Raw genomic sequence first — 40,951 nt, 5'->3', positions numbered from 1 at the left:
GACTCCCAGGTCCGCGTCGCCCTCCCCAGCCGCCGCCTGGCCGCCACCCTCGCCGAGCACCGCGCCGATGTCGTCCACCTCGCCAGCCCCTTCGTCCTCGGCGTGCGCGGCATGGCCGTCGCCGCCCGCCTGGGCATCCCCGCCGTCGCCGTCTACCAGACCGACCTGGCCGGATACGCCCGTACGTACATGGGTGCCGGGGAAGCCGCCGCCTGGCGGCGCATCCGCTCCGTGCACGGCGCCGCCGACCTCACCCTCGCCCCGTCCAGCGCGGCCCTGCGCGACCTCACGACGCACGGAGTGCCCCGGGTCGAGCTGTGGCCGCGCGGCGTCGACACCGAACGTTTCCGGCCCGACCGCCGCGACGAGGCCCTGCGCCGCGAACTCGCCCCGAACGGTGAGCTGATCGTCGGCTACGTCGGCCGGCTCGCCCCCGAGAAGCAGGTCGAACTCCTCGCCGGGGCCTGCGGCCTGGAGGGCGTCCGGGTCGTGGTCGTCGGCGACGGCCCGAGCCGGCCCGGCCTGGAACAGGTACTGCCCGGCGCGGTCTTCCTCGGCCGCCGCACCGGCGACGATCTGGCCCGGGTCTTCGCCTCGCTGGACGCCTTCGTGCACACGGGTCCCTTCGAGACCTTCTGCCAGACCGTGCAGGAGGCCATGGCCAGCGGCCTGCCCGTCGTGGCACCCGCCGCGGGCGGGCCGCTGGACCTGGTCGCCCACGGGCGCACGGGCCTGCTGGTGCCGCCGCGTGACGCGTCCGCCGTACGGGACGCGGTGCGGGCCCTGGCCGCCGACGCCGGACTGCGGGCCGCCTTCGGCGCCGCCGGGCGCGCCACCGTGGAGGGCCGCACCTGGGCGGCCGTCGGGGACCAGCTGATCGGGCACTACGCGCACGTGCTCGCCGGGCGCAGGACGGCGGTGGCGGCATGAGCGCCTCGCGTCCTGCTGACAGTGGCCGCAGCCGTCAGTCGCTGCGGATCGTGCGGCTCGCCAACTTCGTCGCGCCCGCGTCCGGCGGTCTGCGCACCGCCCTGCGCGAACTCGGCAAGGGCTTCAAGGCGGCGGGGCACGAACCCGTCCTCGTGGTCCCCGGCGAGCGGATGAGCGACCGGGAGACCGAGCAAGGTCGGGTGATCACCCTCCCCGGGCCGCTGCTGCCCGGCACCGGCGGCTACCGCGTGCTCACCGACAAGCGGCGGGTGGCCCGGCTCCTGGAGGAGCTCGCGCCGGACCGGCTGGAGGTGTCCGACCGTACGACCCTCAGGTGGACCGGCAAGTGGGCGCGGCGCGCCCGGATCCCGGCCGTGATGGTCTCCCACGAGACCGCCGACGGGGTGCTGCGCACGTGGGGCCTGCCCGAGGGGGCCGCCCGGCGGGCCGCCGACGCCCTCAACGTCCGTACGGCCCACACGTACGCGCGCGTGGTGTGTACCACCGAGTTCGCCGAGCGGGAGTTCGTGCGGATCGGGGCACGCAACGTCGTGCGCGCCCCGCTGGGCGTCGACCTGGCGCAGCGGCACCCCGCGCTGCGCGACCCGGAGCTGCGGGCGCGGCACGCGCGCGTGGACGAGACGCTGCTGGTGATGTGCTCGCGGCTGTCCGTGGAGAAGCGGCCCGGCACGGCGCTGGACGCCCTGGAGGCGCTGCGGCGGCGCGGGCGCCGGGCGGTGCTGGTGGTGGCCGGGGACGGGCCGCTGCGCGCCCGGCTCGAACAGCGGGCGCGCGAGAGCGGCCTGCCGGTCACCTTCCTCGGGCACGTCTCCGACCGGGGGCTGCTCGGCGCGCTCCAGGCCTCCGCCGACGTGGCCCTCGCGCCGGGGCCCGCCGAGACGTTCGGGCTCGCCGCGTTGGAGGCCATGGCGTGCGGCACGCCCGTGGTGGCGAGCGCGTCGTCCGCGCTGTCGGAGGTGATCGGCTCCGCCGGGGCCGTCGCGGGGGACCACGGGGAGGCCTTCGCGGACGCCGTGGACCTGCTGCTGGAACGCCGGGAGGCGGACCGGCGCGAGCGGGCACGCGCGCGTGCGGAGTGCTTCGGGTGGGACGCGGCGGTCGACGCGTTCCTCGCCGCGCACGACGCGGCTGTCCCTGTGCGTCCGGTTCAGCCCTTCGTGCCCGGGAGCGTGGCATGAGACCCCCGCGGTTCGAGGGGCCTGTGAGGTTCGTGGCCCTCGGTGACTCGCTGACCGAGGGGGTGGGGGATCCCGTCGGCGACGGGGCGTGGCGCGGCTGGGCCGCGCTGCTCGCGGACGGGCTCGCCGAGGGGCCCGCGGGGTTCCTCGAGGGACCCGTCCGGTTCACCAACCTCGCGGTGAGCGGGGCGCAGACCCGGGACGTGCTGGAGCGGCAGTTGTCTGCCGCGTTGGAGCTGCGGCCCCACCTCGTGTCCGTCGTCATCGGCGTCAACGACACCCTGCGCTGCACCTTTGACATCCAGGCCGTGGCGGCCCGGCTCGACCAGGTGTACGCGGCCTTCACCGGGCAGGGCGCGGTCCTGCTCACCGCCTGTCTGCCCGACCCGGGCACGATGCTCGGGCTGCCGGGGGTACTGGCCCACCCGCTGGCCCGGCGGCAACGGGCCGTGAACGCGGTCGTCCATGCCCTGTCCGACCGGTACGGGGCTGTGCACCTGCACGCGTGCGAGGGCGACTGGATCACGGAGCGTGCCCTGTGGAGCGCGGACCGGCTGCACCCCGGAGAGCGCGGGCACCGGCAGCTGGCCCTGCGTTTCCACGCGCTGCTCGCGGAACACGGCCTCGCGACGGGGCCCGCGCCCTCGCCCGAGCCCGAGTCCCCCGTGCCGACCAGGGCGGCGAGCCTGTGGTGGCTGGCCACGGCGGGCACCGGCTGGGTGACCCGCCGGTGCACCGACCTGCTGCCCCAGCTCCTGACGCTCGCCGCCGACGAGCTCCGGCACCGCGCCCGGGGCACGAGCGCCCGGCTCGACCTGCGGGCCTCAGCGGCCGTGTCCGCCGCGCTGGCCGCCCTGTCGGTGGGGGACCAGCCGGACGCGGCCTGACAGATTCGGTGGCGGACCAGCCGGACGCGGCCTGACGGGGCGGTGGCGACGACGTGGTCCGGCCGGTTCAGCGGCGCCGTACGGCCGTGAAGCGGACCGGCGTGCCCGGAACCGCCTGGGCGGCGGCCGCCAGGTCGGCGGCGCGGACCACCGCGATCACCGGATAGCCCCCGGTGGTCGGGTGGTCGGCGAGGAACACCACCGGCCTGCCGTCGGGCGGCACCTGGACGGCGCCCAGCACCATGCCCTCGCTGGGGAGTTCCCCGGGCCTGGCCCGCTCCAGGGCGGCCCCCTCCGTGCGCAGCCCGATGCGGTTGCTCGCGGGGGACACCCGGTAGGGACGAGAGACGAAGGTGCGTACGGCCTCCGGCGTGAACCAGCGGTCGCGCGGGCCGAGTGTCACCCGCAGGACCAGCTCGGCCGGTGGCGCCGGCTGCGGGGCGACATCCACGCGCGCGTGGACGCCCGAGGGACGGCCCAGGGGCAGCACCGTGCCGTCCGTGAGAGGGGGCGGCCCGAGCCCTGACAGGAGGTCCGTCGAGCGGCTGCCGAGTACCGGCTCGACGGTGATGCCCCCGCAGACGCCCACGTAGCTGCGCAGGCCCGACACGGCAGGCCCGACGTCCAGCAGCGCCCCGGCGGGCACGCGCACCGGCGCCCCCCAGGCGACGGGCCGTCCGTCCACCGCGACCCGGCAGGGCGCGCCCGCCACGGCCACGGTGACGGTGGAACGGGGGCGTACGGTGCAGCCGTTGACGGTCGTCTCCAGCACGGCCGTCTCGGGCGGATTGCCCGTCAGTCGGTTGACGAGGTCCGCCGCGGGCCGGTCCAGGGCCCCGGAGCGGGGCACACCGAGGTGGGCGTGCCCGGGGCGTCCCAGGTCCTGCACGGTGGTCAGGGCCCCGGCCCGGACGACGGCGAGCGCGCGGTCGGTCACGGGTGCCCCACCGGCTCGACGGGGACGAACCGCACCCGCGTGCCCGGCGACAGCAGCGCGGCCGGCACGCGCGCGTGGTCCCACAGGACGGCGTCCGTCGTGCCGATCAGCTGCCAGCCGCCCGGCGACGAGCGCGGGTACACGCCCGTGTACGGGCCCGCCAGCGCAACCGAACCGGCCGGGACGGCCGTGCGCGGGGTGGCCCGGCGCGGGACGTCGTAGCGCGGGGGCAGGCCGGTGAGATAGCCGAAGCCGGGGGCGAAGCCGCAGAAGGCGACCCGGAACTCCGTCCCCGCGTGGAGGCGGGCGACCTCCCGCTCCGGCACGCCCCAGTGCGCGGCGACATCGGCCAGGTCCGGGCCGTCGTAGCGCACCGGGAGCTCGACCACGGCACGCGCGCGTGGGGGAGCGGGCGGCAGCTCGGCGGCGGTCAGTTCGGCGGCCACCCGGGCGGGGGCGTCGAGGCCGTCGAGGAGGACCGTGCGGGCCGCGGGCACGATCTCGCGGGCCGACAGCGCGCCCTCCGCGCGGCGGCGCAGCAGCTCCGCGTGCAGGGCGTGGGCCTCGTCGCCCGAGGAGACCTCGACGAGCAGGGCGTCCTCGCCGACCGGCAGGACCTTCATGCGAAGGCCTCCACCCGGACGCCCGACGCCTCCAGCCGCTCCCGTACGCGGCGGGCCAGCTCCACCGCGCCGGGTGTGTCGCCGTGCAGGCACAGGGAACGCGCGCGTACCTCGATCCGGGTTCCCGAGTGGGAGACGACCTCGCCGGAGCGGGCCAGGCCGAGCGACCGTTCCACGACGGTGTCGGGGTCGGTGACCACGGCGCCCTCCAGGGTGCGCGGCACGAGCGTGCCGGCGTCGGTGTACGCCCGGTCCGCGAACGCCTCCGTGACGACCGGGAGTCCGGCCTTCCCGGCCAGCTCCAGCAGGCGCGAGCCGGGCAGGCCCAGCACCGGCATCGAGGCGTCCGCGAGGAGCACGCCGCCGACGACCGCGCCGGCCTGCTCCGCGTCGTGCACGACGCGGTTGTAGAGCGCGCCGTGCGGTTTCACGTAGGCCACGCGGCCACCCGCCGCGCGGGCGAAGACCTCCAGGGCGCCGATCTGGTAGGCCACCTCGGCCGCCAGCTCGGCGGGCGGCACGTCCATCGCGCGCCGCCCGAAGCCGGCCAGGTCCCGGTAGGACACCTGGGCGCCGATCCGGACGCCGCGCTCGACCGCCAGCTCGCACACCCGGCGCATGGTGGCCGGGTCCCCGGCGTGGAAGCCGCACGCCACGTTGGCGCTGGTGACGACCGACAGCAGGCGTTCGTCGTCGGTGAGCCGCCAGCGGCCGAAGCCCTCGCCGAGGTCGGCGTTGAGGTCGATGGAGGTCATAGCGAGTCGGGTCTCCTGTCAGGCCACGCGGTACTGCTCGTCGCGGGCGTCGGTGAGGAACATCTGCCCGGGGGCGTGCGTGAGGGCGAACGGCGGGCGGGAGGCCATCACGGCCGCCTGCGGGGTCACTCCGCAGGCCCAGAACACCGGGATGTCGTCCGGCTCGGCGGCCACCGGGTCGCCGAAGTCGGGACGGCCGAGGTCGTCGATGCCGAGCCCCGAGGGATCGCCGCAGTGTACGGGGCTGCCGTGCACCGCCGGCAGCAGACTGCTCTCCCGGATCGCCGCCGCCAGGTGCGGGGGCGGCACCGGCCGCATGGACACCACCAGCGGCCCGTGCAGCCGTCCCGCCGGACGGCACTGACGGCTGGTGACGTACATCGGGACGTTGCGGCCCTGCTCGACGTGGCGGATCGGCACGCCCGCCTCGCTCAGCGCCCACTCGAAGGTGAAGCTGCACCCGATCAGGAACGACACCAGGTCGTCCCGCCAGTACGCGCGCACGTCCGTCGGCTCGTCCACCAGCTCGCCGTCCCGCCACACCCGGTAGCGCGGCAGGTCGGTGCGCAGGTCCGCGCCCTCCGCGAGCACGGTGGTCCAGGACCCGGCGTCGGTGACGTCGAGGACGGGGCACGGCTTGGGGTTGCGCTGGCAGAACAGCAGCATGTCGTAGGCCCAGTCGGCGGGCACCGAGATCAGGTTGACCTGGGTGTGGCCCGCGGCGACCCCGGCCGTGGGGCCCGTCAGGCCCTCCCGGAAGCGGGCCCGGGCCGTTTCCGGGCTCCACGCGCGCGCGTGCTCGTCGACGAGGACGACGGGACGGTCCCCGGTCTCGGTGCTCGTGCGGTTCATGTGAGCTCCTTCCCGCGCGTCTCCGGCAGCCCGAGCAGCGCCAGGGCCGCGATGCCGTAGCCGATCGCCCCGAAGACCAGCGCGCCGCCCACGCCCCAACTGTCGGCCAGGAACCCGACCGTCGTCGGGAAGACGGCACCCACCGCACGCCCGGTGTTGTACGTGAAGCCCTGTCCGGTGCCGCGCACCGCCGTCGGGTACAGCTCGCTCAGGTAGGAGCCGAAGCCGCTGAAGATCGCCGACATGCAGAATCCGAGCGGGAAACCGAGCACCAGGAGCAGGGTGTTGGCGCCGCTCGGGATGTTCGCGTACGCCAGGATGCAGATCGCCGACAGCAGGGCGAAGAGCCAGATGTTGCGCCGCCGGCCCAGCTTGTCGGTGAGGTAACCGCCCGTCAGATAGCCGATGAAGGCGCCCGATATCAGGAACGTCAGATAGCCGCCGGTGCCGACGACCGACAGGTCGCGCTCGGACTTGAGGTAGGTCGGCACCCAGGTGGCCAGCGTGTAGTAGCCGCCCTGGACGCCGGTCGAGAGCAGCCCGGCGAAGATCGTCGTCCGCAGCAGGTCCGGCTTGAAGATCGCCGTGAACGAGCCCTTCTCCGCGCTCTGTTCACGAGCGGCTGCCGCCTCGGGCGCGTCGTGCACACTGCGCCGCACCCAGATGACGAGCAGCGCGGGCAGCGCCCCGGTCCAGAACATGATGCGCCAGGCCAGGTCGTCGCCGGCCAGCGTGAAGACCACGGTGTAGACGATCGCCGCGAGGCCCCAGCCCACGGCCCAGGAGCTCTGGATGGCGCCGAGGGTGCGGCCCCGGTGCCTGGCGCTCGCGTACTCGGCGACGAGGATCGCGCCGACCGCCCATTCGCCGCCGAAACCGAGGCCCTGGAGGGCGCGGAAGACCAGCAGGGTCTCGTAGTTGGGCGCGAAGCCGCAGGCGACGGTGAAGACCGCGTAGGTGATCACCGTGAGCATCAGCGCCTTCACCCGGCCTATGCGGTCCGCGAGGACGCCCGCGAGGGCGCCGCCGATGGCGGAGACCACCAGCGTGACCGTCGTGAAGAGGCCGGTCTGGCCGCTGCTCAGCCCGAAGTAGGCGGAGAGCGCGACCATGCTCAGCGGCAGCGTGAAGTAGTCGTACGAGTCCAGGGCATAGCCGCCGAAGGCACCGGCGAAGGCGCGCCGACCGCGCGGGCCCAGGGCGCGAAGCCAGCCGAACGCCCCGTCGCCGGCGGTGTGTTCGGCCGCCGCGGAGCGCGTGTCGTCGGTCAGGGCCTGTTGTGGAGGAGTCGTGCTCATGGGCACCTCGAAGAGGGGGACGGAGGGTGCTTCGGACTGAGCAGTGGGGGGTGCTCTGGGAGTGAGCCCGGCCGCTTCGGGAGCGAGCCGTGCCCAACACCGTAGAGGATCGTTCAACGATTCCTCAATACCCATGTTGGTTCGTTCTTGTGATCTGCGATTGAATTCCGGCATGGCAGAGCAGCTGAGGGACCTCTCCGACGACCGGGCTCTTCTGGGGCGCACCAGCACCGCCGAGCGTGTCTCGGACATCCTCAGGAGCCGGATCGCCGAGGGCTATTTCCCGCCCGGGACCCGGCTGTCGGAGGACAGCATCGGCGGCGCGCTCGGCGTCTCCCGCAACACGCTGCGCGAGGCGTTCCGGCTGCTCACGCACGAACGCCTGCTCGTCCACGAGCTGAACCGGGGCGTTTTCGTCCGGGTCCTGACCGTCGAGGACGTCGAGGACATCTACCGCACCCGAAGGCTCGTCGAGTGCGCCGTCGTGCGAGGTCTCGGCGAGCCGCCCTACGGCCTCGACGGGCTCGCCGGTGCCGTGGAGGACGGGCGGCGGGCGGCGCGGGAAGGCGACTGGAAAGGAGTGGGCACGGCCAACATCCACTTCCACCGGGAGCTGGTGGCCCTCGCGGCGAGCGAGCGCACCGACGAGTTGATGCGGAGCGTCTTCGCCGAACTCCGCCTCGCGTTCCACGTGGTGGACGAACCGCAGCGGTTGCACGAGCCGTACATCGCACGAAATATCATGATTCTAGAGGCTCTCCAGGCGGGGGACCGGGACAACGCCGAGCGTCTGCTCGCCGGTTACCTCGACGACTCGCTGCAACGGGTCGTCGAGGTGTACCGGCGGCGGGTCGGCGAGGACGGCTGACCAGGCCCTCCCGCGTCGTTTGGGTCGTTGTCAGACCCAGGACCTAGTCTGTGCACCGTGACTTCGCCTGCATCGACGGACAGCGTTCCGCCCCAGCTCAGCGCGGGGCCGCGCCCCGCCCCGGGGCCGGCCGCCGACGAGGGCCTGGCGCGGCGCCTGCGCGCGCTCGCCTGCACCGCGCCGCTGCACGACCTCGACGCGCGCAAGGCCAACCTCGCCGGTGAGTACTCGGTGTACGGCATGGCGGAGGTCGCCCTCGCGGCCATCGACCTGGTCACCCTCAACATGGACTTCGACACGGGCGCGGACCACGACCAGATCGTCGCCCGCCTTATCCCGCGCATCGCCGCCCAGGCGCCGCAGCGGCCCGCCGCCGAGCACGAGCGGGTGGCCCGCTGGGTCCTGGAGAACCTCATCAACGTCGGCAGCGTCGACCGCGGCTTCCGCGCGGTGTACGGCACGTTCGGGGCGGACGGCACCTATGTGCGCCGTGACTACGACTTCAAGCTGATCGAGGAGGTCCCGGGCCCGGGCGGCACGGTCTACCTGCGCACGACGGACGAGGCGGTCAACGTCCTCGTCGGCGCCCTCGACACGGACGTCACCAGCGCGCAGATCGCCGCCGAGGTCAAGCTGGAGGTGCTGATCAGCCGCGGCCGGCTCGCCGACGCCCAGCTCGCGGCCGAACAGGCCCGCTACCGCACCGTGCAGTACTCGGAGACCCTGCGCCGCGCCCTGGAGGCCACCCGGCGCAACGTGCGCGCGGTGGACTGGCTCACGACCGTGCCCGACATGATCGCCGAGGCCCTGGAGCACGTGGCCGACCGCTATCGCCACGAGAACGCGATCCTCACGAACATCCGCAAGGCCCGCGACGAGTCCGAGGAGCCCGAGCACAAGCGCCGCGCCGCCGAGCTCGTCGACATCGTCAAGGACTGCATCCGGCGGCACACGCAGTTGCAGTCCCGGCTGCTCGAGGCCGGACCGCTGTTCCGCGCCGAGCAGGACCGGCAGGCCTTCGCCACGCCGGCGACCGCCTCGGGGATAGACCTCTACGGGCATCTCGTCTCGCCCGTCCTGCCGCTGCCGCTGGAGCAGGCCGTGCGGGTCACGGACGCGTTCTTCGGGCGCGGCACGGGGCTGCGGACGCCGGTGTCCGTCCGGGTCGGGGACCTTGTCGACATACTGCTGACGCCGCCGGTGGAGCGGGAGCACCTGGGTGCGGAGATGCCCGAGCCGGACCTCATCGCCACGCCCGACGACAGCCGGTTCAGCGAGGAGCAGATGGCGGCCGCGCAGGAGCTGCTCGACCTGCCGGCGGACGCGCCGCGCCGGTTGTCCGGGCTGCTGGCCGAGGCCCGGCGGCAGGATCCCGAGCTGCCGTATCTGGTGGCCCTGCTGGCGGTACACGCCGCGAGTCCGCCGGTCGGTACGGCCTATCGCCAGGGCGAGCAGAAACTGCTGTTCGCCGTGGACGACGGGACCGAGCTCGATGATCCGGAGTTCGGCGGGGCGGATCTCATCGTCGGTACCGCCCTGCTGGACGCGGCGGGGATGGCGGCGGACCGGACGGAAGCAGCATGAGTCAGTACGAGTGGCACAAGGAGTCCCGACCGTGAGCGAGCATGCCGAGTGGAGCGAGCCGGAAGCCCCGGCCCCGACGGCCTCGGCAGCCGTCACTCCCGCCGACGCCGCCGACGCGGCGCGGCTCGTCTCCTTCGGGCTGCAGCCCAAGCTCCAGCCCGCCCGCGACCAGGAATACGCGGATCTGCTGCGGCGCTACCGGGAGGACCCGCCCTTCGCGCGGCTCGCCGACGCCGTGGCGACCGGGCTCGGGCTGATCGTGCTGGAGGTGTCCCCGCGCGCGGGCATGGCCGTGACCGCCGCCGAGGACTCGGTGTTCGCCGTCCGCATGGGCGACTACGCGCGTCGTACGTCCGCCGACGGCGGCGACCGGTTCCTGCACGGGCTCGCCCATCTCGCCGTCGCCGCCATGGCGTTCCCGCGCCCCGAGGACCTCGCCGACGACGGCTACATCGGCCGGGTCACGGTCAACGGCGTCGACGCCTTCGTGCGCCAGGCCTGCCGCCGCCTGGAGGAGCGCGCCGCCGAACAGGGCGAGAACACCGACCCGGCCACCGACGCGCCCGGCCTGGAGGCCGCCTGGCGGATCTGGGTGCGGCGCAGCTCGACCGGGGCCACCAAGGACGCGCGCCGGCTCGCCGGTTCGACCACCGGTATCGTCGCCAAGGCCGTCGCGTTCCTCACCGACTCCGGCTTCCTCCAGCGCACCGGCGACGACAACGGCGGCACGTACCGCACGACCGCCCGCTACCAGCTCCAGGTCCGCGACATGGCCGGCAGCGCCGCCCTGGCCGAGCTGCTGGAACTGGGCGTCGTCCCGGTCACCGACGGCACACCGACGCTGCTGCCCCCCGAGGAGAGCGACGACCTGGATCTGGTCGCCGACGCCGGACTGCCGTTCCACTCCTCCTGAACTCCCCACCACTCCCGCTGAACCCCCACCTCACGAAGCCTTACGAGAGTCCGCCATGTACGAGCTGTCCCGGGTCCGCCTCTACTCCATCGGGCCCGCCGGTGCGCGCTACGCCGACACCGTGCTTGACCTGCGCGGCGTGGGCGAGCCCGTGCCCGACCCCGCGCCCACGCAGGCGGAGTTCTTCGAGGAGGAGCCCGTCGGCCCGCCGCGCCGGCCGGCGCCCGCGGGCGTGCTCTTCCTGGAGAACGGCGGCGGCAAGTCGGTGCTGCTCAAGCTGATCTTCTCCGTGATGCTGCCGGGGCACCGCAACACGCTCGGCGGCGCCAGCTCCGGCGTGCTGCGCAAGTTCCTGCTCGCCGACGACTGCGGCCATGTCGCGCTGGAGTGGCAGCACGTGCTGACCGGCGAGTGCGTCGTCGTCGGCAAGGTCAGCGAGTGGCGCGGACGGCAGGTCTCCAACGACCCGCGCAAGTTCGCCGAGGCCTGGTACTCCTTCCGGCCCGGACCCGGACTGAGCCTCGACAACCTCCCCGTGGCCGAGTCCACCGCCGTACGGGCCCCGGTCGAGGGCCAGTCGGGCGCGCGCGGCCGGCGCCGCACCATGAAGGGCTTCCGCGACGCCCTCACGGAGGCGGGCAAGACGTACCCGCACCTGGAGGTGCACTGGGAGGAGATCCACGACCGCTGGATCGAGCACCTCGGCGACCTCGGCCTCGACCCCGAACTCTTCCGCTACCAGCGGGAGATGAACGCCGACGAGGGTGAGGCCGCAGGTCTCTTCGCGGTCAAGAAGGACGCCGACTTCACCGACCTGCTGCTGCGCGCCGTCACCGACACCCGCGACACCGACGGGCTCGCCGACCTGGTCAGCGGCTTCGGCAACAAGCTGGGCCGACGCGCCGAGCTGATCGCCGAACGCGACTTCACCGCCGGGTCCGTCGACCTGCTCGGCCGGATCGTCGAGGCCGCCGAGGCCCGCTCACGCGCGCGGGACATCCACGCCGCAGCCGAGCGCCGGACCCGTACCCTGGCGCGCAGACTGTCCGCGCGCGGCGTGCAGGAGCGTGCCCGGGCCGCCGACCTGGCCCAGCGGGTCACGGCCGCCGCGTACGCCGTCACCCACGCGGAGGCGGCCCGCGAGCGCAGTTCGCTGATCTCCGCCGAACTGGCCTACCGGCACGCCTCGCTGGCCCTCGCCGCGGCCGAGAAGTCCGCCGCCGCGAAGAAGCGCGAGCTCGCCGACGCCCGCACGCTGTACTCCGCGTGGCAGGTGGCCGAGGCCGTACTGCGCCACCGCGCCGCCGCCGACCGCGTCGCCCGCGTGTCCGCCGCGATCCAGGAGGCGGAGCGCGACGCCGCCCCGGCCCTGGCCGCCCGCTCCAAGGCCGCCGTGGACCTCGTACGGGCCCTGCACGCGGCCGCGGAGAACGCCGAGAACCACGCCAACGAGGAGGAGGAGCGCTCCGCCGCCCTCCAGGAGGTCAGCGACGCCGCCTACCGGGACTCCACCGCCGCCGCCACGCAGGCGCAGCGGGCCCGCAGCGAGGTCGGGCACCTCAAGCAGCGTCTCGCCGAGGTCGAGCAGGAGACGGCCGAGGCGGTCCGTGCCGGCTGGCTCGACGACAGCGCGCCCGACGCCGACCCGGCCCGGGCGGCCCTCGCCGCCAGCGACGCCGAGAAGACCGCCGTCGCGGCCTGGGACGCGGCCCGAGAGGCCTCCCACCGGGCCACCGAGCACGCGCGCGAGGCCGGTGCTGCCGAGACCCGCGCGGAACTGACCGCGGCCCGTGCGGCGGACGCGGCGACGGCGGCCGAGCGGTCGTACGAGGCCGAGCGCCGCACTGCCGAGGCACTGGCGGGGGAGGAGCGACTGGCGGAACTGCTCAGCCTGACCTCCGAGACCCGCCCGGGCATCCCGCAGCCCCGAACCGGCACGGACAGCGAGCCGGCCACCCGGCCCGCCCCCGGCCGGCACGGCCTCAGCCCCGAGGAGCTCGACCGCTTCGCCGACGACCTGCGCGAACTGCTCGACGACGCCGTCAGCTCGGCCGAGCGGCAGCTGTTCGACCTGCGTACGGCCGCCGCCGACGACTCCCGGATCCTCGGCGCGCTCGGTGACGGCGGGCTGCTGCCGCCCGGCCCGGACGTGCTGGCCACGGTCGAGTTCCTCGGCGAGCACGGCATCCCCGCGCTGCCCGGCTGGCGCTACCTCGCGCAGGCCGTCGACCCGGCCGACCACGCGCGCGTCCTGGCCGCCCGGCCCGAACTGGTCGACGGCGTGATCATCACCGACCCGGACTCCCACGCACGCGCCCGCGAGGCCCTGGGCGACGCGGCGCTGCTACCGCGCTCCGCCGTGGCGGTCGGCACCGCCGCCGCCCTGCTCGCCCCGACCCCCGCCCCGGACACCGACAGCGGCGACGTGTTCCTCGTCCCGCCGAACCCGGCCATGCACGACGAGCACGCCGCCGACGAGGAGCGGCAGGCGCTGCGCGCCCGCGCGGCCGAGCGGGACGAGGAGATCCGCACACTTGCCGCCCGGCTCGGCAAGGACCGTGAACTGGCCGCCCGGCTCGCCTCCTGGCGCACCGGCTGCCCGGCCGGCCGGCTGGCCGAACTGGCGCAGGCGGCACACGACACCCGCGCCTTCGCCGAGGAGGCGGAAGCCGAGCTGGCCGAGGCGCGCACGGTGCGGGCGGAGGCCGACGAGGCCGCCGCGGAGGCCGCGCGCGTCCGGGACGAGCGACAGGAGGCCGCCCAGAGGGCCCGCCGTTCCGCCGATGCCCTCGCCGGGCTCGCCTTCCGGCTGCGCGAGCGGGCCGGCTGGCAGGTCAAGCTGCGCGAACTGGCCGACGAGGCGGCCGAGTCCGAGGCAGCCGCCCAGGCCTGTCTGGAGCGGGCCCGGGCCGCCGACGAGGACCGGCGGGCCGCCCAGCGCGCCGCCGACGACGCCCGCCGCACCGCCCGCGCGCTGCGCGCCGAGCGCTCCGAGATCGCCGGCGCCCCCGACGATGTACCCGAGGACGACGCCCAGACCCCGAAGGCCTCCCTGCCCGCCCTGCGCGAGGCCTACCGGGCGGCGTCACAGCTGTACGAGAAGGTCGGCGTCGGCGCCGACCTGCGGGCCGAGCAGGCCCGCGCGGAGAGCGACGAGAGCGCGGCCCGCGCGGAGCTGGACCGGCTGAGCAACAAGGTCCGTACGCGCGCGGAGCAGCTCCTCGAATCCCCCGACGGCTCCGACGGCCCCAGCCGCCAGGCCGCCGCCGCCCGTGCCGAGGAGCTGGTGCAGCTCCTGGAGACCCGTATGTCGAGCGCGAGCGAGCAGCTCGGGCGGCTGCGCGGCGAGACCGAACGGCACGCGCCCGAGGACGGCGAGGCGCACACCGACCTCCCCGAGGACCTCCAGCCGCGCGACGCCGAGCACGCGCAGGCCCTGCTGCGCACCGCGACGGCCGAACTCGCCTCCCACACGGAGGCGCTGAACCAGGCACGCGAGGCGCACACCGAGCTCCTCGACGCCCACCGCGCCGCCGAGGACGCGGCGAGCGGCTTCGACGAGATCGCCGCCATGCTCCGCGACCTGCTGCGCGAGCACCCCACGGACGAGGAGCAGGAGGAGACCGAGCCGTACCCCGGCAGCCCGGAGGAGGCCCGGCAGTCGGCCGCCGAAGCCCGCCGCTCGCTGCGCGGCTGCGCCGCCGACCTGTCCGCCGCGGAGGCCGCCGTCCGCGAGGCCAGCGACATCCTCGTCCGGCACGCCAACTCCACGCGCTACGAGCAGGTCCGCACCCCGGCACGGCAGCAGATCCGCGAACTGCCCGCCTCCGCACTGCCCGAACACGCCCAGAAGTGGGCCGACGCCTTCGCGCCCCGCCTCCGGGTCCTGACCGACGAGCTGGAGCAGCTGGAGCGCAACCGCGACTCGATCGTGGACCGCCTGCGCGGCCTGGTCGAGTCGGCCCTGGCCACCCTGCGCTCCGCCCAGCGGCTCTCCCGCCTTCCGGAGGGCCTCGGCGAGTGGTCGGGACAGGAGTTCCTGCGGATCCGCTTCGAGGAGCCCGACCAGGCCACGCTCACCGAGCGGCTGGGCGAGGTCATCGACGAGGCGACCCGCGCCGCCGTCAAGAAGAACTCCGACCTGCGGCGTGACGGCATGTCCCTGCTGCTGCGAGGCGTCGCCGCGGCCCTCCAGCCCAAGGGCGTCGCCGTCGAGATCCTCAAGCCCGACGCGGTGCTGCGCGCCGAGCGCGTCCCCGTCGGCCAGATGGGCGACGTCTTCTCCGGCGGCCAGCTCCTCACCGCCGCGATCGCCCTGTACTGCACGATGGCCGCGCTGCGCTCGAACGACCGGGGCCGCGACAAGCACCGGCACGCCGGGACGCTGTTCCTCGACAACCCCATCGGCCGCGCCAACGCCACGTACCTGCTGGAACTCCAGCGCGCGGTGTCGGACGCCCTGGGCGTCCAGCTCCTCTACACCACCGGCCTGTTCGACACCACGGCGCTCGCCGAGTTCCCCCTGGTCATCCGCATGCGCAACGACGCCGACCTGAGGGCCGGCCTCAAGTACATCAGCGTCGAGGAACACCTCCGCCCGGGACTGCCGCAGCAGCCCCAGGCGGGGGAGGCGGTACACAGCGAGATCACCGCGACCAGGATGTACAAACGCCCCGCGTCCACGACGCCTTAGGGGCGCGGGGGAGAAGCCGCCCCTCCCGACGTCACTCACCAGCGGGCCACCCGCCCGTCCAGCTACGAGTGGGCCACCTGCCCGGCCCCGCCCCGCCGGCGTATCCGCTCCTGTGCCCGCTCGGCCGCGCGCGCCTGCCGCCGGGCCCGGCGCCGCTCGCGTCGCAGGGCCCGTGCCGTGCTGCTCGGCACGGACACCACGCCGTTGCGCTGGTTCCAGACCTGACGCGTCACCCACACGTCGAGTGCTCCCCAGGTCGCCACGATCGTGCTGACCACGCTGCTGATCACCATCGGGAACGCCAGCCATGACCCGGCCATCGTGCACAGGAAGGCCACCATGGCCTGCAGCAGCGTCAGGGCGATGAGGAGTACCGACCGCACGGCGGCCGTCCGCACGGGATCCGGCAACCGGCGCCGCCGCGCCGGCTCCTCGACCCACAGGGGCCGGTAGTACTGCTGCTCGCGCACGTCACGGCGCGCCCCTTGAGCGGGGACCCTCGCCTGGCGAGCCGTGCTCTCCGCCTCGTCGGCCGCGTTGTCGCGATCAGTCGCCTCGGCCTCCTGATGCGCTGTCACTCGCACCCCGCCCGCCCTGGGCGCCCCGCTCCGCTCCGCCGTGCCCGTCACCGTGTCACTCCCCACCGCCAGCAGACTGCTCGCTCGCATCCGAAGACCCGTGCTTCCCAGTGGCTGCCCGGCTTGCGCTGTTTTACGCCGCCCGGATGCGGGATGCGGCTCCTGTGGCCGATTCCGCCCCCATCTCCCGTAGAGAAGGACGAACAACCCGTCACGAAGATTCCCCGAGCCGAAAAATTTCAGCCAACCGCCCGGACCGTCCACCGGCCTTGGCCCGCGCGGCCGCCATCGGTTTCGGGCAGACAACTCCCGCAATGCCCGGACAACTCCACATGCCTCGTAGCTGGCGCGGAAGTTCACCTTCCGGACCGGCCTTCGAGTTCCCTGGGCGTCGGTAGTAGGCTCGCGCCGTTTGTTGACGCACATGTGTACCCCCGGTGGACCGGGGGCCCGAGCTGGGGGAGGCCATGCGCTTTCGCGGGAAGTCCATCCGCCGGAAGATCGTGGCGCTGCTTCTCGTGCCGCTGGTGTCCCTGACCGCGATCTGGGCCTTCGCCACGGTGCTCACGGGACGTGAGGCGGGCGACCTGTTCAACGTGTCGTCCGTGGTGGAGAAGATCGGCTATCCCATCGAGGACACCGTCCGTGTCCTCCAGGAGGAACGCCGTCAGACCCTGGTCTACCTCGCCGACCCCCGTGCTTCCGACGGGCTCGCCGCGCTCCGGCGCAGCCGCACCGCCACCGACGAGGCCGTCGGCAGCATCCGCGAGAACGCCCGGAATCCGGACGTGCGCGACGCGATGGGAGCGGACACCGACGAGCGGCTGACCGCGGTCATGGACGCCTTCGACGGCATCGAGTCGCTGCGCAGCAGTGTCGAGGACGGCACCGTCGACCGCTCCCAGGCCCTCGACCTCTACAACCGGCTGGTCGACCCGTGTTACGTCCTGCTCGCCAACCTCCACGTCGTCGACAACGTGGAACTGGACAAGCAGTACCGCGCGCTGGTCAACCTCGCCCGCGCCCGCGAACTGCTCTCCCGCGAGGACGCCCTCCTCGGCTCCGCCCTGATCGTCGGCAAGATCTCCCGCTCCGAGGAGCGGGAGATCTCCGACCTCGTGGCACAGCGCACCCTGATGTACGACACCAGCCTCCCGCTGCTGCCCGTCTCGGAACGCGACCGCTACCAGACCTTCTGGAAGAACGCCTCCACCGCTCCGCTGCGCGTGGCTGAGGAAGCGGCCGCCTCCTCCGCCGACGGAACACCGCGCGGCGTCACCGCCAAGAGCTGGGACAGCGCCGCCGGCAACGTGCTCGACGAACTCGGCACGCTCAACGACCAGGCCAACGACCGCTACCAGAACCGCGTCGAACCGGTGGCCATGGGCGTCATCGCCAAGGCGGTCATCGCCGGTGTACTCGGCCTGCTCGCTCTGCTGGTCTCCCTCTTCCTCTCCGTGCGCGTCGGCCGCACCCTCATCCGCGATCTGCGGCAGCTGCGTCTGGAGGCCCACGAGGCGTCCGGAGTGCGGCTGCCCAGCGTGATGCGCCGCCTCTCGGCGGGCGAGCAGGTCGACGTCGAGACCGAGGTCCCGCGTCTGGAGTACGACAAGAACGAGATGGGCGAGGTCGGCCAGGCCCTCAACACCCTCCAGCGCGCCGCCGTCGAAGCCGCCGTCAAACAGGCCGAGCTGCGCGCCGGCGTCTCCGAGGTGTTCGTCAACCTCGCGCGCCGCAGCCAGGTCCTGCTGCACAAGCAGCTCACCCTGCTCGACGCCATGGAGCGCCGGACCGAGGACACCGACGAACTCGCCGACCTGTTCCGTCTCGACCACCTGACGACCCGCATGCGCCGACACGCCGAGGGCCTCGTGATCCTCTCCGGCGCCGCGCCCTCCCGGCAGTGGCGCAAGCCCGTCCAGCTCATGGACGTCGTACGCGCCGCCGTCGCCGAGGTCGAGGACTACGAGCGCATCGAGGTCCGCCGCCTTCCGCGGATCGCCGTCACCGGCCCGGCCGTCGCCGACATCACCCATCTCGTGGCGGAACTCCTGGAGAACGCCACGGTCTTCTCGCCGCCGCACACCGCCGTCCAGGTCCTGGGCGAGCGGGTCGCCAACGGCTTCACCCTGGAGATCCACGACCGCGGCCTCGGCATGGCCGCCGAAGCGCTCCTCGACGCCAACCTGCGGCTCGCCGAGACCCCGGAGTTCGAGCTGTCGGACACCGACCGGCTCGGCCTGTTCGTGGTCAGCCGTCTCGCCCAGCGACAGAACGTCCGCGTCTCCTTGCAGCCCTCCCCCTACGGCGGCACGACCGCTGTCGTCTTCATCCCGGACGCCCTGCTGACGGACGACGTCCCGGACACGAACGGCATCGGGTTCCGGCTCGACCGCCCCCAGCTGGCCAAGGAGAGCGAGCCGCAGGACAGCCGCCGCGCCGCACTGTCCCAGGGGCCCGCGCAACGGCCCGGCCTGCCGGCATCCCTCCTCGACGGACCGGTGGAGCTGGAGGCCCCCGTCGACCTGGACGCCATCGGCGACTTCCCCGGCGCGCTCGATGACGAGGGCAGCGGACACGGCGCCCTGTTCCGCCCCCGGCCCCTCACCCGCGCCCAGGACGAGGCCGCCGGCCGCCGCCCCGATCCGCACCAGGCAGCCGACCCCCACAGCGCCCACGACCGGACCGACACCGACGACGACCCGAGCGCCCCGGTCCAGTTGCCGCGCCGCAACACCCCGAAGCTGGTCAGCTCGCACGGGCGCCCGGTCACCGAACAGCGCCCCCGGCGGGGGAAGACGGACGAGGAGACCCCCACGGGCACCGGCCGAGGGGAGCCGGGCGGTACCTCACCGCTCCCGTCGCGTCGCCGGGGAGACGACTCCCTGAGCGGCGGGGCCACGGGCCGGTCGGGGCCGGAGCCCGCGTCCGCGCTTCCGGTGCGCCGCCGCACCGAGGACTCCTCGACCGGCGGCGGGCGAGGCGAAACCCAGTCGGACGCACCGCCGCCCCTGCCGGCCCGACGTCGGGGAGCGGAGTCCGGCCGCCGTGGCATCGGCGCGGCCGGCCGGAACGACGACCGCACGGCGTCACCGGCCTCGTCCGGCACCGAGCCGCAGCCGCCCACACTCCCCACGCGGACACGCCGCGCGGAGATCGCATCGAGCGGCCAAGACGGCTTCGAGGGCCGGTCGGGCCCCGGGCAGGAGCCCACCGGCGGGCCCGCGCACCGGATGACCGGCTCCGGTGCCCCGCCGCAGGAGACCGGGTCGACTCCCGGCAGCGGACGACGGGGGCAGGCTCCCGGATCCGCATCGAACGAGCCCCGCTCCGGCACCGCGCCGCTGCCCCGGCGCGTCCGCCAGGCCAACCTGGCACCGCAGCTGAAGCGGGGGTCCGAGCCGCGTACGGAGGACAGAGCCGAGCCCGTCGAACGCGACGCCGACGAAGTACGCAGCCGTATGGCCTCGCTCCAGCGCGGCTGGCAGCGCGGCCGCGACGAGAACGCAGCGGGCGACGCCGCCCACAGCGGCACAGCACGACAAGGAACGACAGAGGGGGACGGTCGATGACCGCACCGAAGGCCACCGGCCACACCGCAGCCAACAAGGGGGAGCTGAACTGGCTCCTCGACGACCTGGTGGACCGCGTCGCGAGCATCCGCAAGGCCCTCGTGCTCTCCGGCGACGGATTGCCGACCGGGGTGTCCAGGGACCTGACCAGGGAGGACAGCGAACACCTGGCCGCCGTCGCCTCCGGGTTCCACAGCCTCGCCAAGGGTGTGGGACGCCACTTCGAGGCCGGCAACGTCCGTCAGACGGTCGTCGAGCTCGACGACGCCTTCCTGTTCGTGACGGCCGCCGGCGACGGCAGCTGCCTCGCCGTCCTCTCGGACGCCGACTCGGACGTCGGCCAGGTCGCCTACGAGATGACGCTCCTGGTGAAGCGGGTGGGTGTGCATCTGGGTGCCGCTCCGCGCACCGATCTGCCCGCAGGCGGGTAGTGGGATGACATGAGCGCTGACGGTCAGGGAAGAAGCCACTGGTTCGACGACGAGGCCGGACCGGTCGTCCGTCCGTACGCCATGACACGCGGCCGCACCAGCAGCCAGGGCCAGCACCGCCTGGACCTGATCGCGGTCGTGGTCACGGAACCGCACGCGGACGACCCGGAAGCGGACCACATGCTCTCCCCGGAGCATGTGGACATCGTCGAACTGTGTCGTGACGTCCCGCAGTCGGTCGCCGAACTCGCAGCGGAACTCGACCTGCCGATCGGGGTGGTACGGGTCCTTGTCGGAGATCTCGTGGACGCGGAATTCGTCCATGTGAACCGGCCCGTACCCCCTGCCGAACTGCCGGACGAGAGCATTCTGCGCGACGTGATCAACGGCCTCCGGGCGCTGTGAACAGCGCGGAAGCGGGGTACTGACGTGACAGGCTGGCAGTTCTGGGTCGACCGAGGCGGCACCTTCACCGACATCGTCGCGCGTCGCCCGGACGGCCGGCTGCTCACGCACAAGCTGCTGTCGGACAGGCCGGCCCGTTACGCCGACGCGGCCGTCGAGGGCGTCCGCTCCCTGCTGGCCGGCTCCGACGACCCGGTGGACGCCGTGCGCATGGGTACGACGGTCGCCACCAACGCCCTTCTGGAGCGCAAGGGCGAACGCACCCTGCTGGTCATCACCCGCGGCTTCCGCGACGCCCTGCGCATCGCCTACCAGAACCGCCCGAGCATCTTCGCCCGCCGCATCGAACTGCCCGAGCTGCTGTACGAACGGGTCGTCGAGGTCGACGAGCGCATCGCCGCCGACGGCACTCTCCTGCGCGCACCCGACCTGGACGCCCTCGCCGGGCCCCTCCAGGAGGCGTACGACGACGGGATCCGGGCCGTCGCCGTGATCTGCATGCACAGCCACCTCCACCCCGCCCACGAACAGGCCGTCGGGGAACTCGCCGCCCGCATCGGCTTCCCGCAGATCTCGCTCTCCAGCGAGGCCAGTCCCCTGATGAAACTCGTCCCCCGCGGGGACACCGCCGTCGTCGACGCCTACCTCTCGCCCGTCCTGCGCCGCTACGTCCGGCACGTCGCCGACGCCCTGGAAGGCGTACGGCTGATGTTCATGCAGTCCAACGGCGGTCTCACCGAGGCCGGGCAGTTCCGCGGCAAGGACGCCATCCTGTCCGGGCCGGCCGGCGGCATCGTCGGCATGGCCCGCATGTCGCAGCTGGCCGGCTTCGACCGCGTCATCGGCTTCGACATGGGCGGGACCTCCACCGACGTCTCCCACTTCGCCGGCGAGTACGAACGTGTCTTCACCAGCCGGATCGCCGGCGTCCGGCTGCGCGCCCCCATGCTCGACATCCACACCGTCGCCGCCGGCGGCGGCTCGGTCCTGCACTTCGACGGCTCCCGCTACCGCGTAGGGCCTGACTCGGCGGGCGCGGACCCGGGGCCGGCCTGCTACCGCGGCGGCGGCCCGCTCACCGTCACCGACGCCAACCTCATGCTCGGCCGCATCCAGCCCGCCCACTTCCCGAAGGTGTTCGGCGCGAACGGCGACGAGCCCCTCGACGACGCGCTCGTCCGGGACCGCTTCGCCGCCCTCGCGCGCGAGATCCGCGAGACGACCGGCGACGACCGCACCCCCGAACAGGTCGCCGAGGGCTACCTGCAGATCGCCGTCGCCAACATCGCCTCCGCCGTGAAGCGGATCTCCGTCCAAAAGGGCCACGACGTCACCCGCTACGCCCTCACCACCTTCGGCGGCGCCGGCGGCCAGCACGCCTGCCTGGTCGCCGACTCGCTCGGCATCCGCACTGTCCTCGTGCCGCCCATGGCCGGTGTCCTCTCCGCACTCGGCATCGGCCTCGCCGACACCACCGCCATGCGCGAACAGTCCGTCGAGGCACCCCTGGAACCCGCATCCATGCCCGGAGTCCTCAAGACCGCCGAGGACCTGGAAGCCGCGGCACGCGCCGAACTCCTCGCCGAGGACGTCCCCCAGGAGCACATCGAGATCACCCGCCGCGCGCAGCTCCGCTACGACGGCACCGACACCACCCTCACCGTCGAGCTGACCGAGCCCCGCACCATGCGGCACGCCTTCGAAGAACGTCATCGCGCCACGTACTCCTTCACGCTCGACCGCCCGATCGTCGTCGAAGCCCTCTCCGTCGAAGCCACCGGCATCACCGAACCCCCCGATCTCTCCGCTCTCGCTCCCTATGGAGCCACCGCCGACGGTGGCCCCGCGGCGCCGCGGTCCGTCCGCATCCACACGGGCGGAGCCTGGCGCGACGTACCCCTCCACCGCCGCGAGGACCTTCCCCCCGGCGACACCGTCACCGGTCCCGCGATCATCACCGAGGCCGGCGCGACGACCGTCGTCGACGACGGCTGGCGGGCCGCGGCGACCGACGACGGGCATCTGGTCATGGAACGCGCCGCGATTACGCAGAGTTCCGAACTCGACACGAAAGTCGACCCGGTTCTGCTTGAGGTCTTCAACAACCTGTTCATGTCCATCGCCGAGCAGATGGGTGCCCGTCTGGAATCCACGGCCCAGTCCGTCAACATCAAGGAGCGCCTGGACTTCTCCTGCGCGCTCTTCGACCCGGACGGAAACCTGGTGGCCAATGCCCCGCACATCCCCGTTCACCTGGGCTCGATGGGCACCAGCGTCAAGGAGGTCATCCGGCGCAGGGGCTCCCGTATGCGCCCGGGCGACACCTACGCCGTCAACGACCCGTACCACGGCGGCACACATCTGCCCGACGTCACCGTGATCACCCCGGTCTTCGACACCGCACCGTCGACCGACACGGAGAGTGACCCGGAGATCCTCTTCTACGTCGCCTCACGCGGCCATCACGCCGAGATCGGCGGCATCGCCCCCGGCTCCATGCCCGCGAACAGCCGCACCATCGAGGAGGAGGGCGTCCTCTTCGACAACTGGCTGCTCGCCGAGAGCGGCCGCTTCCGCGAGGACGAGACCCTCCGCCTCCTCACCGAGGCGCCGTACCCCTCGCGCAACCCCAAGACCAACCTCGCCGACCTGCGCGCCCAGATCGCCGCCAACCAGAAGGGCGTCGACGAGGTCGGCCGCATGATCGAGGACTTCGGTCTCGACGTCGTCCAGGCCTACATGCGGCACGTCCAGGACAACGCGGAAGAGGCCGTACGCCGTGTCATCGACGCCCTCGACGACGGTGACTACGCCTATGAGACCGACTCGGGCGCCGTCATCCGCGTCAGCGTGCGCGTGGACCGGGAGAGCCGCGCCGCGACCGTCGACTTCACCGGCACCTCGGCGCAGCTGCCCACCAACTTCAACGCCCCCTTCTCGGTCGTCAACGCGGCCGTCCTGTACGTCTTCCGCACGCTCGTCGCAGACGACATCCCCCTCAACGACGGCTGCCTGCGCCCCCTGGACATCGTCGTGCCCCCCGGCTCCCTGCTCTCCCCGGAGCCGCCGGCCGCCGTCGTCGCCGGCAACGTGGAGACGTCCCAGGCCATCACCGGTGCCCTCTACGCGGCGCTCGGCGTCCAGGCCGAGGGCTCCGGGACCATGAACAACGTCACCTTCGGGAACGCACGCCACCAGTACTACGAGACCGTCGCCTCCGGCTCCGGCGCGGGCGACGGTTTCCCCGGCGCCCCCGTCGTCCAGACGCACATGACCAACTCCCGCCTCACCGACCCCGAGGTCCTGGAGTGGCGGCTGCCCGTGCGCCTCGAGGAGTTCGCGGTCCGGCGCGGCAGCGGCGGAGCCGGCCGGTGGCGCGGCGGCGACGGTGCCGTGCGGCGCATCCGGTTCCTGGAGCCCATGACCGTCTCCACGCTGTCCCAGCACCGCCGCGTTCCCCCGTACGGTATGGCGGGCGGCGAGCCGGGCGCTCTCGGTGCCAACCGGGTGGAACACGCCGACGGCACCGTGACCGAACTCGGCGGCAGCGACTCCGCGGACGTCGTCACCGGCGACGTGCTCGTCATCGAAACCCCAGGCGGCGGGGGCTACGGCCCGCCGTCGTCCGACCCCCATCAAGCAGGAGAAGAGATCGATGATCTTCGGGCGTTCTGAGCGCGGCAAGCCTCCGGTCGAGCCCGTCACGCTCAAGATCCTGGTGGCCGGCGGTTTCGGCGTGGGCAAGACCACGCTCGTCGGCGCGGTCAGCGAGATCCGGCCGCTGCGCACCGAGGAGCTGCTCACCGAGGCCGGGCGGCCGGTCGACGACACCAGCGGTGTGGAAGGCAAGCACACCACGACCGTGGCCATGGACTTCGGCCGCATCACGCTCCGCGAGGACCTGGTGCTGTACCTCTTCGGCACGCCCGGCCAGGAGCGGTTCTGGTTCATGTGGGACGAGCTCTCCGAGGGCGCCCTCGGAGCCGTCGTGCTCGCCGACACGCGCCGCCTGGAGGACTCCTTCGCCGCCGTCGACTACTTCGAACGGCGCTCGATACCGTTCCTCGTCGGCGTCAACTGCTTCGAGGGCGCACCGCGTTACCCCGTCGAGGACGTGCGCCAGGCCCTCGACCTCGACGACGGCGTACCGCTCATGATGTGCGACGCCCGTGACCGCGAGTCGGTCAAGGAAGCGCTCATCGGCGTCGTCCAGCACGCCATGGCGTACGCGGCCGACCGCCGCCAGACCGTGACCACCTGAGGCTGGGCCGACCGGCGGGCGTGGACCGTACCCCCGCCGACAGGGGTACGGTCCACCGTCCGGAAACGACCCTGCACGCGCGCGTGGCTAGCTGTCGGCGTCCTCCTCCCAGCCGAAGCTCTTCTCCACGGCCTTGCGCCAGTTCCGGTGCTCGCGGTCCCGCACGGACGCGTCCATGGACGGCGTCCACTCGACGTCCTTCTGCCAGTGCGCCTTGAGCTCGTCCAGGTCGTTCCACACACCGGTGGCCAGACCGGCCGCGTACGCCGCGCCCAGACAGGTCGTCTCGGAGACCTTGGGCCGCACCACCGGCACGTCGAGCACGTCCGCCTGGTGCTGCATGAGCAGGTTGTTCTTGGTCATGCCGCCGTCGACCTTCAGGGTGGTGATGTGCACCCCGGAGTCCTGGTACATGGCGTCCACGACCTCGCGGGTCTGCCAGCTCGTCGCCTCCAGCACGGCACGCGCGAGGTGCGCCTTCGTGACGTACCGCGTCAGCCCGGTGACCACGCCGCGCGCGTCGGAGCGCCAGTACGGCGCGAACAGGCCCGAGAACGCCGGCACGATGTACGCGCCGCCGTTGTCCTCCACGCTCGCGGCCAGGGGCTCGATCTCGTCGGCGGTCCGGATGATGCCGAGCTGGTCGCGGAACCACTGGACCAGCGCGCCCGTTATGGCTATCGACCCCTCCAGACAGTAGATCGGCGCCTCGCTGCCGATCTTGTAGCCCATCGTCGTCAGCAGGCCGCTCTTCGACGACACCGGGCGGTTGCCGGTGTTGAGCAGCAGGAAGCTGCCCGTGCCGTACGTGTTCTTCGCGGTGCCCACGTCGTAGCAGGCCTGGCCGAACACCGCGGCCTGCTGGTCGCCCAGCGCGGAGGCCACGGGCACGCCGGCGAGCTGGCCGACGGCGGTGCCGTACACCTCGGCGGAGGACCGGATCTCCGGCAGCATGGCCTCGGGGATGTTCATCGCCGAGCAGATCGAGGAGTCCCACTGGAGGGTCTCCAGGTTCATCAGCATGGTGCGCCCGGCGTTGGTCACGTCGGTGACGTGCTGCCCGCCGTCCGTGCCGCCGGTGAGGTTCCAGATCAGCCAGGAGTCCATCGTTCCGAAGGCGATCTCACCGCGTTCGGCCCGCGTCCGGAGGTCGGGCACGTTGTCGAGCAGCCAGGCCGCCTTGGGGCCGGAGAAGTAGGTGGCCAGCGGCAGGCCCGTCTGCTCGCGGAAACGGTCCTGCCCTTCCGAGCCGCCCAGCTGGTTGCACAGCGCCGCCGTCCGCGTGTCCTGCCACACGATGGCGTTGTGCACCGGCTTCCCCGTCGCGCGGTCCCACAGGAGGGTCGTCTCGCGCTGGTTGGTGATTCCCATCGCGCTCAGCTGGTCGGCGCGCAGCCCGGCCTTGGCGAGCGCCCCTGCGACCACCGCCTGCACCTTGGACCAGATCTCGGTGGCGTCGTGCTCCACCCACCCGGGCTTGGGGAAGATCTGGCGGTGCTCACGCTGGTCCACGGCGACGATGGCACCGTTCTGGTTGAAGACGATGCAGCGGCTGGAGGTGGTGCCCTGGTCGATCGCTGCTACGTACTTCTCGGAGTTGTCCGTCATGGCTACTACCTCTTGATCGCTTGGTCAGAAGGCTGCGTTGCAGATGAGGGCCCCGAGAATTCCGCCGGCCGCAGGCCCTGCCGCGGAGGCCCTGCCACGGGATCCAGGTGTACCCCCAGTCGGACGTTCCCTTGTCCGGGATCGGGATCGGGACGAACTGGTGCGCGATGCGCGGCCCCTGTCACGTACGGGATCGGTATGGCCACCCGACAGCGGGGCGGCGGCGGTGTACGCGCCCGCCGTGCCGATGGTCTCGCCGACGAAGATTCCACGCTGCTCATGGCGGCTCCTAGGCCGAGGCCCCGGGACCATCCGCCCCGGTCCTCATGTGCGGAGTGCGTTTCCCATGGCTACTTCAGCCGAGGGCAGGAAAACTCCCGCGCCCCGCCCGGCGTCCGTGACGCGCGTGACGCGCGTGACGCGCGTGCCGATCGCAGCCGAATCGCCCGTGGAACAAAGGGCCTTGGTCGCCGACGCGCCCGCGCGCCGCATGCCGGATACGCCGAGTATGTACGGCTAGGTCGACTGACACCGGAAGTGTTCACCGGCGCCCAGGGGGCGTCAAGGTCGCCGACCGCAACGGTTGACGGCCTTGTGGTGGCGGCCGGGCCTGTCGGGCCGGGTGGCCGGCTGCACGGCCCTGGCGGTGCCCGGTCGAGTCGCTGTTCAGATCTGGTCGGGGCCGACGCGCGCTTCACTGAGCCGCGCGAGGCCTTACTGGTGGTGTCGTCCGGCCTTCGCCGGGCTCCGCCGTAGGCATCGCCCAGCCGCACCTGACTCCTCGCTTGCTAGCCACCAGCATCCACCTGACCAGGCGGTCTCTCAACCGGACGAGCAGCGCTCCGCCCCTGGCGCCCTACCGGGGCCCTGGCCGGCCTTGGCGGGCGGGTCACTGCCCTGCAGAGGCGCCCGCCCCTGACAGCCGCCACAATTCCGGGTACGGACTGAGTCGTGCCACCGGACGCCCCTAAGGGGCCCCACACCGCGCTGCTGCCGGCGTCGTCTCACCGCCGCGGCGGGTCTCATGTCCGGGCGCGCCCGCGCGGCCCAGCACCCAACTCGCCCCGTGCAATGCCTTCGCCGCCTTCTTCAGGGGTGCCAGGCAAGCCGCCGCCTGCCGGTGGTCGGTCACACTGCCCGGCGCGCACAGCACCGTGGCGAGCGACAGCGTGACCGGCCGACCGCCCGCCGACCACGGGGCGTCCAGTACGGAGGCGGCCAGCGGATCGATACCCTCCGGCTCGGCGAGCACCAGGAAATCGTCGCCGCCGATGTGTCCCACGCGAGTGCTGTCCGTCGCGGCCTGTTGCAGCGCACGCCCCACGGCCCGGATCAACTCGTCGCCCGCCGCGAACCCGGCTCCGTCGTTGACCTGCTTGAAGTGGTCGACGTCCAGCCAGCTCAGCGCGAACGCCCGCCCGGACGCGATCCGCCGGTCCACCTCACCGGTGATCGCGTCCGAGCCGGGCAGACGCGTCAGCGGATTGAGCCCCGCCGCCTCCTCCACCCGGGTCTCGGCCAGTGCGCGCACGAGGTCCGCGAGCCGTACGACGCCCACACACCGTCCGTACCGGTCCACGACGGCGACATCGTCCGATGTGCGATCCCGCCCGCCGACCGCCACGACGTCCAGCACCTCCCAGGCGGTGGCGTCGCTGCCCACTGTCCGCGGTGGGTCACCGAGCTTGGCCGCGGGCCGGTCGGCGTAGAGGGCGTGCCCGTAGCGCCCCGACATCGACAACAGGAAGCGGGACCGGTGCACCGACCGGACCGGCACTCCGGCGGTGTCCACGAGCAGCACTCCGGACACATCCGGTGACCCCGTCAGCAGCGCCCGCACCTGCCCCGCGGACGCCGTGGCGGGCAGCAGCGCGGCGGGCCTCACGAACTCCCGCACCGACGGTCCCGACCGTGGCACGGCCACATCGACGGGGGAGCGGGGCGGGACGTAGACGTCGGCGGCGGGCAACCGGGCCGGCGGGGCGAACAGCTGGCCCTGTGCCAGCTGCGCCCCGGCCGCCAGCGCCGCCGCGCACTGCCCTTCGGTCTCCACGCCCTCGACAGCCAGGAGAGCTCCCAGCTCGTCGCACAGCGTCCGCATCGACCGCACCACCGCCGGCCGGGCCAGCAGCGACGCGTCCAGCTTCACCAGGTCGGGTGCGATGTCCGAGAGGAGCCGCAAGGGCACGTCCCCATCCCCGACACCGTCCGCGCAGATCCGGAACCCGTCCCCGCGCAGCCTGGACACCGCCTCCAGCAGTGCCCGCTGCGGCACGTGCGTGTACGGAGGACAGACGTCGATCGTCACCTCCCACGGAAGCCGCCCCACCTCGCGCACGGCGTCGTGCAGCGAAGGGAGACCGCCGAGGTCGGCGAGGGTGCCGGCGAAGACATTGACGAACAGCGGCAGCAGGGTCTCCTTGTCCACCGCAGCGCGGAGAGCCGACACCGCCAGCCGGCTGTCGAGCTCGGGATCCCGGCGGGCCTCGGCCAGGATGTCGCCGGTCTCCGGGCGAGCGAGTATTTCCAGTCCCCCGACCGCGCCGGTCGTCAGATTGACCACCGGTTGGAAGGCGAAGCGGAGAGTGTCCGTCCAGGAGTGCACGGCAGCATGGTGACTCCACCGGCGCACACCCATTGCGCAGTTCATGAGACGTTCACGCAGGATTTCGGACCGGTCACGCAGCGTATGCAAAGGCACGGTCGCGGCTGCACCACCAGCGCGCGCGACGGCACGGCTCTGTCCGCGTCCCTGCCCGATCCCGTGTGCGGCCGTGCCGCATCCGGGGACCTGCCCCCCGGCCGCGTCCGAGCGCCCGCCGAGCGCCATGCCGGGCACCGCCCAGGCCCCTCCCGGCACCGCCTCACCCCACGCAGTCCTCGCACTGCACCCGTCGCGTCGCAACGCCCCCAGGCAGTACCCGGCGCCGCATCCACGCGTCTCAGCGCCGCCTCAGGCCGTGCCCGCACCGCATCGAGCCTCGGCCCGACCCTGCCGCTCACCGCACCCCGCTCACCGCACCGCGATCACCGCCGACCCATGCCCGAACAACCCCTGATTCGCGCTCATCCCCACGCGCGCTCCCGCGACCTGGCGGTCCCCTGCCTCGCCCCGCAACTGCCAGGCCAGCTCGCACACCTGGGCTATCGCTTGTGCCGGTACGGCCTCGCCGAAGGAGGCCAGTCCACCGCTGGCGTTCACCGGTATGCGTCCGCCCAGGGCCGTCGCCCCGTCGCGCAGCAGTTTCACGCCCTCGCCCTCACCGCACAGCCCCAGGTCTTCGTACCACTGCAACTCGAGCGCCGTGGACAGGTCGTAGACCTCGGCCAGCGAGAGGTCCTCCGGCCCGATCCCCGCTTCCTCGTAGGCCGCCCGGGCGATGGACACCCGGAACGTCTGGGCGGGCGGATCGACCGCCGCAGCGGAGTCCGTGGCGATGTCCGGCAGGTCCAGCACGGTGTTCGGGTACCGCGGCGTCACCGTGGCCACCGCCCGGATCCGCACCGGATCCGCATGGCCGTGCCGCCGCGCGAACTCCATGCTGGAGAGCACCAACGCCGCGCCGCCGTCGGAGGTCGCGCAGATGTCGAGCAGCCGCAGCGGATCGGCGACGACGGCGGAGGCGGCCACCTCTTCGGCGGTGACACGCCGGCGGTAGCGCGCATGGGGGTTCAGCGCACCCATCGCCGCGTTCTTCACCTTCACCTGTGCGAAGTCGCCCGGTGTGTCGCCGTGCACGGCCATGCGCCTACGGGCATACAACCCGAAATACACGGGGTTGGTCGCCCCGAGGATCCGGAACCGCAGCCAGTCGGGATCGTCGGGCCGGTCCCCGCCGGCGGGGCGGAAGAATCCCTTGGGAGCGGCATCGGCTCCCACCACGAGCACCACCTCGGCGAGCCCGGAGAGGATCTGGGCCCGTGCCGTGTCCAGGGCCTGCGCCCCGGACGCGCACGCGGCGTACACGCTCGTGACCCGGGCCCCTTGCCATCCCAGTGCTTTTGCGAACGTCGCTCCGGCGACATAGCCGGGATAGCCGCCACGGACGGTGTCCGCGCCGATGATCGAGCCGATGTCCTGCCAGTCCAGCCCGGCGTCGGTGAGCGCCGCGCGGGCCGCTGCGACCCCGTACTCGACGAAGTTCCGCCCCCACTTGCCCCACGGGTGCATGCCCGCGCCCAGCACCGCCACCTCGCCCGTCACGCCTTCACCCCCGTCGGCCGCCAGTGCCACGTCGTCCAAGTCGCTTCCGCGTCCTCGTGGAGCACGCCGGGCACGACCTCCACCTCCATGCCCACCGTCAGATCCGCGACGGTGATCCCGGGAGCCGCCTGCCCCAGCACCACGAGCCGCTCGGCCTCCAGCTCCACAGCGATCAACGCGCACGGCTCCCATGAAAGTTCCGGATCGCTCACATAGGGTGACGGCGGCCGATACCGGCTGTCGGTGTACGACCAGACGCGGCCATGCCGCGACAGCGGGACCTCCGTCAACTCTCCGCCGGCGCAGGCCGGGTTGCGGCAGTGGTGGTCCTCGCGGGGGAAGAAGACCGATGCGCACGCTGCGCAACGCGTGCCCAGCAGCCGGAAGTCCTTCCCCTCCCCGGCGAACCACCCCGCGACCACCGGCGTTCGTGCATGCGACACAGCGCCTCCCCGCAGACCAAATCTGACGGAACGTCAGAAGTCTGCCACGCCTCCCGGATTTCGGCACCCCTTCCCCGGTGGGACCGTCTCCTGGTAGACGCAGGAGCCATGACACGACTCTCCACCGTGGCACGCGGCCTGATCACAGCCCTCGCCGCCGTGCTGGCAGCGACCGCCCCCACCGCCACCGCCCAGGCCACGACCGGGCCCGGACCTCATGCGCCCGAGGACTTCGTGGCCCTGAGAAGCGTGGACCCGACGATCATCCAGGAGATGCGCTACTTCACCCCGCACAACTTCGTCGGCGAGCGCATCGACGGCTACGCCCAGCCCATCTGCGTCCTCACCCGCCCCGCCGCCCAAGCCCTCCACAAGGCCCAGACGAAGCTGCTGCGCCGGGGCTACACACTCAAGGTGTACGACTGCTACCGGCCGCAGCGCGCCGTGAACCACTTCGTCCGCTGGGCCAAGGACCTCGAAGACCAGGCCATGAAGGGCGAGTTCTACCCGAACGTCGACAAGACCCGGCTGTTCGCCGACGGCTACATCGCCGAGAAGTCGGGCCACAGCCGCGGATCGACCCTCGACGTCACGCTAGTGAAACTGCCGGCGATGCCGACCCGGCCGTACCACCCCGGAGAGCCCCTCGTGCCGTGCTTCGCCCCCAAGAACGAGCGGTTCCCCGACAACTCCGTCGACATGGGAACCGGCTTCGACTGCTTCGACACCCTCTCGCACACGCTCGACCCCCGCGTCCAGGGCGAACAGCGCACCAACCGGCTGCTGCTCAAGAGCACCCTGGAGGGCCTCGGTTTCGTGAACCTGGCAGAGGAGTGGTGGCACTACACCTACAAGCCCGAGCCCTACCCGGACACCTACTTCGACTTCCCCGTGTCCCGGAAGGCGCTGACCAGCGCTCACTGAGCCGCCCGCCCGAGACGCCCTCTCCGTGATCGGCTACAGTCCGCCGCGTGTCCGAAACTCAGCACTCCAGTTCCAACTCCGCGCCGGGCTCCCACTGTTCGAGCTGTGGCGCGCCCTACGGAGAGGGCGTCTCCGGCTGGCCCCGCACCTGCCCGGCGTGCGGCAACGTGGCCTACCGCAATCCACTCCCGGTCGCGGTGGCCCTCCAGCCCGTGTACGACACCAAGGGCACCGCCCTGGTCGTCATCACCCGAACCGTCGCTCCCGCGCGCGGGGGCATCGCCCTGCCCGGCGGTTACATCGACTACCGGGAGGACTGGCGGCACGCCGTCGTACGCGAACTCAAGGAGGAAACCGGCATCGACGCGGCCGTCCGCGACGTACGCCTCGTCGACGCCATGAGCTCGCCCGACGGACACCTGCTGCTGTTCGGCCTCCTCCCGGAACGCCCTGCCGAGGGCCTGCCGCCCTCCGCCGCCACGGACGAGACGGAGGGCTGGCACCTCCTGCGCAGGGCGGAGGAACTCGCCTTCCCTCTGCACACCGTGGCCGTACGGGCCTGGTTCGAAGGCCGCTACATCTGACTCAGCGCTCCCCGGCACCGCGGACGCGCACCGGGTGGGACGGCACACCCCCACCGTCCTCACCCTCCCGCTCGACGACCACCCGAGAGCCCGTCCACCGAGCGGTGTAGCGCTCGATCTCCGGCTCGTCCCACCCGTCGCCGCCGTCCGGCACGACCAGCCCGCCCCCGGTCCGCCCCGGGGCGGGCGCCCACACCTCCAGTTCCAGCTTGCCGTCCTCCCCCCGTACGGGAAGCACCGCACCCGCGCGTGCGAACACCGGGATCCGCGACAGAGGTGCGTCGACGAGCACCTGCGCCGGCCCCTCGTACGCCTGCTCCGTCACCGTGTCGTACCAGCGTCCCCGCGGAAGCTGCACGGCACGCCGGTCCGCGCCCGGGTCCAGCACCGGCGCCACCAGCAGGCTGTCGCCCAGCAAGAAGGCGTCCCCGCAGTCACGCAGCGCCCGCTCCTCCGGCGCGGCCCACCACAGAGGCCGCACATAGGGCGCTCCGGTACGCCGCGCCAGATGCGCCAGCGTCATGAAGTACGGCAGCAGCCGCCGGCGTTCGACGAGTGCCACGCGCGCGTGCTCCAGCACCTCGGCACCGAACTCCCACGGCTCCCTGCGCCCCGCCCGCAGACTCGCGTGCGTACGGAACAGCGGCAGATACGCGCCCAGCTGGAACCACCGCAGGAACAGCTCGGGCGAAGGATCCCCGTCGAAGCCCCCGATGTCCGGCCCCGAGTACGGCACACCACACAGACCGAGCCCCATCACCAGCGCCAAGGACGCCCGCAGTCCCGGCCAGTCGGTGGCCACGTCACCCGACCACGTCCCGCCATAGCGCTGCAGGCCGGCCCACCCGGAGCGGGAGAACAGGAACGGCCGCTCCTGGGGATCGAGTTTCCGCAGCCCTTCGAAGCCCGCCCTGGCCATGCACAAGGCGTACACGTTGTGCGCCTCACGATGGTCCCCGCCCCGCCCCTCCAAGGAGTGCCGCGCCGAACGCGGCAGCGTCGCCTCCCCGAAGGCGGCGAACGACGTGGGCTCGTTCATGTCGTGCCAGAAACCCGAGAAGCCCTGCGCGAGCCGCTCCTCGTACAGACCGCCCCACCACTCCCGCACGCGCGCGTGCGTGAAATCGGGAAACACCGCCTCCCCGGGCCACACGACACCACGCACGACCCGCCCCGAGGCATCCCGCACGAACACGTCCTCGGCCGTCCCGCCGTCGTACACGGCATTGCCAGGCAGGGCCTTCACGGCCGGGTCGACGATCGACACCAGCCGGATGCCGTCCCGCCGGAGTTCCTCGGCCAGAACGGGGAGCTTCGGGAAGCGGTCCTGGTCGACGGTGAACACCTGATGCGCGTCGAAATGGTCGATGTCCAGATGCACGGCGTCGAGCGGCAGACCGTGCTCCAGGTAACCCGCGACGATCCGCCGCACCTCCTGCTCACTGCCGAACCCCCACCGCGCGTGGTGGTGCCCGAGCGCCCACGCGGGCGGCAGCGCGGGCGCGCCGGTCAGTGAGGCCCAAGCGAGCAGCACGCGCGCGGGGGTGCCCGCCATCACCCAGCAGCGCAGGGGACCGCCGTCCATCCGCAGCTCGCTCGTCCCCACCCGGTCATGCCCGGAACCAGCGCCCTCCTCGCCCTCCCGCAGCGTCACCGTGCCGTCCCACGAACTGTCGTGGAACACCAGATGCGTACCGCCGTCGGACACCACCATCTGCACCGGCATCGTGATGTACAGCGGGTCGTCACCGGGCGCGAAGGCATGACCGGGGTCGGTGTTCCACAGCCGGTACGTCCCGTCCGGCAGCCGAGGACCCGAAGCACGACCACCGAGCCCGAAGAACCGCGCGTCGGCAGCCACCTCCGACCGCTGCATCCACCGCGCCGGGCCGCCCCCGACCGGCTCCCACCACCGCGGTGGCAGATCACGGCGCAGCGTCACGCCACCGGGGGTGCGCACTTCCACCGCGCCATGCCGCGACACGACGACCGTCACCCGCTCGGCCACCACCCGCCAGCCGCCGTCCTTGTCCGGCTCCAGCACCGCCCGGGGATCCGCCTCCGGACACCGGCCGGCCAGCGCGTACGACGGCTCGGGCTCCGCCCCGTCCCAGCCCCAGAAGACGGCTCCGTTCACGGCGACGAGAATCCGCAGCTCCGACCGGCTGAACCGGACGACACCGCCCCCCGGCCCCGGCTCCACCTCCTGCACGGCCCCGGGCACCCGCGCACGCTCCGCCCCCCGCGACGGCAGCCCGGTGGCGTCGGCCCGCCGCCTGCGCCACGCTGCTCGTACGGTACGCACACCCTGTGCCGCGCCCACCGAACCCACCGCTTTCACCGAACGCACCAGGTCACGACCGTTCATGCTGCTCACCCTGCCACTGACCGCCCCACGCGCGCGTGTCGTTCAACTGCCGTTCATCCGTGCCGGGACCACATCTTCACGACACGGACTATGTGGGGCGCACCCTGGTGCCGAAGTCGATCACATGGCATTGTCCGTGCCAGCCGCGTCACGCGCACACCCCAGCCCGTGCGCGGAGGACGCACACGACGCGCACAGTCCGGGAGCCGACCATGTCGACCGATAGTCCTCAGCCGCTGTGGCAGCCAGACCCCGACCGCATCGCCCGGGCACGGATCACAAGGTTCCACGCCTGGGCAGCCGAGCACCACGGCGCCCCCGCCGAGGGCGGCTACGCGGCCCTCCAGCGCTGGTCCGTCGACGAGCTGGACACCTTCTGGAAAGCCCTCACGGAGTGGTTCGACGTCCGTTTCTCGACGCCCTACGCGCGCGTGCTCGGCGACCGTTCGATGCCCGGCGCCCAGTGGTTCCCCGGGGCGACCCTCAACTACGCCGAACACGCCCTGCGCGCGACCGACACCCGCGCTGACGAACCGGCCCTCCTGTACGTCGACGAGACACACGAACCGAGCCCCGTCACCTGGGCCGAGCTGCGCCGCCAGGTCGGCTCCCTGGCCGCCGAACTGCGCGCCCTTGGCGTACGCCCCGGTGACCGCGTCAGCGGGTATCTCCCCAACGTCCCGCAGGCCGTGATCGCCCTCCTCGCCACAGCCGCCGTGGGCGCCGTCTGGACGTCCTGCGCGCCCGACTTCGGCGCCCGCAGCGTCCTCGACCGCTTCCAGCAGGTCGAACCCGTCGTGCTGTTCACGGTCGACGGCTACCGCTACGGCGGCAAGGAGCACGACCGCCGCGAGATCGTCGCCGAGCTGCGCCGCGAACTGCCCACCCTGCGCGCCGTCGTCCACATCCCCCTCCTCGGCACGGAGGCACCCGAGGGCGCCCTGGACTGGTCGGCCCTCACCTCCGCCGACACGACCCCCGTCTACGAGCAGGTGCCCTTCGACCACCCCCTGTGGGTGCTCTACTCCTCCGGCACCACCGGCCTGCCCAAGGCCATCGTCCAGTCCCAGGGCGGCATCCTGGTCGAGCACCTCAAGCAACTCGGCCTGCACTGCGACCTGGGCCCCGAGGACCGCTTCTTCTGGTACACGTCGACCGGCTGGATGATGTGGAACTTCCTCGTCTCCGGCCTGCTCACCGGCACCACGATCGTCCTCTACGACGGCAGCCCCGGCTACCCGGACACCGGCGCCCAGTGGCGCATCGCCGAACGCACCAAGGCCACCCTCTACGGCACCTCGGCCGCCTACGTCATGGCCTGCCGCAAGGCGGGCGTCCACCCGTCGCGCGACTTCGACCTCTCCTCTGTCCAGTGCGTCGCCACCACGGGCTCGCCCCTTCCGCCCGACGGCTTCCGCTGGCTCCACGACGAGGTCCGCGACGACCTGTGGATCGCCTCCGTCAGCGGCGGCACGGACGTGTGCTCCTGCTTCGCCGGAGCCGTACCGACCCTCCCGGTCCACGTCGGTGAACTCCAGGCCCCCTGCCTCGGCACCGACCTCCAGTCCTGGGACCCGAGCGGCACCCCCCTGGTCGACGAGGTCGGCGAGCTCGTGGTCACCAACCCCATGCCGTCGATGCCCATCCACTTCTGGAACGACCCCGACGGCAGCCGGTACCACGACAGCTACTTCGACACGTACCCCGGCGTCTGGCGGCACGGCGACTGGATCACCGTCACCTCCCGCGGATCCGTCGTCATCCACGGCCGCTCCGACTCCACGCTCAACCGCCAGGGCGTACGCATGGGATCCGCCGACATCTACGAGGCCGTGGAGCGCCTCCCCGAGATCAGGGAATCCCTGGTCATCGGCATCGAACAGCCGGACGGCGGCTACTGGATGCCGCTCTTCGTGCACCTGGCCCCCGGAGCCGTCCTCGACGAGGCTCTGCTGAACCGCATCAAGCAGACCATCCGCGAACAACTGTCACCGCGCCACGTCCCCGACGAGATCATCGAAGTCCCCGGCGTCCCGCACACCCTGACCGGCAAGCGCATCGAGGTCCCGGTCAAACGCCTCCTCCAGGGCACCCCGCTGGAGAAGGCGGTCAACCCGGGTTCCATCGACAACCTCGACCTGCTGAGCTTCTACGAGGACCTGGCCCGCAAACGCGTCTGACCGGCATCACCCGGGACCACTCGTCGTAACCGTGGGTGCCGACGCAATCATGTCCGCTATAAATCCCTGACCTGCGTATTTAACCCTCGCTCGGATGGGCGGTCACCTTGCCCACCCTCGTTGTCAGTGCCTTCGATTACTGTGAGTGAGCATTGATCGACCGTGCACAGGGGGAACAATGACGCACACCGACAGCCGGACCATGCGACGTGTCCTGCGCCGCGAAATCGCCGGCACCATCGGCCTGCTCACCGACGAGCACGACTTCCGGGTCATGCGGCGCTACCGCAGCTTCACCTTCCACGACCACGCCGCCTACCTCAAGCATGTGGAAGGCCTCCTCAGGGCACGAGCCCTGGAAGGCAGTCACACCACGGTGGCCCTCTTCGACCCCGAGGAGTACGCCGAGTTCTGCACGCAAAAGGGCCTTGATCCCGACAACCCGTCGAGCCGCACACGCTTCACGGCGCGACTCGCGGTCACGGGCCCGACCCTTCCCTACGAGGGCCAGCCTCTGTCAGACCTCCTCCCGGCCCTCGTCGACGAGGCCGTGCGACAGGCCACCTGGGAGTACGCGACCACACTCCTCGCTCGCCTGGGCGCCTGCACCTCCTGCGGTGAGGACCTGGGACGCGCCGCCTTCGCCCGGGCCTCCGACCTCCTCGTCCGCATCCTCGACACGGCTCCACCCGGCAACCGCCACCTCGTATGCAGCGTCACCGGACCGCCCGAAACCCTCGTCGCCGCCCTCCACGTCACCGACACCGACGGCGACGTAAAACTCGACGAGACCGAAGCCCTCGAGTTCACCACGGTCCTGGCCCTCGGCCTGGCCACCGAAAGTCCCGGAGGACTCGTCATCCGCGTCACCGCCCCAGGCGACCCCGACCGTGTCTACGGCTGGCGCCTGCGCGCATACGGACTCGCACCCCTCACCGCGGGAGAGGTCTTCGACGCCTACTGCACCGACGTCGAATCCGGTGACCTGATCTCTCCCGAATCCAACGTCGACTACTGCGAGCCGCCCGACCTGGGAGAAGTGCAACCCGCACAGGGACACAACCACTGAAAAGCCGGCGGGGCGCCCCACCGCAGTGGAGCGCCCCGCTCGGGCAGTCATCAGCCGGACATGGCCTGGCTCACTCGCCCGACAACACCGCCTGCGCCGCGCTGCGCGCGTCCTCGGCGCTGTCCGAGGCCCGGGCCGCCGCAGCGGCCCGCTCGCACTGCGCCAGCGTGTACTTCGCCAGTGTGGCCCGGACATAAGGAATAGACGCCGCGCCCATCGAAAGAGAGGTGACGCCCAGACCAGCCAGCACACACGCGAGCAGCGGGTCGGACGCGGCCTCACCACATACGCCGCAGCTCTTGCCCTCGGCCTTCGCCGCCTCGGCGGACAGCGCCACCAGGTCGAGCAGCGCCGGCTGCCAGGGATCCTGGAGACGGGAGACCGCACCCACCTGACGGTCGGCGGCGAAGGTGTACTGCGCCAGGTCGTTCGTCCCCAGCGACAGGAACTCGACCTCCTGGAGGATCGAGCGCGCCCGCAGCGCGGCCGACGGGATCTCGACCATCGCGCCGAACTTCGCCCGCAGCCCGGCCTCTCGGCACGCGTCCGCGAAGGCCCGGGCATCGGTGCGGTCCGCGACCATCGGGGCCATGACCTCGAGGTAGACCGGCAGCCCCTCCGCGGCCTTCGCGAGCGCCGTCAGCTGGGTACGCAGGACCTCCGGGTGATCCAGCAGCGTCCGCAGACCCCGCACGCCGAGCGCCGGGTTCGGCTCGTCGGCCGGCGTCAGGAAGTCGAGGGGCTTGTCCGCGCCCGCGTCCAGCACCCGCACCACGACACGCCCCTCGGGGAACGCCTCCAGCACCTGCCGGTACGCGGCGACCTGCTTCTCCTCCGACGGCGCCTGCTTGCTGTCGTCCAGGAAGAGGAACTCGGTACGGAAGAGACCGACTCCCTCCGCCCCGGCCTCGACCGCTGCCGCCACATCCGCGGGGCCACCGACGTTCGCGAGCAACGGCACCTTGTGACCGTCCGCGGTGGCACCGGGACCGGTGGAGGCCGCCAGCGCCGCCTTGCGCTCGGCGGCCGCGGCCTCGAGCTGAGCCTTCTTCTCATCACTGGGGTCGACGAAGATCTCGCCGGTGCTGCCGTCGACGGCGATCATCGTGCCCTCGGCCAGCTCACCCGCACCCGGCAGCGCGACCACGGCCGGCACCCCGAGCGCCCGCGCCAGAATCGCGCTGTGGCTGGTCGGACCGCCCTCCTCGGTGACGAAGCCGAGCACCAGAGTCGGGTCCAGTAGTGCGGTGTCGGCGGGCGCGAGGTCACGGGCGACCAGGACATAGGGCTCGTCGCTGTCGGGGACACCCGGCATCGGCACGCCCAGCAGACGGGCGACGATACGATTCCGCACGTCGTCGAGGTCGGCCACGCGACCGGCGAGGTACTCACCGGCACCCGCCAGCAACTCGCGGTACGCGGCGAACGCGTCGTACACCCCGCGCTCGGCCGTGCTGCCGACGGCGATGCGTCGCTCCACGTCTGCAATCAGCTCGGGGTCCTGCGCCATCATGGCCTGCGCCTCGAGCACCGCCTGGGCCTCACCCCCGGCCAGGTTGCCCCGTGCCATCAGGTCGGCTGCCACAGCCTCCACGGCCTTGCGGGCGCGCCCCTGTTCACGCTCCGCTTCTTCCGCGGGGATCTGCTTCGCGGGCGGCTCCAGCACCGCCGTACCCATGTGCCGAACCTCGCCGATAGCCACTCCGTGGCTCACGCCGACGCCTCGCAGCGTTGTGTCCATCTCACCCGTCCCGATAGTGCGGCGGATCCAACCGCCGCGTTGGTTCTCCTGCTGGCCGCCCTCCGACGGCACTGACGTCACTTCCAGAGGAAGAGGCTGTCGCCGGCCTTCACATCGCCGTCGTCACGCAGATCGGAGAGTGCTTCGGCCGTGGCCTCCAGCGCCACGATCGGGCAGACCGCGGACTTGCCGGCGGCCTCGACGGCAGCCGGGTTCCAGCGCACGATGCCCTGACCGCGCCTGACGGTGTCACCCTTGTTCACGAGCAGCTCAAAACCCTCGCCGTTGAGCTGCACGGTGTCGATACCGAGGTGGGTGAGAACACCGTGACCGTTCTCGTCGACGACGACGAACGCGTGCGGGTGCAGGGAGACGATGACGCCGTCCACGGGCGAGACCGCCTCAGAAGGCTCACGTACGGGGTCGATCGCTGTGCCCGGGCCGACCATGGCCCCGGAGAAGACCGGATCCGGCACGGCTGCCAGTCCGATGGCGCGTCCTGCGAGTGGGGACGTCACGGTGGTCATGGGAAGCCTCCCAGGGGTGGAGATCGATATGGGCCGTCCCTGTCGGTACCGGGCGGCACACTGTTCAGCAGGGTATGTCACCTGAAGTGCCGGTTCCGTATGAGCGCTTCAGAGTGGTCTAGACCATACCGCACATCGATTTGCCCCCGCTCCGCGGCCGCGTGTACAGTCGTGCTCCTGCCTGGGGCTGAGCGACGCACTCTCGCGTCCCGGCCTGGCAGCACCCAACTTGCTTGATCCTATCTCGGGGTCGCCTTCTGCATGCCTGCAGGACGGTGGTCAGAGGGCCGGAAAAACACTGGTAGAGTTGGAAACGCAAGACCGAAGGGAAGCGCCCGGAGGAAAGCCCGAGAGGGTGAGTACAAAGGAAGCGACCGTTCCTTGAGAACTCAACAGCGTGCCAAAAGTCAACGCCAGATATGTTGATACCCCGTCTCCAGCATCTGCTGGGGCGAGGTTCCTTTGAAAAAACACAGCGAGGACGCTGTGAACGGCCGGGCTTATTCCGCCTGGCTGT

29 protein-coding genes are annotated in these 40,951 nt (G+C 72.4%); 16 read left to right on the top strand and 13 right to left on the bottom strand.

The genetic code is table 11. From position 1 onward, the window contains the following. The 3 genes from CCL05_RS16995 to CCL05_RS16985 form a co-directional block, all read left to right on the top strand. The coding region (locus CCL05_RS16995) for a glycosyltransferase (RefSeq protein WP_086561357.1) at positions 1 to 930 on the top strand (930 nt) is incomplete at its 5' end. After that, positions 927 to 2,129 (top strand): glycosyltransferase, encoded by a 1,203-nt coding sequence (locus CCL05_RS16990; RefSeq protein ID WP_086561356.1) that lies wholly within the window; start codon positions 927 to 929, stop codon positions 2,127 to 2,129. The genes CCL05_RS16995 and CCL05_RS16990, both read left to right, overlap by 4 nt. Further along, complete coding sequence (locus CCL05_RS16985; RefSeq protein ID WP_086561355.1) at positions 2,126 to 3,016, top strand: SGNH/GDSL hydrolase family protein; 891 nt, start codon at positions 2,126 to 2,128, stop codon at positions 3,014 to 3,016. The genes CCL05_RS16990 and CCL05_RS16985 overlap by 4 nt, the downstream gene beginning before the upstream one ends. A 67-nt stretch (positions 3,017 to 3,083) precedes the next feature. On the opposite strand, the gene CCL05_RS16980 is transcribed toward CCL05_RS16985, so the two are convergent. Genes CCL05_RS16980 through CCL05_RS16960 form a run of 5 tightly spaced genes read right to left on the bottom strand, consistent with a single transcriptional unit; the run spans position 3,084 to position 7,481 of the window. Further along, on the bottom strand, positions 3,084 to 3,953 hold the full coding sequence (locus CCL05_RS16980) for a 5-oxoprolinase subunit C family protein (RefSeq protein WP_086561354.1): 870 nt from the start codon (positions 3,951 to 3,953) through the stop codon (positions 3,084 to 3,086). Further along, positions 3,950 to 4,576, bottom strand: a complete 627-nt coding sequence (locus tag CCL05_RS16975; protein ID WP_086561353.1) for a 5-oxoprolinase subunit B family protein — start codon at positions 4,574 to 4,576, stop codon at positions 3,950 to 3,952. Before CCL05_RS16975 ends, CCL05_RS16980 begins: the two co-directional genes overlap by 4 nt. Further along, complete coding sequence (locus CCL05_RS16970; RefSeq protein WP_086561352.1) at positions 4,573 to 5,331, bottom strand: LamB/YcsF family protein; 759 nt, start codon at positions 5,329 to 5,331, stop codon at positions 4,573 to 4,575. The genes CCL05_RS16975 and CCL05_RS16970 overlap by 4 nt, the downstream gene beginning before the upstream one ends. An 18-nt stretch (positions 5,332 to 5,349) precedes the next feature. Continuing rightward, the gene (locus tag CCL05_RS16965; RefSeq protein WP_086561351.1) at positions 5,350 to 6,183 is read right to left on the bottom strand and encodes a putative hydro-lyase; all 834 of its coding nucleotides are present in this window, start codon (positions 6,181 to 6,183) and stop codon (positions 5,350 to 5,352) included. Further along, positions 6,180 to 7,481, bottom strand: coding sequence for an MFS transporter (locus CCL05_RS16960; protein ID WP_086561350.1), 1,302 nt, complete (start codon positions 7,479 to 7,481; stop codon positions 6,180 to 6,182). The genes CCL05_RS16965 and CCL05_RS16960 overlap by 4 nt, the downstream gene beginning before the upstream one ends. A gap of 172 nt (positions 7,482 to 7,653) precedes the next feature. Here CCL05_RS16960 and CCL05_RS16955 point away from each other — a divergent pair, with 172 nt between their 5' ends. From CCL05_RS16955 to CCL05_RS16940, 4 genes are read left to right on the top strand one after another with little or no spacing between them, the layout of a single operon-like run. Further along, positions 7,654 to 8,349 carry a GntR family transcriptional regulator gene (locus tag CCL05_RS16955; RefSeq protein WP_086561349.1) on the top strand — a complete coding sequence of 232 codons (696 nt, stop codon included), beginning with the start codon at positions 7,654 to 7,656 and terminating at the stop codon, positions 8,347 to 8,349. 57 nt (positions 8,350 to 8,406) lie between these two features. Next, positions 8,407 to 9,933, top strand: a complete 1,527-nt coding sequence (locus CCL05_RS16950) for a hypothetical protein (protein ID WP_086561348.1) — start codon at positions 8,407 to 8,409, stop codon at positions 9,931 to 9,933. A gap of 31 nt (positions 9,934 to 9,964) precedes the next feature. Continuing rightward, positions 9,965 to 10,846, top strand: coding sequence for a hypothetical protein (locus tag CCL05_RS16945; RefSeq protein ID WP_086561347.1), 882 nt, complete (start codon positions 9,965 to 9,967; stop codon positions 10,844 to 10,846). Between the two features lie 55 nt (positions 10,847 to 10,901). Then, a complete protein-coding gene (locus CCL05_RS16940) occupies positions 10,902 to 15,539 on the top strand; it encodes a hypothetical protein (protein WP_086561346.1) in 4,638 nt (1,545 codons plus the stop codon). 62 nt (positions 15,540 to 15,601) lie between these two features. On the opposite strand, the gene CCL05_RS16935 is transcribed toward CCL05_RS16940, so the two are convergent. Then, positions 15,602 to 16,183, bottom strand: a complete 582-nt coding sequence (locus CCL05_RS16935) for a hypothetical protein (RefSeq protein ID WP_279629940.1) — start codon at positions 16,181 to 16,183, stop codon at positions 15,602 to 15,604. 401 nt (positions 16,184 to 16,584) lie between these two features. Here CCL05_RS16935 and CCL05_RS16930 point away from each other — a divergent pair, with 401 nt between their 5' ends. Genes CCL05_RS16930 through CCL05_RS16910 form a run of 5 tightly spaced genes read left to right on the top strand, consistent with a single transcriptional unit; the run spans position 16,585 to position 24,786 of the window. Further along, entirely contained in the window at positions 16,585 to 19,689 is a 3,105-nt protein-coding gene (locus CCL05_RS16930; RefSeq protein ID WP_086561359.1) for a sensor histidine kinase, read from the top strand. Then, complete coding sequence (locus tag CCL05_RS16925; protein WP_020275952.1) at positions 19,686 to 20,120, top strand: roadblock/LC7 domain-containing protein; 435 nt, start codon at positions 19,686 to 19,688, stop codon at positions 20,118 to 20,120. The genes CCL05_RS16930 and CCL05_RS16925 overlap by 4 nt, the downstream gene beginning before the upstream one ends. A gap of 9 nt (positions 20,121 to 20,129) precedes the next feature. Next, positions 20,130 to 20,525, top strand: coding sequence for a DUF742 domain-containing protein (locus CCL05_RS16920; RefSeq protein ID WP_010046285.1), 396 nt, complete (start codon positions 20,130 to 20,132; stop codon positions 20,523 to 20,525). 24 nt (positions 20,526 to 20,549) lie between these two features. Then, complete coding sequence (locus CCL05_RS16915; RefSeq protein WP_086561344.1) at positions 20,550 to 24,200, top strand: hydantoinase B/oxoprolinase family protein; 3,651 nt, start codon at positions 20,550 to 20,552, stop codon at positions 24,198 to 24,200. Next, positions 24,181 to 24,786: a GTP-binding protein gene (locus CCL05_RS16910; RefSeq protein ID WP_086561343.1), complete on the top strand. Its 606-nt coding sequence runs from the start codon at positions 24,181 to 24,183 to the stop codon at positions 24,784 to 24,786. The genes CCL05_RS16915 and CCL05_RS16910 overlap by 20 nt, the downstream gene beginning before the upstream one ends. 87 nt (positions 24,787 to 24,873) lie before the next feature. Here the strand turns inward: CCL05_RS16910 and glpK are convergent, their stop codons facing one another. The 4 genes from glpK to CCL05_RS16890 form a co-directional block, all read right to left on the bottom strand. After that, positions 24,874 to 26,394, bottom strand: a complete 1,521-nt coding sequence (glpK, locus tag CCL05_RS16905; protein WP_086561342.1) for a glycerol kinase GlpK — start codon at positions 26,392 to 26,394, stop codon at positions 24,874 to 24,876. A 967-nt stretch (positions 26,395 to 27,361) separates the two neighbouring features. After that, positions 27,362 to 28,999 (bottom strand): GGDEF domain-containing protein, encoded by a 1,638-nt coding sequence (locus CCL05_RS16900; RefSeq protein ID WP_086561341.1) that lies wholly within the window; start codon positions 28,997 to 28,999, stop codon positions 27,362 to 27,364. A 408-nt stretch (positions 29,000 to 29,407) separates the two neighbouring features. Beyond that, a complete protein-coding gene (locus tag CCL05_RS16895) occupies positions 29,408 to 30,598 on the bottom strand; it encodes a lipid-transfer protein (protein WP_208641552.1) in 1,191 nt (396 codons plus the stop codon). Next, on the bottom strand, positions 30,595 to 31,020 hold the full coding sequence (locus CCL05_RS16890) for a Zn-ribbon domain-containing OB-fold protein (RefSeq protein WP_086561340.1): 426 nt from the start codon (positions 31,018 to 31,020) through the stop codon (positions 30,595 to 30,597). The genes CCL05_RS16895 and CCL05_RS16890 overlap by 4 nt, the downstream gene beginning before the upstream one ends. Positions 31,021 to 31,149: 129 nt before the next feature. Between CCL05_RS16890 and CCL05_RS16885 the strand changes: the two genes are divergently transcribed. Together CCL05_RS16885 and CCL05_RS16880 are read left to right on the top strand one after the other, a co-directional pair. Further along, positions 31,150 to 31,965, top strand: coding sequence for a M15 family metallopeptidase (locus CCL05_RS16885; protein ID WP_086561339.1), 816 nt, complete (start codon positions 31,150 to 31,152; stop codon positions 31,963 to 31,965). Positions 31,966 to 32,012: 47 nt separating this feature from the next. After that, positions 32,013 to 32,549, top strand: a complete 537-nt coding sequence (locus tag CCL05_RS16880) for an NUDIX domain-containing protein (RefSeq protein WP_086561338.1) — start codon at positions 32,013 to 32,015, stop codon at positions 32,547 to 32,549. Between the two features lies 1 nt (position 32,550). On the opposite strand, the gene CCL05_RS16875 is transcribed toward CCL05_RS16880, so the two are convergent. Further along, positions 32,551 to 34,917, bottom strand: a complete 2,367-nt coding sequence (locus tag CCL05_RS16875; protein WP_086561337.1) for a glycoside hydrolase family 31 protein — start codon at positions 34,915 to 34,917, stop codon at positions 32,551 to 32,553. 212 nt (positions 34,918 to 35,129) lie between these two features. Between CCL05_RS16875 and CCL05_RS16870 the strand changes: the two genes are divergently transcribed. Together CCL05_RS16870 and CCL05_RS16865 are read left to right on the top strand one after the other, a co-directional pair. Further along, entirely contained in the window at positions 35,130 to 37,097 is a 1,968-nt protein-coding gene (locus CCL05_RS16870) for an acetoacetate--CoA ligase (RefSeq protein ID WP_086561336.1), read from the top strand. A 178-nt stretch (positions 37,098 to 37,275) separates the two neighbouring features. Continuing rightward, a complete protein-coding gene (locus CCL05_RS16865) occupies positions 37,276 to 38,166 on the top strand; it encodes a hypothetical protein (protein WP_086561335.1) in 891 nt (296 codons plus the stop codon). A gap of 70 nt (positions 38,167 to 38,236) precedes the next feature. Here the strand turns inward: CCL05_RS16865 and ptsP are convergent, their stop codons facing one another. Then, complete coding sequence (ptsP, locus tag CCL05_RS16860) at positions 38,237 to 39,907, bottom strand: phosphoenolpyruvate--protein phosphotransferase (RefSeq protein WP_086561334.1); 1,671 nt, start codon at positions 39,905 to 39,907, stop codon at positions 38,237 to 38,239. Positions 39,908 to 39,984: 77 nt separating this feature from the next. Further along, positions 39,985 to 40,434, bottom strand: a complete 450-nt coding sequence (locus tag CCL05_RS16855; RefSeq protein WP_059416024.1) for a PTS sugar transporter subunit IIA — start codon at positions 40,432 to 40,434, stop codon at positions 39,985 to 39,987. Positions 40,435 to 40,951: the final 517 nt, after the last annotated feature.

It is taken from the genome of Streptomyces africanus, assembly GCF_002150735.1.
Lineage (GTDB): Bacteria > Actinomycetota > Actinomycetes > Streptomycetales > Streptomycetaceae > Streptomyces > Streptomyces africanus.
The sequence above is the reverse complement of the archived record's forward strand: the minus strand, read 5'-3'. Positions and strand labels throughout refer to the sequence as shown.

Bases quoted from the DNA above. Each gene is read 5' to 3' on its own strand.
- CCL05_RS16930 (WP_086561359.1), top strand. From the start codon at position 16,585: ATGCGCTTTCGCGGGAAGTCCATCCGCCGGAAGATCGTGGCGCTGCTT.
- CCL05_RS16870 (WP_086561336.1), top strand. From the start codon at position 35,130: ATGTCGACCGATAGTCCTCAGCCGCTGTGGCAGCCAGACCCCGACCGC.
- glpK (WP_086561342.1), bottom strand. From the start codon at position 26,394: ATGACGGACAACTCCGAGAAGTACGTAGCAGCGATCGACCAGGGCACC.
- CCL05_RS16970 (WP_086561352.1), bottom strand. From the start codon at position 5,331: ATGACCTCCATCGACCTCAACGCCGACCTCGGCGAGGGCTTCGGCCGC.
- CCL05_RS16955 (WP_086561349.1), top strand. From the start codon at position 7,654: ATGGCAGAGCAGCTGAGGGACCTCTCCGACGACCGGGCTCTTCTGGGG.
- CCL05_RS16865 (WP_086561335.1), top strand. From the start codon at position 37,276: ATGACGCACACCGACAGCCGGACCATGCGACGTGTCCTGCGCCGCGAA.
- ptsP (WP_086561334.1), bottom strand. From the start codon at position 39,907: ATGGACACAACGCTGCGAGGCGTCGGCGTGAGCCACGGAGTGGCTATC.
- CCL05_RS16960 (WP_086561350.1), bottom strand. From the start codon at position 7,481: ATGAGCACGACTCCTCCACAACAGGCCCTGACCGACGACACGCGCTCC.
- CCL05_RS16855 (WP_059416024.1), bottom strand. From the start codon at position 40,434: ATGACCACCGTGACGTCCCCACTCGCAGGACGCGCCATCGGACTGGCA.
- CCL05_RS16940 (WP_086561346.1), top strand. From the start codon at position 10,902: ATGTACGAGCTGTCCCGGGTCCGCCTCTACTCCATCGGGCCCGCCGGT.
- CCL05_RS16885 (WP_086561339.1), top strand. From the start codon at position 31,150: ATGACACGACTCTCCACCGTGGCACGCGGCCTGATCACAGCCCTCGCC.
- CCL05_RS16925 (WP_020275952.1), top strand. From the start codon at position 19,686: ATGACCGCACCGAAGGCCACCGGCCACACCGCAGCCAACAAGGGGGAG.
- CCL05_RS16875 (WP_086561337.1), bottom strand. From the start codon at position 34,917: ATGAACGGTCGTGACCTGGTGCGTTCGGTGAAAGCGGTGGGTTCGGTG.
- CCL05_RS16965 (WP_086561351.1), bottom strand. From the start codon at position 6,183: ATGAACCGCACGAGCACCGAGACCGGGGACCGTCCCGTCGTCCTCGTC.
- CCL05_RS16990 (WP_086561356.1), top strand. From the start codon at position 927: ATGAGCGCCTCGCGTCCTGCTGACAGTGGCCGCAGCCGTCAGTCGCTG.
- CCL05_RS16910 (WP_086561343.1), top strand. From the start codon at position 24,181: ATGATCTTCGGGCGTTCTGAGCGCGGCAAGCCTCCGGTCGAGCCCGTC.
- CCL05_RS16920 (WP_010046285.1), top strand. From the start codon at position 20,130: ATGAGCGCTGACGGTCAGGGAAGAAGCCACTGGTTCGACGACGAGGCC.
- CCL05_RS16975 (WP_086561353.1), bottom strand. From the start codon at position 4,576: ATGAAGGTCCTGCCGGTCGGCGAGGACGCCCTGCTCGTCGAGGTCTCC.
- CCL05_RS16985 (WP_086561355.1), top strand. From the start codon at position 2,126: ATGAGACCCCCGCGGTTCGAGGGGCCTGTGAGGTTCGTGGCCCTCGGT.